Source organism: Vibrio sp. zbq_1 (assembly GCF_043102935.1).
In the GTDB taxonomy this organism is placed as follows: Bacteria; Pseudomonadota; Gammaproteobacteria; order Enterobacterales; family Vibrionaceae; genus Vibrio; species Vibrio parahaemolyticus.
Map to the genome: position 1 here is coordinate 173,015 of NZ_JBICJH010000004.1, position 56,393 is coordinate 229,407.

Sequence of the window (56,393 nt, forward strand, 5' to 3'; positions counted from 1 at the left end):
GTACTCTTTGATCCATGCTACGCCTTGGCTTGTTGCGGCGCGCGCGTCTGTGATCATCGCTTCAACTAAACGTTCTTTAACGTCTTTGCGCTCTGCTTCTGTAAAGCCAAGATCGATCATGCGTTTTTCTAGTGAGCCTTTCGACAACACATCATGAATCACAGGCGTTGAGTGCATGCCCATCATCATTCCTGTTTCGTTGCCTTTGAATGTCCACTCAGGCAGGCGACCTTTGCGCACGTTGCCATTGTCATCCACCCATTCTTCTTCTGCGTAAGACAACATAGACAGCACCACGTCTGCTAAGCGGTCTGGCTCAAGAATCGAAGACAGCGGTTGAACTGCGCGGTAGGTATCCCATAACGAGAAAGTGTCGTAGCGCGTGAAGTCTGCTTTGCCATCTTTGTTAGCATCGGCAGTGCGGATTGACTCTTTCAGCGTATCAATCTTATCGCCCCAAGGTGTGTTGCCATCTGGGTAAGCGTTGCGACCTTGGTGAACTTGGCGGTAGCGACCATCTAAGTCAGAGTGAATGGTTTGACCTAGGTACGAGTGGTACATCGCGGTGTAGAACGTCTGTTTGTAATCTTCGTCGCCAGAGACTTGGATCTTGCCGAGTTCGTCTTCCCATTTCTTCGTTGCCGCTTCGCGTACTTGGTCGAAGTTCATGCCAGCAACTTCTGTCATGTTAAGAGAAGCACCTGATTTGCCATTCTCGCCAATCTCAACGTTTGATAGCGCCAATTTCGCTTCAACCGTTAAGCCGTCTTTGGATGTGTCGAACTCAACGTAAGCGCGTGCGTATTGATACTTGCCACGTGTTTCGTTACCGATTTCCGTAATGCCTTCTGGCACGTCCATGTAACGACCTTGCTCTTTATCGTAGTAAGCAAAGCGAACGTTTTTGATTGGTTGGTCGAATTCCATCACGAAGAATTCTTTTTGGCTTGGTGCCCAACCATCAGAGAAACGGTGACCTTCAAGGCGGTTATTGTCTTTGTCCCATTTCAAGTAAGAATCTGAGGTGTAGTCCCAGTTAATTTTGAAGCCAGTGTTCACGATGATTTCTGACTTCTCATCACGAGGGAAGGTGTAGCGGTGCACACCAACGCGATCCGACGCCGTCAACTCGGCTTTGATGTCGTAATCCAATAGATCGACTTTGTAGTAACCTGCTGTCGCTTGCTCGTCACGATGTTGGAAGCGAGACGCTTCTAGGTTTAGCGTTGCTGAACCTTCGTCAATCATGTAATCCGAACGTGAGTTGATTGGCATGACGAGAATGTCGTTCAAGTCGCCTGCACCTGCTCCGGAAAGGTGGGTATGAGAGAAACCGGAAGTACGTGCGTCGTGGTAGTAGTAGCCTGAAATGTATTCCCAGCCGTTAGAACCGTTGTTTGGAGAAAGCTGCACCATGCCGTGTGGTGTGGTTGCACCAGGGTAGGTGTTGCCTAGGTTACCTGTACCGATAAATGGGTTGACGTAGCGTGTTACGTCCATATCGGCGAAATCTACCGGAATGTGAACGCCCATGTCGATTTCAGGTGTTTCTGGGTTTGGCTTGTCATCACAGTCGCCATCGCCAACTGGAGGACATACTGGCTTGCCGCCGTCAGGAATATCCGGCAGTGCAGGGTTGGTATCACCGCCTTCATAAATGTTGGTTGTGTCGTCGTTACAGCCAGTCAGACCGACTAGACCGCTGAGAACTGCGCAAGCGAGTAGGGAAGGTTTGAATTTCATTTTTAAAGCCTTGTAAGTTGTAGGTTTATGTAGTTGTTGAAAGCAGAGGTATTACTAAAACTTAAAAACTTGAAATAGAGCCCTTTGGGGGAAAGGGCTCTTAGGGGGAGGAGCTTAAGGTTTAAGCTTTCACAAGAGTCGCTGCGTTACGCATCGCTTCTTTCGTTGAACACTCAACAACGTTTGCTTTTGCAAAGCGGTGAGCGTCTTTTACTTGGATATCGTGAGCTAGAATAACCAGCTTCGCGTTTGCTACATCTAGGTCAGTGATGCGGTTCTGGATACCGTTTTGACCTTGAGTTTCTACTTTGATTTTTAGACCCGCTGCTGCACCTGCTTTCTCTAGTGCTTTCGCTGCCATGAATGTGTGTGCTACGCCAGATGGGCAACATGTTACTGCTACGATGTCGTACTCGCCTTCGCCTGCTGCTGGAGCCGCTTGAGCTTGCGTCGGTGCTGCTTCTACGATTTCGTCTTCTGCTTCTTCTTCAGCAACTGGTTTCCAGAAGCCAACGATAACTGCTGTTGTTAGTGAGCCTAGTGCGATACCTACAACGTACATTGGGATGTTGCTTGATACAGGTGCTGTGATTAGACCGCCCCATGGTGCGTGTAGTAGTACGTCTGTTAGGAAGCCGAACACACAACCAACGATACCACCAGCAACGATTGAAGGAAGAACGCGTACAGGGTCGTTTGCTGCGAATGGGATAGCACCTTCAGAGATACCGATAGAGCCCATGATTGCTGCTGCTTTACCTGCTTCTTGCTCTTGCTTAGTGAACTTCTTCTTGAATAGGAATGTTGCTAGTGCCATACCTAGAGGAGGCGTACAGATTGCGATACCAACACCACCCATTAGCCATGGTTGAGTATCAACTTGAGTTTGAGCGAATAGCGTTGCTACTTTGTTGATTGGACCGCCCATATCGAATGCAGTCATACCACCAAGAATCGTACCTAGAACCACTTTAGAAGCGCCAGCCATAGAAGCTAGGAATTCGTTCATCGAAGCCATGAAGATCTTGATTGGCTCACCGATACCCCATAGAACGATACCTGCAGAGATAAGCGTACCAACAAGTGGGTAGATGAAGTAAGCGCCCAACGCAGTCATGTTAGCAGAAAGAGGGATCTTCTTAAGTTGGAATACCACACCACCAGCGATGAAGCCCGCTACGATACAACCAAGGAAGCCGCCGCCCATGTCAGCCATGATGCCAGAAGAGATCATCGCTGGTGCTAGTGCTGGTTTGTCTGCAATTGAGTAACCGATGAAGCCACCAAGAATAATTGGGAACAGCACCAGACCTTTAATACCGATATTAGAAATATCAGCCAATAAACCGTCTGCTGGAACCGCACCTTTACCTGATGCCATTACCGCCAGCGCCAGTAGTACACCACCCGCAACGATAAATGGAAGCATGTGAGAAGTACCGAATAAAAGGTGACCTTTCATGGTACTTAGGATTTTTTTGAAATCGTTATTATTACTAGCTTGAGCTGTGATTGTACTCATAATTTCACGCCTTATGAATTAATTAAAATATTTAGTATTTGGTTTTCGTCTTTTGCGTTATGAATATCTTCAATAAACTCTTCGCTAAATTTACCGAATAATTCTTGAAGAACATAAATATGGTGGTCGGCACCGTTATCTGGTGAGGCAATCATGAAGAATACGGTCGGTTTGACTCCCTCTTCGTCGCCATACTCGATGCCTTCGCGCTTTACGCCAACAGCGATTGCAGGCTCTGTAACCGCTTTGCTTTTTGCGTGTGGGTAAGCGATACCGTCCATTGAAGTTACGCTTAATGCTTCACGCGCTTCGATGTCGGTTAAAAAAGCCTCTTTGCTGCTGATTCGATTATTTTCGAATAGCATTTGCGCTAGCTCTTCAAAGACTTCTTTTTTATTATTTGCTTGAAGATTGCCTTTAATTAAATTGACGTTTGTTAGTTCTGTAATCATTTTTTGACTCATTGGTACTGAAGTAATGAGGCAAATTTAATTAATGTTACGGTTTTCTGAAATAGTAAAAAAAATACAATAACTATACTTTTGTATCACCCAAGCTTAAGTGTGATAGCCGTCATTAATAACGCGGAATATTATAAAATTTATTATGTGATTTATATTCCATTTATTTTGAAATTAATAATGAAGCTTGAAAATAAACGAGAAGGGAATCAAATATGGTTCAATTTTGCTATAAAAAAGAGGCACTGTGCTAAATCTCCTCCAATAACCTTTTTAATCGCTCTATTTTCTATCTCTTTGAGAAAAGACATAAAGCGAGCAGCACTCTTGTTTTGAGCGCTTGTTGGGGTCAATGGTACAGGTTGCTCGTTGGCAATAGATTTATCACCACGCTCCTTCGTCCGCGGAGCGGAGTGATGGCTTAGGAGAACTGATAGTGAACTCAGCTAGTTCCTCCCCTGAGACACATTGGCGAATGTAAGCTCCGAATCTGAAGCCATGGGGAGGTTAGGGAGGGTTGTTACGCTGAATTTGACTAATCCATTAAGACGGATTTTTGTACTTATGCAGCAAATCTAACGGGATGTGGCAGTAATCGTTTGGGAAACGAGTGAGCCTATCTTGATGCTCTTCGTCGCTTGGAACGTAGTTTTTTAGTGGTAATACTTCAACCGCAATCTTATCGGCATCGTCTCTTGTTGCTATAAACGATTTGGCGATTTCCAGGTGCTTGGTATCATGGCTGTATACGCCGGTACGGTATTTTTCACCAACATCGTCCCCTTGCTTGTTGATGCTATATGGGTCGATGATTTCAAAGAAATAGCCCATTAAGGTTTCAACCGACACTTGGCTTGGATCAAACTCGGTGCGAACGCATTCTGCGTAGCCATCGTATTCAGATTGAGTGTTATCCGTCTTGCCATTTGCTCGTCCAGCTTCGGTGCTGATTACGCCCGGAAGGTGGCGCATAAATTCTTGTACGCCCCAAAGGCAGCCGCCTGCGAAGTAAATCTCTTCCATCATTTTATCCTGTAAAACTTTGCGCCATTATGGGCAACACCGTCATGCAAACACAACTCCTACCATAAAACAGGAACAAGGTTGCAGTGATTTGCTCTCTTTTTCATTCAAGTCGTCCTCGTTAGATTTGATGCCAATGCCAGCAATTATTGAATCAAAAATACTTACGAAGAGAGCCAATATGAAAATAGAACATGTCGCGATTTGGACAGAGCGTTTGGAAGAGCTGAAAGGCTTTTATGAGAAATATTTTAACGCCGTATCCAACGATAAATACCACAATCCGAAGAAGCACTTTTCGTCTTATTTTCTTTCGTTTGAAAGTGGTGCTCGATTGGAGTTGATGTCGATGGAAGGAGTGAGCGCCTGTGAAAACTCTCACGCGATGCAAGTAACAGGGTTGGCACACTTTGCCTTCGCATTAGGATCAGAGCAGGCCGTTGACCAAATAACCAAAACCTTGGTGGAAGATGGTTATCAAAGGATTGACGGGCCGAGATACACTGGCGATGGTTATTACGATAGCTGCGTATTAGATCCAGATGGCAACCGTATTGAGCTTACCGTTTAACGCGACTTAGCTTATTGACCCTGTTCACAGGCTGCTTTCATATGAAAGTGTTCGGGCGTATACTGCAAGCTCATCAATAAGGAGTGAGCCTGTGAACCCAAGACAAAATGAAATCCTGCAATTAGTGAATGACCGTAAACGCGTTCAAGTCACGGAGCTTTCTGACATCATCGGCGTGTCGGGCGTGACCATCAGGCAGGATTTGAATTTTCTTGAGCAACAGGGCTACTTAAAGCGTGTTCACGGCGCTGCTACCGCACTGCAAAGTGATGATATAGATACCCGCTTAGAAGTGCGTTTTGATATTAAACAAACACTTGCTAACAAAGCCGCGGATTTGGTCGCACCGAATGAGACGGTGCTGATTGAAGGGGGCAGTGCAAATGCGCTATTGGCTCGTACGTTAGCCGAGCGTGGCGACGTGACTATCATTACGCCATCGGCCTACATTGCGCATCTTATCCGCAATACATCGGCCAACATTATCTTGTTGGGTGGCGTGTATCAGCACCAAGGCGAAAGCCTCGTTGGCCCGCTCACCAAACTCTGTATTGAAAACATTCATTTCAGCACGGCTTTCTTAGGCATTGACGGATTTCACCAAGACACAGGTTTTACTAGCCGTGACATGATGCGTGCCGACATTGCAGAGGCCATTCTGGCAAAGAAAAGACGCAATATCGTACTGACGGATTCCAGCAAGTTTGGTCAGATTTATCCTTCGTCGATTGGCAAGACAAACGAAATCTCAGTGTTGTTAACTGACAAAGCCGCTCCGAAAAGCGACCTCGAACAGTTGAAAAAACTCGGCGTTGAAGTGGTGTTGGGTTAACAACACAATACCGCTGAATCAGTGACTCTCCGACCACACTGCAAACTCGTTTCCGCTTGGCTCAGTGAAGTGGAAACGACATCCGCCCGGAAACTCGAAAATAGGGCGGATGATTTGTCCGCCAAACTTCGCTACTTTTTCTAACGTGGCATGAATATCAGAGCTATAGAACACCAATAGTGCTGCGCCGTTTGAGGTTTGACTGACTTGTTCTGCCGAATAAAATCCGCCATCCAAACCTTGGCCAGAAAAGGCCGCGTAGTCAGGGCCGTAGTCGACAAATTGCCAACCAAAAACGTGCTCAAAAAACGCCTTAGTGGCACCGATATTGGGCGTACCAAATTCAACGTAGTTCAATTTTTCATGTTGATGCATGCAATATCCTTTCTGCTTGGTGATGTTTATTCAGTGTAATCACTCTTGCCACGAGATTCTCATGCTTTTGGTTTGTTTTTTAATCTAAATAGATGAAAAACGAAAACTTTCATCGTTTATCCCTATCAAATCTATCGCCAATTCCCATTAAACAAATGGAATCTTTGAAGATATATTCTTCGTGGGCAGAAAAGAGCTTTTGAATATCCATTTACCACTCGTGGATTAAATGGTTAGCACGCATTGGAGAGCAACCATGCAGATGTCAAAAAGCTTTTTATTAATTACAGTTGGCTTAGCCAGCACATCTCTACAGGCGCAAACCCTGACAAGAGATAACGGCGCACCAGTCGGTGACAACCAAAATTCAATCACAGCAGGTGAAAACGGCAGCGTATTGCTGCAAGACGTTCACCTGATCCAAAAATTGCAACGTTTTGCCAGAGAACGTATTCCTGAGCGAGTTGTACACGCTCGTGGCACGGGGGCGCACGGTGAATTTGTTGCGTCTGGCGATTTTAGTGATTTAACGGTATCCGCTCCTTTCACTGAAAAGGGAAAGGTGACTCCTGTTTTCGTTCGTTTTTCGACCGTTATTCACTCAAAAGGATCGCCAGAGACGCTGCGTGATCCACGAGGTTTTGCCACTAAATTTTATACTGAACAGGGTAACTGGGATCTGGTAGGGAACAACCTGCCTGTGTTCTTCATCCGCGATTCAATTAAGTTTCCGGATATGGTGCACTCTCTGAAACCGTCACCAGTGAACAACGTTCAGGATCCAAACCGATTCTTTGACTTTTTTAGCCATGAACCAAGTGCGACTCACATGCTGACTTGGGTGTACAGCAATCTTGGTGCGCCAGCGAGCTATCGCACAATGGATGGCTTTGGCGTTCACGCTTACAAGTGGATCAACCAACAAGGTGATGTGAACTATGTGAAGTTCCAATGGAAGAGCCAACAAGGCATTAAGAGTCTTCGTCCTAATGAAATGACGGAAATGCAGGGTAAAGACTTCAATCACCTTACGAATGATTTGTATGCCGAAATTGGTCGCGGAAACTACCCTAAGTGGGATCTGTACGTGAAGGTGTTATCGCCAGAAGCGTTAAGCAAGTTGGATTACAACGGCCTTGATGCAACCAAAGTGTGGTTGAATGTACCGGATCGCAAAGTGGGCACCATGACGCTTAATCGTCTGCCGGAAAACTTCTTTTTAGACACCGAACAGTCGGCATTCGCACCTTCAAACCTGATCCCAGGTATTGAGCCATCGGAAGACCGTTTGTTGCAAGGCCGTTTGTTTGCGTACGCTGACACTCAGCTTTACCGCTTAGGCGCGAACTTGTTCCAGCTGCCAGTGAACCGTCCGTTAACGTCTGTTCGTAATCATAATCAAAATGGTTTGAGCAATAACGCGCAGCTGAGCAATGGGGACGTAAATTATGAACCAAGCCGCAAGCTTAACTTGGCTGAAGACAATCAGTTTAAAGCGGTAGAAACCAAGCTCGTCGGTACGGTTCAGCAAAAAGCGATCAGTAAACCACGAGATTTCTATCAAGCTGGCGTGTTGTACCGCAGCATGAATGAACAAGACAGAAGCGATCTGATTGCTAACCTAGCGGGCGACCTGAATAAGGTAATGGATAAAGACATCAAAGCGACGATGGTGAGCTATTTCTATCGTGCAGACAAAGAATACGGTTCGCGTCTTGCTGAAGCGACCGATACCAATCTCTCGCAAGTGAAAAACAAAGCGATGATGTAAGGCGTAAAGTTTTGGCCTGCGGGAGAAGTATCTGCTCTTTTCTGCCCGAAAATCAGGGCTCCCGTAGGCCATTTTCTGTCATTTTTAATGAGGATGGGTGAATGAAAAACGTATTCTTGCTCAGCTCTGTACTATTTTCTTTGGGTTTATCTTTTAGCTTGTTTGCCTCTCAAGACAAACTCGAAACTCAATATCAATCCTTAGTAGAGCTCTTTTTTGATGCTGCGCGCATTGGTAACAATGAAGTGGTTGAAACCTTTGTATCGCAAGGTTTCCCGATTGATCAGCGCAACAATGAAAGTTACACCGCGCTAATGGTGGCGGCATATCAGGGTAATAAAGACACGGTACGGTTACTGCTCGACTCTGGAGCGAATGCCTGTTTACAAGACAAGCGTGGTAACACGGCCCTGATGGGGGCGCTGATTAAGCGCGAAATTAGTATAGCGAAAGACTTGTATCAAGCGGAATGTTCGCCCGATTTGCGCAACAAAGCCGGACTCGACTTGAAGACGTTTGCAGAGATTTATGGCCAGTCGGAAGTGTTGAAATCTCTTCAGAATAAATAGAGCAAAAACAGGTCAAGAAAAACCAAGCAAATGATTAGTAAGACGCGATCCCAAAATAAGCAAATAAAAACGGCCCAGAAATCTGGGCCGTTTTTACACAAGGAAACCGGTTAATTACGCGAAGCGCTCAACAATAATGTCATCGGCATTTTTGACAAACAGTGCGCCTTTTTCTTTCATCTCTGCGATCACGCTGTCGACCGTATCTGGCAGAACGGCGCGAGTTGCAGCTAGATTCACAATCACCTTAAAGCCGAGATCTAACGCTTGCATAACGGATTTCTTGACGCAGAAATCGAGCGCTAATCCACCAACTACGACGGTATCTATTTTATTGCATTTCAGAAACTCATTTGCGCCCGTAGTTTTGGTGTCAGCCACGTCATGGAAGAAGATGCCGTAAGGATGCGCGTCCGGATCCATCCCTTTATTGACTTGGAAATCGTAGTCAAGCACTGGAGGTAACCCATCCAGAAGCTCTACGCCTGTTGTGCCAAGCACACAGTGGCGATTCCATTTTACGTCGACATTTGGCAAGCCAACGGGCTCTAGCATGTTCGCGGGCGTTTCTGCATCCCAAGCGGCTTTGGGTGGGTGCAAGTCACGGCTTACTAGCTTCAAGCGACCTTTCGCATGGTTTTTTAGTAGCTCCGGCACGATGTCCAATGCGCCTGCTACAGGTAATTCATCTGGACAAAGCTCACTAAAGCCTTTCTCTGGATCAACGTCGATCACGGCTGTAGTTTGATAGTTAACTCGAACAGTCATGGCAGACTCCTTGTCTGTCTGATTGCTTGCGTTTAGCCACGCAAACAGTTTTGAAAAAAGGTCACTTCATCGCTTGTCAGCGTGTACACCATGGCTGGCTTACCGCCTTTGCCTTTGTTGGTGGACGCGACTTTGTTGGTCGGCTTCAACACACCTGAGTCGATCAAACGGCGCTTTATGGTCATGCGGCTGATGTCGATGCCAAATTCTTGATATGCAGAAATGATGTCAGCGACCAAAAATTCTTTATCGAGTGCGAACAACAGCACTGATGTGTACTCAATCGAAGCACGCAGTTTCTGCCATGCTTTTTCGATGGTTTTCTGGTGATCAAACGCTAGGGTTTCTTCCCCATTGAGGATCGCCTGCAATGGGAACCATTTGAGCTGACACTCGGGCACGCCAGCATTGTTGATTTGCTCGACGTTATTGCGGTCAACCAATGCGTAGTGGGTGATGTTTAAGCTCCAATCTTCCGGATCGCGCTTAGGATCACCGTCGATAAACGCTTCGCTGAAGTGACGAGGATAGGTATGAATCTTCTCGCGGCAAATGCGTCGGCGCGCCGCTTCAAAGTTTTCATCTGCCGGACGTCCGCCTTCGCTGGTCAAGTCTTTATCAAAGACAAACCCGCCCGGTAATGCCCAGACACCATGGTAAGGCCGATTCGGATTTGAACGTTTAATCAGCAACACTTCCAATCCTTTATCGGCACAGCCAGATAGCCTGAATGGAATAATGTCGACAGTTACGATCATGGTTGGGTCCTAATATTGATTTGTAAGTAATCTAGCGCATAACAAGTGGTCAATCAATGGGTAAGTAACGAGTTGTTAGAAACATTGTCGACGCTGTTAACGAAATCGATTGAGCATAACAATGCCTATAAATCTGACTTATTCACAATCAGTGCTGAATTTTTAAACGGAAAAACCATATAAAAAAGAGTGGTTAGTAACAAAAGTTGACAAACTAAAGATGGGTGTTTATTGTTTACGCAAATTAGTTAGTAACAAAAAGTTATATACCCACGGAAGGGCATGTAGAAGGGCTCCGAATGACGACCACACTATTTTCTTCTCGCATCATTCAAAGTGCATTGGACTTTGATGTGTACAAAGTAAACATGATGAGTGCTGTTGCCGCGCTTTATCCTGATGCGATGGTGTCGTACAAATTCATCGTGCGTAGCGAAGAAGATCTGTCGGAATTGCTGCCAGAGGTAAAGGCAGAAGTTCTTAAACTTCAAGATGTTCGCTTTACTGAAGATGAAATTGCGTACATGAAGCGCGTTGCGCCGTACCTAAAGCCCGAGTTTGTCGAAGCGTTACGTCACTTCCGTTTTAACCCGCAAAGCGATGTCTCTTTCCATAACAAAACCATGTCGGATGGCTCAAGCCAGTTACGCATTACAATCAATGGTTTGTGGAAGGAAACCATTTTGTACGAAACCATCATCATGAGCATTGTGTCGGAAGTTCGCAGCCGTCAACGTTGGTCAGATATCCCGTTCGAGCAGTTCCAAACCGTATTGGAAGACAAAGTTCGCTATTTGAAAGCCGAACTAGAACGTCGCAACATTACTAACTTCAAATTCGCAGATATGTCGACGCGTCGCCGTTTCTCTTTTCAAGCGCAGCGCACCATGCTGGAGTACTTAAGCAAGGAATTGCCACAATGCTTGACGGGAACCAGTAACTACCATTTGGCGAGAGAGTTAGATCTTACCCCAATTGGCACGGTTGCTCACGAGTGGTTTATGGGCCATCAAGCGTTAGTAAACGTACGTGATTCGCAGAAAATTGCCCTGCAACGTTGGCAAAAAATGTTTAATGGCGCACTGGGTATCGCACTGACGGATACCATCGGAATCGATGCATTTCTCAAAGACTTCGATGAAGAGTTGAGTCATGCGTACGTTGGCGTTCGTCACGACAGCGGTTGCCCATTCACTTGGGGCGAAAAGATGATTGCGCACTATGAGTCGCTTGGCATCGACCCGATGACGAAGACGCTAGTCTTTACGGATGGTTTGAACTTCGAGCAAGCGCTAGACATTTGTGAGCATTTCCAAGGCCGTGTGCAAGTGAGCTTCGGTATCGGTACGTCGCTGGCAAATGACATGGGCAATTACGTTAACGATAAAGGCGAGGCGTATCAGCCGCTTTCCATCGTGATTAAAATGGTGACCTGTAATGGCTCTCCAGTCGCTAAAATCAGTGACGAGCCAGAAAAGGCAATGTGTGAAGACATTTTCTTTTTGATGAATCTTAAACGTCGTTTTGAACAACCGCTTGATTTAAATGAATGTCGTAAGCTTATTGATCGCCTCGAAAGCGAAGGGCAGAACTACCTTATTGATGCGTAAACACCACGCTTTTTAGCTCCTTTCTTGATAATCACCCTCTATCGTTTCGATAAATTTATATCGGTAAACGAAGAGGGTGATTTCGTTATAGTAAGTCTTATATCAATCTTTGCTCCCTTGCGTTTTTTGCGTCGCTAGAGACTATGATTGATAGATACTCCCAACGTTGCGGCATTGTGGAAAGTGTTCTTTCGCAGAGCACTCACTTAGCCTGATCACATAGTTTATCTATGCGTTTATCTGCTTTTTCATGACTTTGGGCTTCACGTAATAGCTTGAATCAGGAGTCAAAAATGAATTTAGTTGTACATTTGCAAAAGAAAGCGATAAGAAAACACGGCTATGAGATGGCAACACGCCAAGCCTGGAAATGCGGTATTAAAGCGAACCTCGTGCGACGTGTCATTGGCTTGTTTAAAGGCCAAATCGTCTGTGTGGTAGAAGGGTGCCGCGCTGAGTTATCTTCAGTTGTTAACAATCAACTGCATGATGAAGAGAAGCAAGGCCGCTACGTATTTGTCGGCGGTGTGTGCTGGGAACCAAACAACATCATCGCCCCTGGTTTTCCGGATTTTATGTTCATGCATGTTCGCAATTTGAGCCATCGTCATAAGTACCTCACAGACGACGAGCTGTTTTTGAGTTTGGCGTAACTCAAATGTCTTTAGTGATGGTTTTGCCCAAGTGCAAACCATCACCTCCCACAGTGAATAGCGCAAAACAATAAACCTCAGTGATGTGAATTGGCCTCAATTAACCTCTCGCTGAGATTGTTCTGACGCTCTCTTTATAAAACGCCGTTTTTTTACTCCGTAATGACAGAGGCTTTGTTTTCGCCTGATGTGAATTTCTCTTCGCGATTTACTATACCGTTCATCAAAGCAAACCATACTGGGATGTAAATCATGAATATGAAATCTATCGCAATTGCAACGGCAGTTGTTGCTGTACTAGCTGGCTGTAAAGACAAAACGCCACCAGCGCCAACTCAAGCAAATATTACTTTGGTGGAAGCGGTCACTGAAACTGTGAAAAATCCTCACCAAGTATGTAAAGACGTGGTAGTGACTCAGCAAGTTGAGCCAACAGATGACAACAAAATCATCGGTACGGTAGGCGGCGCGGCAGCTGGTGCAGCACTAGGCAACCAAATTGGTGGTGGCTCTGGTAAAGTCATCGCAACCGCAGCAGGCACGATCGCAGGTGCATTGACGGGTCGTAAGATTCAAGAAAATGTGCAGAAGGGCGATGTGATTACGACCACGAAGAAGCAGTGTCACACCGAATACACGACTTCTGAGAAGGTGGTAGGTTACGACGTAACGTATGAAGTGGCTGGTGCACCAACCACAGTTCGTATGGCAAGCAAACCTGCGACGAAAACTTTCCCAATTCAAGATGGCAAAGTGGTTCTGCCACAATAATCTACGCTTGAATTGAGTGATAAAGACAAGCCCTTTGGTCTGATAGATGAAAGGGCTTTTTTGCATTCATCGTATTTTCATTTTTTTGCTCGCAAGAATGTGTAGCTAGAACCCGCTTAAATTTCTCTGCTCGATACAATAGAACCTTTGAAAATACACACGGAATCAGCATGGAAGATTTTTACCTAAACAGTCGAGGTTTGGCGGGTTATTTTGAGGCACAATGGTTCGATAAATTTGTGGAAGATAAGCAGGTTGATGCGATCACCAGTGAGTCGAAACTTGTTCCACTTTCTTTTGCTAAATCATCCCATTGTTCGCAAGTGGCGGATTTTATTACTCAAGCGGTATCGAAGAATGGAAAACCGCCTCATGCTTTACTTGAGGTTGGCGCTGCGTTAGGTAGAAACTATTATGAGTTAGTTCAGCGATTAGATAGCCTAAAACAAGCAACGCTTGTTGAGCCGTCAGGTATGTTGTTGAATGGATTGAAACAGTTGTTGGTGGAAGAACAACAGGTCGAGCTGACTTATATTCATGGGCTCAACACGTTCAAAACTGTTGAGGTAGATAATCGAGAGTTAGTGCAAAATTGCGCACACGTCGATTTAGAGTTGATTAATCAACCGTTAGAGAAACACACCGTCTCTAAGTTTTATGACTTGGTGGTGTGTTTAAACGTGCTGGATCAGTGTGAATCGCCATTAAGAGTTATTAACGCGTTGAAACAAGCGACGCAAATCGGTGGCGTACTTGTTGTTTCCTGCACATATCAATGGAATGCTAAGCATATTAAGGATCGGGCAGAAGCAGTCGATGACATCAAAGCGTATTTTGGTGAAGACTGGCGTTTTGTTTCTGAAGCCGAGCACGAATATAGAATGCGATTCAATGAACGTTACGCCATGCAGTTTTTATCTCACGTGGTTGCCTACGTAAGAACAACCTAGCGGCTTATTCGATTCTCGATACCAACAAAAAAACCGAGCACAGAAAGCTCGGTTTTTGTTTTGTAGGCTTTATTAAGCAACGTGTGCTTGTTGCTGCTCGTGCTCCTTTTGAGCCTGAAGCTGAGCATGTTCTTTCTGCTTGCGACGCTCGCGTTTCGATAGCCAGATCAGTGGCACCACGATCATCACTGTACCGATGGCCATGAAAATATCTGGTATTTCACCAAACCAGATAAAGCCAACGACAACCGCACCAATCAAACCGCTGTATTCTGCACTCGCGATTTTGTTGCTATCGATAGAACGGTACGCCAGCACACAAGTTGCCGCATAGATCATAATGAACAAACTTGACCCTGCCGCGACAGGGAACGCGTCCCATTGCCAAGGTTGGTCCTCAATAAGCACCAACAGCAACGCAACCGGAATACCGGCCAAGTTGGTCATCAGCAAGGTTTGCATCACTGATTGGTTTTTTGGCAGCTTACGAATCAACAGATTGTTAATGGCTAACGTTAACGCGACCACAAACGCTGAGATTGCTGCCCAATCAATTTGATCTGGGCGAATAATCACCAAGACCCCTGCAAATCCCATTACCGCCGCAGCGACCGATTGTTTAGATAGTTGTTCACCGAAAAAAATCGCAGCGAGAGGGAGCATGATCAATGGCGCGGCATAAAAGATAGCGTTCGCAGTTGCGAGCGGCAAAGATGAGATCGCCATGACCATAAATACCGCGCCCAACAGCCACACGTGAGCACGAACCGCATGCCATTTAAATCCTTCCATAAAGTTGGTTTGTTTTGCTAACAAACAGACAGGAAGGAGGAACATAACCGCTGATATTTGTCGAAAAAAGACAAACTGAAACATCGGCACTTCATTCGCGACACTTTTGATCAAAGAGTCCGAAAGCACCGCAATAAGATTCCCGACAATTAATAGCAGCATTGCTGCCCCGACAGATGTGACTTTCACATTTTTCTCCTCATTCTTTGCCAAAGATTAGGTGATGTCATAGGATGAAGTGAAGTGATATTTATTAGTTTAAGTATGAGATTTTTAGATAATGAAATTGCCACCATTGCGAGCGGTTCACTGTTTTGAAGTTGTTGCGAGAAATCTGAGTTTCTCCCTTGCTGCTGAGGAGCTTAACGTGACGCAAAGTGCGGTGAGCCATCAGATTCGTTTACTTGAAGATTATTTGGGCGAATCGCTTTTTATTCGCCAAGGTCGCAAGCTTTCACTATCGGATACGGGCGCGCGGTATTTAGAAGACATCAGCCCGGCTATTAGCTCAATTGCGATGGCGAGTCAAAAGGTGCGAGAAGGGGATAAAGGCAGTATTCGGTTAGCGATTTACAGCTCGTTGGCAGTGAAGTGGTTGATCCCACGTTTGGCAGACTTTAAGCGCTTGTATCCTGAAATCGACCTCACACTCAATATGGTCGCGGGCGATCCAGAGCAAACGGACAGCGTGGGCGACTGCTTTATTACTGTGCAAAAACCGAAACGAAACTATATGGCGGTTAAGCTTTATGCTGAAACGCTGTACCCAGTTTGTAGCCATAAAATTTGGAAAGAAATCCAAGACCAATCTATCCCCGACGCACTGTGGCAATATCCCATTCTCTCGACAGATTCTATTTATCGTGAACGAGGGAAAGATTGGGCCGAATGGTGCAAAGCGGGTGGTTACACGTTACCAAATGATGTCGATGTTCAGCATTTTAGCCACATGCTCTTGGCGATTGAGGCTGCAAGGTACGATCAAGGCATCGCGTTTGCCAATGACTTCATGTTGAACGAGCGAGATAAAGCACAAGACTTGGTTTACATCCCATCTCATGGTTTAGAAACCGGCGACAGTTTTTATTTTGTGCACAAGAAGAACCGAGCAAAGAAGGCCGAGATCGTCAAACTGACCAACTGGTTAAAGCAGCAGTGTCTGTAATTAAGACTAAATATTCTTAATTAAGAAGGAAAATAGAAAAGTTGCGTCTAATTATTACGTGTTTTATTGAGTTTTTATTCACTAACATCTCGCTCGGTTTAACGCCAAGCGAGATGGATAACGCGACATGCTTAAGGAAGGGCGATACACAAACTCAATAATAAAACAGGCAGTGAAATACAATGTTAAAGAAAACATGGCTAACAGCAGCCCTTCTAGCAACTTGTTCTATGGCAAACGCCGCTCCTTACATTGGTGCATCGATCGGTAAAGCAACGTTTGATGATATCAGTGGTTCAATCAAATCAAATACCTACAACGCAAGCGAGAAACTTGAAGTTAAAGACAACGAAAGTCTGTCTGGCAAAGTTTTTGGTGGTTACACATTCAACGAGTATATCTCTCTTGAAGGTGCGATCGGTGGTTACGACGCTCTAGACGGCTCTGTCGTTACCGTTGGTGACATGAAGTTTTTGGCTATCCAACCTAAATTAACGCTGCCAATCGGTGACCGTTTCAATCTTTTCGCGAAAGCGGGTCTTTCTTACTTCAACGCGGAATTTAAAGTAAGCAATTCTGTGCTAACTGGTGACGAAGGCCACACGACGTTTTCTGAAACGACAGTAACCGGACTTTACGGCTTAGGTGCTGAGTTCGCGATCACAAAAAATCTAGCACTACAGGTTGAATGGGAATACATGAAACCTGAGTTAGACGTAGCGAAACTCGGCAGTGAAAAAGTCACCGTTGAAGCAGAAATCAGCGCGTTCTCTGTTGGTATGAGCTACCGTTTCTAAGCATTTTTATTCAAGTTCTTTGGGCTTAACCCAAGCGGTGTGCTGTTGTTTGTTCAGTTAAGCCCTCAGTTTGAATTCATATAGATATGACACAGGAAGTTTGGTCACTAAGCTTCCTGTGTTATTTTTGGTTTTTAGAAAAACGCTCAGGAAGCACTGTGAACGATGTAAATCTTAGATATTTAGATTTTCTGCTCAAACATTTTGAACCGCATAAGCATCATTTAGTGACGCTTAGCGAACTCGAATCTGTGATTTGCACGTCCAGACGTAACGTTTCCATTGTGATGAAAAAGCTGGCGGCTTACGGTTGGGTGGATTGGCAACCGGCGATTGGGCGAAGCAACCCAAGCCGTTTGAGTATCACCATTACTTTGCAACAAGCGATGACCGAGTTTTTGGTGGAAGAGCTTGCTAGGGGCAGAATGAATTCGATAACAAAGCTTATCGATTGGTTCGGCCAAACGGCGGTTCGTTCGCTTACGATTGCATCGGAAAAAGTGAACGAGCTGAATGAGTCTAAAAACGCCATTCTTATTTCTTCTTATCCGTGGGTTTCAAATATCGATCCCGCAGAGACTTTCCGTCATACCGAATTACACGTAGTCAAAAGTGTTTATGATGGGCTGCTAACACAAAACTCCAATGGTGGCATTGAGCCCGCTTTAGCGCATGAATGGAAAATGGAAGAAAACGTCATGACGTTATGGTTAAGGCCAGGCATTTTTCGTCATGATGGTGAGCTTCTGAGCATAGACGATGTGGTTTGGAGTTTAGAAAGACTCAAGCAAATTAAAGGACCGGTTTATGAGCTCTGGCAATGCATTGAAACCGTTACAGCCGAAACACCGAACTGCTTGAAGATAGTGCTCAAACGCGCAAACCAATTCTTTCCATACATGTTAGCCACGCCACATGCCTCAATATTGTGTCGAGACACGGCCTCTTTTGGCTCGGGTTATTCATATCATATCGGCACTGGGCCATTTCGAATCAGCAGTTGGAACAAAGAGAGCATCACGCTGCAAGCACACAAAGAGTATTTTTCTGCACGCGCGCTTTTGGATCAAATTACGCTTTCTCACGGCGATGTTCAAAACTTGAATATGCTGAGTTTCAATCAAGTCTCAGACCATGTTGAGATTGAAAAAATCAGCGCACTTTCCTATCTCACCTATCGTGAGAGGCAAGATTCGCAACTGACGAAACAAGAGTGGCGCCAGCTTGCCAACTATATTAATCAGCAAAAGCGGCACCATGAGCCACAAAGTGCCGTCGACAGTATTCAGTTATCACCTCTTGAGCCTAGTTGTAGCGCTGAGACAGCACCAACGCTACAAGGCAAAGTCGTGCTTGCTGAACCGATATGGACTATCCCGAACCTGATGCGCCATTCTGAATGGTTGCATGAGGTGATTCGTAGCACGGGGCTAGAGTTAGAGGTCATCAAAGTGGAAGACATTAGTTTTCCCGAGTCAGTTTCACACTTGGCGGATTTATTGTTCATTGAAGAGGTCATGGAAGCGCCATTTGAATATGGGGTCTTCGAATGGCTATCGGTGGCGACTGGTTTACGTTTTAGTTTCGAACAAAACCAGATGGAGCGTCACTGCGAGCAGCTTCAAGAAGCCATTGCCTATGAACAACCGATTTCTCATTTGCTGGGTATTGAAGAAGCGCTGCGCGCGCAATATGTCTATTTGCCTTTGTTCATTGGCTACGAAGAAGTGACAAAAACTCAACAAGTTCGGGGCGTGCAAGTTAAGAATACGGGCTACAGCGACTTACACCGACTTTGGATTGCTCACAGTAGTTAGCCCGTTTGATGCCAATCGCATCATCATATTCTAGAAAGCAAAAAAGCCATCAGTACGATGGCTTTTTTAGATTTCAAATTAAAATTTGAGTTAGAAGTTGTAAGACACGCTTGCGCCAACAACCCATTGGTTTGCGCTGTCTACAACAGATGAATCACTGATACCACTGCCTAGGCGAGTGTATTGAGTTGTTTGGTTGATTTGCCAGTTGTCATTAATTGGCATAACCAGCTTGTAGCCCAGACCGTAGCTTACAGTTGCATCACCTTTGTATGCTTTGCGGTTTGCCGTCGCTTCACGATCTTTGATGCCAAAGTAGTAATCTACGTAGTCTTCACTTTGATAAGTTAGGTTAGCAAAAGGAACAAAATCAACACTACCGAAGTTCATGATGTGGAAGTACGTCGCGCCTGCTAAGTAACCTTTGTATGCGCCGCTGATGTCGTGTTGTAGGTATGTCGAGATGACGTTGTGCTCATCTAGAGTGAAATCGGTATTTAGACCTAAATCAACCGCTAAACGACGTTTTTGTGTGCCTTTCAAGCTCTTTGCTACATCGCCATCACGAATAATGCCGCTGCCTACCACGTATGCGCTCATGTTGATCAGATCGTTGGTTTCACCCAAGAAGCGGTAGTTGATGCCGCCCAAATCTGCGTTGAAGTCTTCACCGTGGTAACCACCGTTTAGGATTGGTGCAGTATTGTGTTTTTGATCTTTAAATAGATCACTACCTTGAGCTACGCCCACTTCCGCAATCCAACCACCTTGGTTGTTGTAGATGTTGCCGTTACGGATGTATGTGTCACCTGCCGTTGCGGTGCCAGCTGCTGCCAAAGTTAGTAGTGTGATAAGTGTCTTGTTCATTTGTATTTCCTGTACCGTTTATTTTATTTTGAACAGTGTACAAAATGGTGTTGTAAGCCTCTATCAGCAAAGCGTATGGAAATGTATGGCTTTCGGTGATTTTGCTTTTTGCGTAATGACAAAACAGTGTGGTTGGGGGAAGGGAAGGTTGGGGAGGACAAAAAAACCGAGCTTGGGGAGGCTCGGTTTTCAACATCTATCAGGTCAGAGTGACGATTATTGCTGCTTTGTTAGGTTGTAAAACGAAGCTAATTCGCCAGTTGCTTTCTCACCGTTCATGTCTAGCATCATAAGCATGTTCTCGCCTACGAAGTATTGGTTTGGTGCGTCTTCGTCGGTCAGCGTTACGATGCTGCCGTTTTCATCCCAAGTGAAGTGGCCTTCTGATTTGAACTTGCCATCTTCTTTGTCTTGGTAGTTTTGCTCAAGCACGTAGCTGCCATCTTGATTTAGCGTCAGAGTCACGTCGATGCCCGCGCAATCAGCACATGGTAGTGTGCCTTTGTAAACGCCATTCCAATCTAGCGCGTTTTTCGCGTTGTGTTCTGAGTCTACAAACGTTTCTGTAGTGATCACTTGTTCTTCTTCCACTGGTACTGCATCGACAGGCAGTTCAGTGTCAGTGACTTCCATTTCTACTGCTTGAGGAGCTTCAACTGCACTTGTTTCTACTGGTTTCTCGTCTTGACAGCCTGCAAGAATAATTACCGCACCAGTTAACGCCAACATTGTCTTTTTCATTTTATCCCTCTTTAAATCAAGATTTTGTATGCCATTAATATTAGCCCTGTTTCCGACGTTTACGTCATAACAAAGCAATAGAATGATCTATCTGTGTCAATAAAACCGGTGTTTTTGGCGCTATCCAAGCGTCGCGCCATGACTTGGAGACAAAGTAGTCAGAATCATCAAACGCATGTAAATGCTTGAATTGTAGGACTGAGTATTGAGCTGGCTTTAAGCAAGTGGCAATTGAAGATGCGTTGTGGTGTGAAAACAGCCAGCATCTTATTAAATACGATTTTTGCAAACTTAGATTATTAGCATATGCCAAAAATGTTATTGGCATATGCCATAATTTGGGCGTAACGTAGCACAGTGTTTGAGAGGGACGATAATGGCAAGACCAAAAATAGAAAGAAGAATATGCGGTCGTGCAGCGCACCATTGTTTCAAGCCCAATGGCGTGCCATTCCATCAGTTGGAGCAAGTCGCAATATTGCCAGAAGAACTTGAAGCACTGCGCTTGGCTGATTTAGAGGGACTCAGCCAACAACAAGCCGCAGATCAAATGGGCATATCTAGACAAACTTTTGGCAACACAGTAAAAAGTGCGCGGTTCAAGGTCGCAAAAAGTTTAGTTGAAGGTCATGCATTAGTTTTTCCGAATGAGGAGTCAAACTTATGATTTATGCTATTCCTAATGATGGTGAGCGGGTGGCAAACCATTTTGTCAAAGCGCCTTACATCGCTATTTATTCTGATACTGACGGAATGCTTAAAAACCTAGCAAACATCGCTGCAATGCCCCAAGCTGGCTGCAAAGCGAAGTCCCAGCTTATCCAATCTTTACAAGACTACAATGTAGAAGCTGTGCTGGTGCGCAACATCGGCGAGCGCGCATTAGAAAAGCTTTTGCACAGTGGCAAACAAGTGTTCAGACTTTCAACGCGCAGCTCATTGGAAGATGTACTTGCCGTTCCGAGAGAGCCACTGACAGACGTATCGCAAGGTCGTCCATCAACCAATCATCAGAAAAAAGGTGGGTGCGGATCATGTGGTTGCGGCGGTAAAAAAGCCAAACCTTCGTTGCTAGCACGTCCTAAACAGGCTGCTGCATTATTCGCCGCAAAATCGAGCCCAGCTATACTTAGCGTAAAGGCGTCGATTAAAAAGGCAGGTTAGTATGGTTTGGTTGTTTACCTTTCTTGGTTTTCTCGCGATTATTTTGTTGATGTCGCTTGGGGTTATCTTTCATAACAAGCGTATTCAAGGAAGTTGCGGCGGTTTAAACAACGTCGGTGTCGACAAAGTATGCAACTGCGAAACCACATGTGCAGAGCCTGAGCGTCACTTGTATCAAATCTCAGAGCCTAACTCATCACCTGAGCGCTAAGGCTTTTGGCCCATTGCGGCAAGGTTTGTCGAAACCAGTCCAAATATTTGCTGGTCTGCGGATTTTTTCTGGAGACCAGTATGTTGACTACCTCGACGACGATCCACGCTTTTGCTAATCCGATATCGCGCGCCAATTCTGTTGTTTCACCTTTCTCGGCGCACTTTACATACTTGCCTGCCACCTTCAAGTAATCATCAAATGTGCCCATGCCTTCGATGAGCGGCGCTAAATCTATCGCGACATGCCCTGTAGAAAAGCGTTCCCAGTCGAACAGCACTAGCTCGCCATTTTCGCGCTGTCCCCAGTTTCCAGCATTCGAGTCTCCGGAGATCAAGTTCTGTCCATCGAAAAGATGCGCCGATCGTTGTTGGAGGTTGTGGAAGAACTGTTCTGTCTCTGAGCCCAGTTCAAGTGTAGTGAGTGCTTGTTGGGTCGCTTGTGGTGTCCACTGATGGCGGTGATAAACACCATCTGATGTTGGTGGAAGTTGGTGCAGTTTGACGAGTTGTTCAATGACTCGAGCATCTTCAAGCAAGAATGCTTGATCGACTGCGTGGGGAACGTATTCAATGTGCAGAACGTTTTTCTGGTCGTCGAATTGAATCAAGCGCGGTACGTGTATTCCAAGCGCGTTAAACTGTTCGGCATAGCGTTGATAAAACGCCACTTCTATTTGAGTAGGGTTACGTTTTTCTATTACTTGGACGCCATCTTTTTCGATGAGAAAAACTTTGGCACTGCCCATTTGGTTGAGTTCTTGTTGCGACACCGGACTTCCTGTCTTCATGTAGAGAGAGCTCACCTTAATCGCTGCACTCACGTTTGCCAATAGCCACGACAAAGTGCCTCAAAAATATTAAATGCAACTGTTTAAATATGATTTTGCTGTGAGTGTCTAAATTTTACACAGCCTCGCCTGTACTCCGTTAAATTCGTTCTACGCTTACTATTCGTCTTAATAAAGGAGAACCCAAATGGCTGTAATGAAGCAGGATATTCCAAATCGTGTAACGGTTTACCATGACAATATCGATCAAGAACAAGAGCTGAAAAATGCGATGCTGCCAGAGAAACCGCGCTACTTTAACGGTGCTCCGACTTACAAAGCGAACAGCATCGAAGAGTTTGAAAGCAAAATCAGTCAGATAGGTTTGTCTCTCGATAAATAATTTTTCTTTTACCTAAAAGCGCCCTCAACAAAATGAGGGCGCTTTTTTATTTGTATGATTGATTTGAATCGTAGGGAATTAACCTTGTTGTGCACTGCCTTGGCAGACCTGTTTTTGCACTGCTGGTGGTGCGGGCTCGTAATGGCTTAAGGTCATACTAAAGCTGCCTTCGCCACCGGTGATGGAGCGTAATCGACGAGCGTAATCTTGCAGCTCGTTTACTGGTGACTTGGCTCTGAGTAAGGTGAAGCTGCTGTCGATTGGCTCGGTGCCTTCGATCAAGCCTCGGTTTCCAGATAAATCTCCAGAAACATCGCCAACGTTCGCGGTTGGGATGTGCAGTTCCATCTGGACAATGGGTTCTAACACAATAGGATCGGCGTTGTTAATCGCATCTAAAAAAGCTTTCTTACCTGCGATGACAAACGCAATTTCTTTCGAATCGACGGAGTGATATTTACCGTCATAAACGGTGACTTCCACATCCTTAATTGGGTTGCCAGAAATCGCGCCTTCCTCTAACGCTTGCAAAATACCTTTTTCAACAGCAGGAATGAGCGCGGTTGGGATGGCACCCCCCACCACTTTGTTGATGAACTTAAATCCAGCGCCACGTTCGAGTGGACGAACCTTCAATTGCACTTCACCAAACTGGCCTGCACCGCCACTTTGTTTTTTGTGTCGATAATGCCCTTCGGCAGGTTTGGTGATGGTTTCAAAGTACTCGACGCTTGGTTGGCAGGTTTCGACGTCCAGTTTGTACACGTTCGCCATCTTTTCTAATGCAACTTTGAGGTGAAACTCCCCTTGGCCGCTTATGATGGTTTCGTTGGTGCGAGCGCGATGTTCGATGCGCAGCGAAGGATCTTCACTGGCAATTTTATTCAGCACATCTCCTAATTTTTGCTCATCTCCACGCTTAAGAGGCTTCAAGCACAAAGAATACATGGAGTCAGGAAGGTCCAACGTTTTGAGTTGAACACCATCTTCTTCGTGAGAGTCATGAACGATTGAATCGAATTCGAGATCATCCACTTTGGCTAAAACGCAGAAGTCGCCTGCAAGCGCTCGAGGGATCTCGGTTCTATCTTTGCCCTGCAGTTGATATAAGTGCCCAACTTTAAATGCCTTGTTGCTTTCGCCAATATAAAGCTGGCTGCCCGCATTGATTTCACCCTGATACACACGTAAGTAGGCAAGTTTACCCATGTATGGGTCGACGCTGACTTTGTACACGTGTGCGACGGTGTGTTCTAAGGTTTCGCAATTTACTTTGATTTTTTTGCCGTTCTTTTCCAGTAGAGGAGGGTTACCCTCGTTTGGCATGGGCATGATCTCCGCCAAGGTACGTAGCAGCAGCTCGACGCCCGCCCCGGTTTGTGCTGAGACAAAACAGACCGGAATCACATGTCCAGTTCTCAGTGCTTCTTCAAACGGATCATGCAGTTGCTCTGCGGTGAGTTCGGAGCCTTGTTCCAGATACAGTTCCATCAGTTCTTCATCGACTTCGATAACTTGGTCAATTAAGGTCTCATGAGCTTCATCTACCGTTGCAAGTAAGGTTTCTCGTCCCAATTCTGGTTCGAAATAACAGTCAACTACAGATTCCCCGTCAGCCGAAGGTAAGTTGATCGGCAAGCAGTGGTCCCCAAAATGCTCAACGATGTTCTCCAACAATCTTTCTAACTGATTACCGTGGTTATCGAGCTTATTGATGATGATCATCTGACATTTTTGCTGCTCTTTAGCAAAGGTGAATAAGCGATCGGAAGTTTGGTTTAGTGGCGTTTGAGGGTCGATGACAAGGGCGGATGTTTCAACGGCGGGAAAAACGCTGATCGTACGGCCAAGTAACTCGTTTTGTCCCGGAGTGTCGATGATATTGAGCCGGTGTTTATTCCAGCGCAGTGCGACTGGCGTTGCTTCAATACTGTGTTGATATTGGATGGATTGAGGGTCGAAGTCGGTAACGGTATCGCCTTTTTCTACGCTGCCTAAATGGTGCGTGGCATCGCAGGTGAAGAGCAGTTTTTCTATCAGCGTGGTTTTACCGGTCCCGGTTTGGCCGACAAAAGCGATATTGCGTATTTTGTTGATAGGCATAGAGCCTCCTTGCAAGATGGCGTGAAAAACCTACGAATTGCTAGGAAGTGGGTCGCTATAGAAACCCACGCACTGCATTGGAGTAGGGCGGGATTACCGCCTATTCGTCTTCCATGTCATTTTCCGGATGACTCGATGCATAAGACCACCTTCTTGGACTACTGTAATCTTAGCATGCCGTAATAACCGTATAATTTATGTGACTTATTTCATGATGGGGCTGATTGTTTTTTAATCGAGATCATAAACTCAGAGGTTCTGACTTTTCGATAAAAACCTCGGGATTGTTTAGGCTACTTGGAAAGAACGATTTCGCCGTCGCTATAAACTAAGCTAGGCGTTACATCTTGTCCGAGCAACACCGGGCCATCAAGATCGACAACGCTTGCCTGAGCAGCAATGGGTAACGCAGCACGCATCGCCAGCGACGTCCCCAACATACAACCGGACATGAGGCTAAAACCGAGTTCTTTTGCATCGTCGGCCAGCAATAATGCTTCACTGAGCCCACCTGTTTTATCTAGCTTAATATTCACCATCTCGTATTTTCCAAGCAGTTGATGCAATTGCTCTCTGGTGTGACAACTTTCATCGGCGCAAAGTGGAATGGGGTGCGGAATGCTGGCGAGTACGTCGTCGCAGTCTTGTGGCAACGGTTGCTCGATCATGGTGATATTAAACGGTTCGAGTTGAGCAAATACCGTCGCGAGGTCGAGGCTTTGCCATGCTTCATTCGCATCTAAAACAATTTGCGCGTGCGGCGCGGCATCGCGTACTGCTGCAACGCGCTCAATCACGTTTTCACCATCCAGTTTTACCTTAAGCAGTTTTGCGCCTTGGCTAAGGTAAGCTTGCGCCTGTTTTGCCATCGCTTGCGGCGTGTCGATAGAAACCGTCATCGCCGTCACAATCGCTTCAGGTAACGTAAAGAGGTCGTGAACCTGCTGCTTTTGGCTCAAAAGCGCGTGAAGATGCCAAAGCGCGCAATCCAATGCATTTCTTGCCGCCCCTGCGGGCAATAACGATTGAAGCTGGCTTTTGAGAGCCATCACATCAGCATCACCTTTGGCGTACAAACTTTGCAGTTCTTGCGCGGCGTGAGAAATCGCCTTAATCACCAATTCAACCGATTCACCATAACGTGGGTATGGTGTGCATTCTCCTTGGGCGATCATGCCTAGATGTTCAATTGTCACGCGGACTACGTGGCACTCTGTCCGACTGCCGCGAGATATGCGAAATGGTGTCGCCATAGCAATCGTGACGGGTTCTATATGAATTTTCATCTCACTAGTTTTCCCTAAACCGCAGTTATTTTCTAAACCGTAAATGTTTCCTAAATAGTAAGGATCTTATCTGAAATCGCATCAACGCCAAAACGCACAGGGTCGGTGACGGGCACCTGATATTTGTCGCTCCAATCCTGGCATAACTGGACAGCATCTTCTTCGCTGATCGCCGAAGTGTTTAAGCAAATACCCACTAATTGAGCTTTAGAATTTGTTAGGCGAGCAGCGGCCAGATTCGCTTCTATCGTTTGTTCAATGGTTGGCAAGCTCGCATGTGGTAAGTTGCGGATGTGCGGGCGACCAATCTCATGGCACAGTACCAGAGCGTCCGCTTGTGCGCCGTGAAGTAAGCCCAAACTTACGCCAGCAAACGAAGGGTTAAATAACGAACCTTGCCCTTCGATGATGTCCCAATCGTGGTCAGTGAAGTCAGGGCTGATCGCTTCTACTGCGCCGGAGATAAAATCGGCAACTACAGCATCAATCGAAATGCCACTGCCTGCGATGAGAATTCCAGTTTGACCCGTTGCTTTGAACTCTGCGCGACAGTTTTTACGCTTTAATGTGTGTTCAATGGCGAGGGCAGAGTACATTTTGCCAACGGAGCAATCTGTTCCTACAGTAAGTACTCGCTTGCCTGCGCGTACTTTGCCATTGCCGACCTTGAGCGGGGCATCATAATGGCGAACATCATACAGTTTGGTTAATCCACGTTGTTCTAGATCGGCAAGAGGAGCAAATTCCGCCAAACGTTGGTGCATGCCCGATGCAATTTCAAATCCCATCTCTGCCGCTTCAAGTAAGGTTGTTTGCCAAGCTTCGGGAATGACGCCTCCTGGGTTTGCTGTGCCAAGCACCAGCGTTTTTGCTCCTTGCTGCTGCGCTTGTTGTAGTGTCATGTTGGTTAAACCAAGCGATACGGTTTCTGGCGTCAGGCGGATTTGGCCAAGACAAATCTCAGGTCGCCATTGGTAAATGCCACGCGCGGTTTTTGCTGCGAGTGGATCGGTTACATCGCCAAGAAAGAGTAGGTAAGGTTGAGCAATTTGCATGATGGTTCCCTTCGTCATCGTTATTGCCCATTAATGTAGCCAGACTGATTTAGGAAACCGAATGCTTATTTGTTAGGCAGGTATAACTTCAAGTTATACCTTTAAACCATCTGTTGTTTTAGGGCGGTGATAAATTGCTTTGTCGCAATGGATTGAGGTGTGTGCTCTGCGAATAAAATAGAGACAGAGAAGGACATGTTTGGCTCCAAAGCATGCACGGAGACGGCGTCATCTTGGCGATATAGTTTTGCTGTCCATGGGTCTACAATGGCGAACCCTGCTTGGTGTTTCACCAGTTCAGCCGCCGCAGAGTAGCTGCGTACAGTGATGGCATGTTGATAATGCTCGTCACGCGCTGACAAGGTTTGATGCAACAGCAAGCCCAGAGGGTCTCGGCTATCTAAACCGATAATGGGTAAATCGTGACTGATGAGTTCTTCTAAAATGACGGTTTTTTCTGCGGGTATCGCTGCGCTTTTAGGAGCGATCAGTGCTAAGTTTTCTTTCAATAACACGTGCCCCATGATCGCTGGTGGCGTTTCTTCACCGAACGCGATGGCGACATCCAATTCATGTTTCAGTAATCCTGAGCACAGCTCATCGCGATTGGCCGTTAAGAGCTCAAAGGAGATGCCGTGCTCTTTCGACAACAACGCGACAGTCGGTGCTAACAAGTGCGCGGCCAAAACAGGCGGGGCACCGACTCGTAAATGTTGAGTTCCCTGTTTGACTTTGTTGGTCAGGGAACGAAATTGTCCGAGTTGTTGATAGACTTTTTCTGCCTCTGGCAATAAGGCTTTGGCTTCTTGAGTGGGAACGAGGCGACCTTTTACGCGTTCAAATAAAGCGAAGCCCAGTTGTTGCTCTGTATGGGCGAGAACTCGAGTGACATTGGGCTGGGAAACGTGCAGTAAGCGAGCAGCACCAGACACCGTTCCTGCTTGCATAATGGCGTAAAAGACTTCCAATTGTCTTAAGTTCACTGCGATTTCCCTCTGCTCATGTTGGTCACCTCAGAATACCCAACCTTGTTGATGAGCGATAGAGGCAAAAGTGCTGGCGTAAAAAATAGGAAGACGATGTTGGTTGCCTTCCTATCTCGCTTTTTCAATTTCTCAACTTCTCAATTTCTATGCTTCACTTTGCTGCTGCATGAAGGGGCAGGTCGTTAAACGGCTCGACGTCTCGGCTGAGTAATCCCATCAAAACCACTGCTAACACTATGACAACAGCTGCTATTGCAAAACCGTATTGTGTTAGCTCGTAATGACTCAACATCGCGATTAACACGTAACTGAGAGATTGAATGGTGGTGGCAAACATGCTGATACCGCCATCGACGCGACCTCGTTGATGAACCGCTACGGTGTGATGCATCCAGTTGACTCTCGCAATGCGATTTAGCGCGTTAAACACACCAAACAGCGCCGTAAACAATAAGATGGTCAGCGGGCTTATCGCAAAACTCATTCCGATAAACGCTAGAGATACCATAACCATCGAAGCAAACATAATGTGGCTATGGCAGGCGCGACTCAGCACTTTGGTGACAATGAAACCTGTTAGTAACGAGCCGAGACCAAAACTGATGTTGAACCCTGCAAACCAATCGCCAGAGATGCCTTGTTCAGAAAACCAAATCGGCACCAGTTTGCTCAAATACGTCAATGCAGGATAAGAGAGGCAAGAGAGCAGAATAAAGCCATAAAAGCGGGGCTCGAGACGGAATATTTGTTTGCTCTCTTTGAGTTGTGCGATGAAAGCTACGGATTTTGATGCCCTTAATTGTTGGGTATAAGGCGTCAGAATATAGAACATCGCCGCTAAAGCGGAAGCGCTGGCCGCAAACAAAGCAAACTCTTTCATGCCCCACATTTCAAGCAAAACAATACCCAACGCGCCAGCTCCGAGGGTTGTGGATTGCATTACAATTTCTTGCTGCCCCGAAATTTTTGCGTATTCGTGATGCTGATAATTTTCTTGAGTGAAGGCGTTGTTGGTCGTCCATGCAAAGTTACTCGAAACCCAATACACCAATTGCGCAAAAGCCAACAGCCAGTGGGACTCAAACCCTAACCAATAAGCAATGAACACCACCAAAGCCATGCCCGATTGAATCCATTGATTGAGCACGAGGAGTGCTTTTCGTGAGTGTCGGTCCACTAAAGTGGAAAAGAAAGGCGTTGTCAGAAAAGAAATCGCGGTGCAGCTCAGAGAAACTAAAGCGACGAATGTGCCCATTTTGGGCTCGGAAAGCATGACCCATGGCAGTGCCATCATGAACAAGCCAGAGGATATACTGTCGAAGAAGCGGCCTGCTAAGTACGGCTGAGTTTTATTTTTCATTATGTTTGCCTCAAATTCCCAATGGATTTCAAAACGTTGGCTTCTAGCGGTGCTGTGTTTGTCAACCAAGTTATGCGTCCTGAACGCAATATTTCGAGACCGTCTGGGTTTAGCGTTATTTAAGATGGTGTAACTTTAGAACCTCAAGTAAACTTGAGGTAAAGCTTTTTTTAACAAAATAGAAACACGGGAAGTCAAGGATGGAAATCAGCGTAGGAGAAGTGGCAAAACGTTCTGGAGTGAAAGTCTCTGCCCTGCATTTTTATGAACAAAAAGGACTGATTTCGAGTTGGAGAAATCAAGGCAATCAGCGCCGCTACCACCGCAGCGTTTTGCGCCGTGTCGCGGTGATTAAAGCGGCTCAGCAAGTTGGGTTATCGTTAGAAGAAATCAAACATGCGCTAGATGAGCTGCCGAAACATCAAGCTCCGAACAAAGAGCAATGGGAAGTCATGGCGAGCCATTGGCATGAACAGTTAGAACAAAAGATTCAAAAACTCAAAGCCTTGCAAAACGATTTGGGTGGATGCATTGGCTGCGGATGTTTGTCGTTAGAAACCTGCGCACTGCGAAACCCAGAAGATGTGTTAGGCAAAGATCACTCAGGTTCGAATTTGACCTTAGAAGAAGGGGCGTAAGCGTTATTCTTTGTCGAAACTGTCCACCACAATCGCGCCCATCGACGCTGGCATTGTGATGACGATAACGCGTTTTATCGCAACGATCGGGTCAGTAAAGAGCGGCAACTTGTCGAGACAAAATAGCACCAAAGCCACCACGATAGCGGCGATGGAATAGGCGATCACAACGCGAAACACAAAGATGGGAATGCGCTTTCTAATGTGGCTTTGAAATACGCTTTGATAAGCGAAAAAGCTGAGAAAAATCACAGAAAGGCTTAACAACATGAGCAGGTTTATCATGGGTAAGCTTTCACCCAATCGCCATGCTTCTTCCGAAAAAGAGATAGGCACAGCAAGGGCAAAAGCGCCCACTAATACTTGGCTGGCATCTTCAAGATTAAAGTGGCTGCTCATGTTGTAAGTTCCGTTATTCGTTGTTATTGCTCAGCTGCAATAGCTTCTCGAATCGCTCGTTACCGTGCAGCAATTCAAGATCGCGTTCTTCTGCCAACAAATCGCGAATTGAAGGGCTGTAGTCAATGGCGCGTTCCAGATCTTCAATCGCTTGTTCCTCAATCCCTAATCGAGAGTACGCACAAGCGCGTTGGTAAAGCGCAGGGCCATTGGTGTAATCTACCTCAAGCACTCGGTTACATATGCTTAGCGCCCAATGGTATTCGTTTATTTCCATAGCCGCATCGGCTTTGTAAGTCAATGCTTCAAGGTCACCAGGTCGAATTACCAAGATTTCGTCATAAATCTCAATACGTTGTTCCGGCGTTTGCGAACTTTGAGCACGTAACCACAAGTTGTGGATTTCGTTGATCTTTTCAATCTCTTTGTTGTTTTCACTGATGATGCGAGTTTTGCGTTTTAAATCTCGCTCCAGCGCAACAAATTTCTTTTCATATTCTTGAGCGATTTTTTCCAATCGCTTGTCCGCCATTTCTTTTGTGTTGTGCTTAAACTCGCGCAGCGACTGCCAACCTACAAAGGCGATCAATGATGCCACGCCCGCGATGATGTAGAAGAAGTACGTTACCGTCACATTTGCGTAGTTCAGCGATTTATCCGCCACCGTTAATTCACGATCGGTGATCTCGGTGATCATTCGCTTTTCAAGGCTTTGGTAATCCTGACGCAAGGATTTAAGTTCATCTAAAATATAGCGTTCCATTAACGGTCTATCTAATAGATCTGATTCAGAATATTTTTCTTCGGATGCCAGAGTCGGGAGAGAGAGAATCAGGGAGAAGAAGAGGGCAATAAATAAGCGCATAAAACGTCCTTTTGCGTGAAGAGTACAGATAGACCCTGCAACCATAGCAAATCGAACAAACGTTTAGCAAAGTTATTACAAAAGAAATGCTTGTCACGCTTTTGCGCAACTTTTATGGCTCAGGACAAAAGTTTAAGCAGAAAGACGGGTTTGTGAACGGTAAACTCTTTGGTCAGTTGTTCTTTGTTTTACAACTGGTTATGCTCGTCATTAATTCTTTCTCAAGTGTGATAAGTGCATGGACGCAAAAGCAAAAAACTACTTAAATCGGTATCTTGATTCGCTCTCCCCAGAGCAGAAAAGTGCTATTCCATCAGTCAGTGCTGACTACTATTGTGCCGATGAATACAACGCGAATGTGTGCGCCGAACTCGTTCGTATTGGGCAGAAAACGGCATCGTGCAGTATGGAGTTGTGGTACAGCGAGCACGGGGAGCCGATGCCAGAGGTCGGGCATTTGCAAGTTGTCACCAATTGGGACGGTGAGCCTGTTTGTGTAATTCAAATGACGGACGTGAGCACCTGTCGATATGATGAAGTCACCGCAGAGTTCGCCTATGCAGAAGGCGAAGGTGATAGAACGTTGAACTGGTGGCGTGACGCGCATGCTGCATTTTTTAAAGCCGAGTGCGATGAGTTGAACATCGATTGGCATGAGCAACGTTTGCTGGTTCTAGAACGCTTTAAAGTGGTGTATCCACCTGAATAATCAGCGTTGAGTGACTAAAAAACAGCACCGAGTTTGGTGCTGTTTTTGTTTTTATTCCTGCGTTCAGATTAACGTTTCACTGCCGTGACGCTGAATACATGCCAATGTTTAGGCGTCCCGACTATGGTGGTGCCATCTTCATCTCTTTCATGCATGGAGACGATGTCATAGCCCTCAAAACATTGCTCGACTTGCTGGCGAGTGAGTGAGGTTAGATGAGCATGCGAGTTTGAATCAACCCAAGAATCGTTCACGCCTAAAAAGTCTCCGCAGAAAACACCACCTGATGGCAAAGAAGAATCGATTTGACTCCACACGTTTTCAAAGTGCGCTTTTGGGCAAAAGAACAGGCTGGCGCTAGCAATAAATAGGGTGCACTTAGGGTAATCAAAATCGCTGAAACACGCTTGCGAGATGGAGAAGTTCGACTGTTCAGAAAAACGCGTCTCACAGGTTTTTATTGCATCTGAGTTGTTGTCGAATGCGTGAACACGAAAGCCTTGTGCGAGAAGAAAATTGGAGTCTCTCCCTGTACCGCAGCCAGCGTCAACGGCAATTTTCTTTGCTAATGTGTGAAATTGTAGGGCTTTCTCTACATTGACCCTGTGTGGTTGTTGAGCGACTTTTTGATAGTACGGATCCCATGAAACTGACATTGAATTTCCTTTTCGTTATAAAAAACGCCATTCAAATTTGAATAGCGTTTTTGCTGTCTTTGAAGCTAGCCTACACAACTCTATTTTTTGCGGCGCTAACGAAATGCAGAGAATGTGACCAAGTTAAAGTTGATCTTCTATTGGTAAAATGCCGGAGAACCAAGCGCCTAATCGGCGAAAAACGCCTGCTTCGGGTTCTGAATCATATTCCTCACCAGTTTTGGTGTTTGTCCAAACAATGTCTCCGTCACGTAGAGTGAGTCGATAAGCGTTGTCTTTCAGTTGGCTGGGTAATTTTGCCAAGAACGCTTGCACGTATTCCGGTTGTTCAATCACAACGGCCATTTCGGTATTCAAAGCCGCAGATCGAGGATCCCAGTTCATAGAGCCGACGAACAGTGTTTTGTCATCAATCGTCATTGCCTTTGCGTGTAAGCTCGCGCGGCTACTACCTGTTAAGCTCCATTTACTCTTGAGCTTCGCGCTGGATTTCACTTCCCAAAGTTTGATGCCGGATTCGAGCAAATCTTCACGATATTTGGCGTACCAGCCATGAACGGCAAAGACGTCATTCGACGCAAGGCTGTTGGTTACGATGGTGATGTCGACACCTCGCTTAGCTGCATTCGTCAGAGCTTTTGTGCCAGCTTCTGTTGGGATGAAATAAGGCGAGATGAGCACGAAAGAGTGCTCAACACTTTTTAATAGCTCGGTTAAGTTTCCGACTAACTGACTATCGTGTGTCGTAACTTTATCTGGCAAATCGAACCAAACTTGTCCATCACCCCAGTACAAGTTCAGTTTGCCTTGTTTGAGATCTTGATACATATCCAAGGCGGTAAAATCGTATCGGCCAGAAGAGAATTTTTCTTGCAAGTTCAGTTTGGTGACTTGTTTTTGAATCGCGGCATCGGAGACGCTTTGAGATTCTGGCGATATCCACTCCATCGGCACGGCGTGTACGCTGTTCCAATAAAGATCAAACTGATCCGCCGTTTGCTGCACGGCTTCCCCGTAGAGCAGTAAATCGAAGTCGCCGAACTCTACTTCTGATTCAAAAGAGAAATACTCGTTACCAATATTTCGTCCACCGACAATCGCAGAGACACTGTCAGCAATCAGCGATTTATTGTGCATTCGGCGGTTCAGACGTTCGAAGTCACTGGTTAACGCAAAGATTCGTGCAGAGCGGTATTGATGAGGATTGAACAGGCGTATCTCAATATTGGGGTGCGCATTTAGAGCCGCCATGACGTTGTCGTTGCGTTTTTGCATGTCATCAAGCAGCAGTCGGATTCTGACGCCTCGTTTGGCTGCTTCGTACAAACGCCAAGTGATCAGCTGGCTGGTTTCGTCACCGCGATAAATATAATACTGAAGATCCAAGCTTTTTTGTGCGGACTCGATGAGAGAAGTACGAGCAAGAAGGGCATCGTGTCCTTGGTTGAGCGGGTAAAAGCCAGTGATGGTTTTAGGATCTTCGCCATAAGCTTCAAAGTAATGAGCCAGAACCGAATCTTGTTGATAGCCGAAATGAAAAGTTGTGGATTTCTCACTTGGCTGATTTGATTCGATTGATGAGCATGCTGAAAGCACTGAGAACATGGATGCGAAAATGAATTTGGAGAGCGTATGTAACAATGGCACATTTCCTTGTCTTACAAAACCTTACTGTATTGAAGTATAGACATAAGTGCTTTCAACGTGCAGTTATCGCGGCTAAAGAACGAGTGTTTAGTCAAGTAAATCCATGAAGTGAGATCATACTGCGGGAAGAAAGCGGTATTGGGCGCGTTTTTCTCCTAATTTCAGTTTATTTTTATGGCGCACAAAATCATTTATTTTACTTATGTTTCTTGTTGTATTGGTCATTATCACTAATATCTGGCGATAATAACCAATAGCGCTCTGTAATAAATCAATTGAAATATATAACCATATGAATTTATTGAGGTAAATGTTTGGCACAGCGTTTGCCTAGAGACAAAAGAAGTAAGTCAGCATAACTTGCGGATCTGGTTAATTTTTTGTTAATTTTATTAACTTTGAATAGATGGTTATTTGTGGCTAGTCACCACAGAAAAACGCAGCTCTCTTACTTTACTTGAAATTGGCCTCAGCAAGCAGGCAACGAACACGGGTTCCTTGCCTTGAACTGCATGATTTCGTTTCAAGTTAGTTGAATGATGTAACGGCCACACACCATGTTGTTAGTCGCTACAGAAGTACAAATATCTTCGTCTATTTCAGATGCAATGAACTCACCGATTGCTCATAGGGAGTACTTGCTAACTCATTGAGCATTATGCTTTTTGATGTCGCATTTAGGTTGAAAAACCAACACGAGCATTCGGCTGAATACAACAATAAAAAAGGATTTTTGATGTTAGCAAAACCCATAGTACGTTGGCTTTTACCCTTCGTTGTCGTCGGCGGATCTTACGCTGGATATGCCGCGATTGCAGCGACAGCTCCAGAGAAAGAGTCAACAAAAGAAACCATAACCGAACCCACAGTTCGAGCCTCTTCTCTTTTTCCTACTGACCATAAAGTCGTGATTACCAGCCATGGCGAATTGGTTCCATTCGAAAAAACACACCTTTCTGCTCAAGTCAGCGGTGAAGTGATCAGTTGGCACCCTAATTTTGTAACCGGTGGCATCGTGAAGCGTGGGGAAGTGTTATTCACGATAGAAAGCGATAATTATGAAGCGGCCGTACTTCAAGCTGAAGCGGGTCTGGCTAGTGCTCGAGCATCGTTAATTGAAGAACAAGCAAAAGCGGAAGTGGCGAAACGCCAAGCGAAAAAACTTAGCGACAAGCAAGTCACCGATCTGTACTTGCGTAAACCTCAGGTGCTTAGCGCGCAAGCGCAAGTGAAGTCTGCTCAAGCCGCTCTCAAACGTGCAAATCGCGACTTGGAAAACTGCCGAGTGGTTGCGCCATACGATGCTTTAGTGGTCGAGCGTGATGTCGGTGTGGGTCAGTTTGTGACGTCGGGATCTCGTGTCGCCACTTTGAATAACATCGAAGTGGCGGAAGTGCATGTTCCAATTGCTGGTTTTGATAGTGCGTTTTTGCCGGAGTCAATCAAAGAGCTGACAGCAACCGTAACTCAGCAAGGCATTCTCTCGACCACCCGTGAAGGTAAAGTCGTTCGTGATTTGGGAATGATTGATAGCGCCACACGCATGATCAATATGGTGATTCAGGTTGAAGACCCGTATGGCATCGATAACCAGCAACCGCCAATCAAATTTGGTTCTTACGTAGAAGTCAGCTTTACGGGCAAAGAGCTCAAGCACATCTATCGTCTTCCACAAGAATTAGTGAAAAACCGCACGGTTTGGGTCGTCAACGATGAAAATCAACTTCAGCCTCGCACTGTCACAGTGTTAAGAGCGGAGGGAGAATTCATGTTGGTAGGTGAAGGTTTGGAACAAAGTGACCAATTGGTTCTGACTCTTCCTGAATACCCGCAAAAAGGCATGGCGGTTCAAATTGCAAAAAAGAATGACGACTCCGAAACCGTCGTACAGTAAGTAGGAGTTTGTCATGGAAGATACGAATCAAAAGGGCATCATTGCCTATTTTGCCAATAACCCTGTGGCTGCCAACCTGTTGATGGTGTTTATCATCATCATGGGTATCGTGAGTTACATGTTTATCCAGCGTCAGATGTTCCCGAATATCGAAGTGAACTACATCGACGTTCGCGCGACTTATCCAGGTGCGTCTCCTCAAGAAATTGAAGAGAGTATTTTGGTCAAAGTGGAAGAGTCGATCAAAGACGTTACTGGCATTAAAAAAGTGGTGTCGCGAGCTTCTCGTGGCAGTGCTTATATTTCTATCGAAGTTGATGTCAACGCGGATATCAAGCGAGTGCTTGATGATGTGAATCAGCGCATCGATACTATTTCTAACCTGCCTCTTGGCATGGAGCCCATCAATGTCTATCAGGTTGAATGGCGACAAGACGTGATAGAAATGGGGCTGGTGGGGGACAGGCCTCTTGAAGAGCTTAAGCCGATTGCGAAGCAGATTGAAGATGAGCTTCTGCAGCTTAATAACGTCATGTTGGTGTATTTAAGTGCGCCAGAGGAAGAGATTGCGATTGAAGTCGAGCCCCTCGTGCTGCGTAAGTATGACCTAACGTTGAATGACGTAAGCAATGCCATTCGTCGTTACTCGGCAAACTTCTCGGCGGGCGAAGTCAAAACAAACTCTGGAATGATTGCGGTTCGAATCGAGAACCAATATTACCGTGGAGATGAGTTTAGAAATATTCCCGTTAAGCTAGGTGCCAATGGTGCCAAGGTATTGTTGCAAGACATTGCTACCATCAAAGATGGCTTTACCGAAGAAGAGCGCTACTTCGAGTATTCAGGTCAAAATGCTATCTACATGTCAGTCGAAGCGACGCGCGATCAAAACATCATTCCGGTTGCTCAGTCAGTTCGTGACTACATCGAAGCCAAAAACAAAACCTTGCCGAGTGATGTTCAGCTAAAAATTCTGGTCGACATGACGTACTACCTAAATGGTCGTCTCGACATGATGCTGAAAAACTTGCTGCAAGGCGCGGTACTTGTCGCGATCATGTTGACGATTTTCCTACGTTTCCGTTTGGCGATGTGGGTAATGATCGGCTTACCAGTGTGTTTCCTTGGTGCGGTAATGATGATGCCAGCTTTGGGTATTACAGTGAACATCGTCTCGCTGTTCGCTTTCATCATGGTGCTCGGAATTGTGGTGGATGACGCCATCGTCATGGGAGAAAGTGCGTACAGTGAAATCGAAGAAAAGGGCGGCGGTGTCGAGAACGTGGTACGCGGTGTCAAACGTGTTGCTACGCCGGCGACATTTGGTGTTCTGACAACGATTGCTGTATTCGCACCATTCTTGCTTTCGAGTGGTATTGATAGCGCTTTTTTTTACGGCATTGCTGGTGTCGTGATTCTGTGTTTGATCTTCAGTTTGATTGAATCAAAGTTGATCCTACCAGCGCACTTGGCGCATACCCATTTTAAACCCGTCAAACCTGGTGGATGGCGAGATCGTTTCAACCAACGTTTCTTCGGCTTTGTAAACGGCACTTATCGTAACTTCGTGAAAGCCTGTACGCATTGGCGTTGGACGGTATTTGCTGTGTTCTGTGGTTTATTGCTGATCAGTGCTGCATTGGTTAAATCCAACTATGTGCGTGTTATCCCTAACCCGAAAGTACCGACGGATTACCCTGCGATTACTATCGAGATGAATGACACGGTTTCCAGTGAGCAAACCATTGAAGCGTTGAAAACCATCGAGCGTGTCATGCAAGAGGTCGAGTCTCAAACTATTGCTGATCATGGGCAAGGTATGATTCGCGATGTGCTTTCTTACAATCGAAGCCGCACCGAAGGACGAGTGTTAGTACCGCTTGTCGATGAGGAAATTCGTCCGTTCAATACCTTTGAACTTGCTCGACGCTGGCGTGAGGCGATGCCTGTTATTCCGGGGATGAAGAGTATCAAGATCCGCGAACAAAGTGCAGGTGGTGGCGATCGTGATGAGTTTGGCTACTTACTGTTTGGCTCCAACATCAATGAACTTAATCAAGCAGGACGTTACTTGATTGAACGTTTGCAGCAAGAAGAAGGGTTGTTCGATATCTCGTCATCCATTGATTCAGGCAGCAAAGAAGTACTTCTTTCTCTTGCACCTGTTGCGTACGATCTCGGTCTTGACTTGACCATGATTGCGCAACAAGTCGGCGGCAGTTTTTACGGCGGAGAAGCACAGCGTTTGATTCGCGACGGTGAAGAGATCAAAGTCATGGTTCGCTATCCTCAACTGACTCGTGAAGCGTTTTCTTCATTACGTTACGCTGTCATTACTACGCCAGCAGGCAAGAAAGTGATGCTGGGCGATGTAGTGAATATCAGTGAGCAGCCTGGGGTTAGCACAATTCGTCGTGAAGGTGGCTATCAAACCGTTTATGTGTACGGCTCTATTGATGAAGAACTCGTTGAGCCACAAGAAATTGTGAAAATCATCGACGATAGTATTTTGCCTGATATGAAGAAGCTGCACCCAAGTGTCAAAACAGAGCTGGGTGGTGACATCGAAGAGCAAGCCGCGCAACGCAACGAACAAATCATGTTCTTTGTGGCAGGGATGATCATTGTTTATATCTTGCTTGCCGTACCATTGAAGAGCTATACCCAGCCTCTTATCGTGATGTCTGTTATCCCGTTTAGTTTAACAGGGGCGATTTGGGGACATTTCTGGTTGGGGTTAGACATTAGCATGATGTCGACATTCGGTTTGATCGCAGCCGCAGGTGTGGTGATCAACGACTCGTTGGTGATGACAGATTATGTGAACCAAGTCCGAGAGAAAGGAATGAGCATCAAGCAGGCGGTGGTTGAGGCTGGTTGTGCACGTTTCCGAGCGATTACGCTGACATCCATCACGACCTTTGCGGGTGTATTGCCTATTATGTTCGAAACCAGTCTACAAGCACGTTTCGTAATACCAATGGCCGTCGCTTTGGGCTTTGCTGTGCTGTATGCCACAGTCCTGACGTTGGTGTTAGTGCCTTGTCTGTATCTAATGCTTGAAGATATTAAAAACATCTTTCGAGCGATTAAGCGCTTCTTCCAGCGTGTCATTGGTCGTTTTAGAAAAGCGTCAGTATCTTCAGATATTTCTGCGAATACATCGAACTAGCATCTCTTTTCTTAATAATAAATAGCAGCCTTCGGGCTGCTTTTTTTATGCCGAAGATTTAGGCCTGAATGACATTAGATGAATGTTTGAGCCACACGTTTTGAGCCGATAACTGTAAGGAGAAATGGCGCTCTATACTATAGATTAACTGAATAAAATTGGTCTTTGGATTTGCTTGGTTAATTTTACACTTGGGGTGCGAAATTTACCATGCTGATATAAATGTAAAAACGAACATTTCATTAAGTTGTTGAATTTAAAGGATTAAAAAGTTGGCATCGTATGTGCAATATATAAATTGTAACCAAAATGAACTGCTAATCCTCAAGGAGCTTATTATGAAAAGCGTAATTCTATCTACTCTAGGTCTTATTGTTGTAACTTCATCGCCAATCGCTGCTGCTAACACTTTAGACAGAGAAGAGTGGAGCTCAGATTTACGTCAGGACTTTTCTGAAATGAAGCATGAAGCTGTAGCAGATATTCAGCAAATGAACATAGACGCAATTGATGCGCGTGATGCTCGAATCGTGAAAAACATCAAAGATGAGCAGGCACAGCTGGTAAAGGTGAAGTGCCGCAAAGACGAAGCGAGCAAGTCATAACCTCCGATTGTGAACAATCAATAAAATTAAAATGATGTATCCAATACGAGTTCGACGCTAGTTAGCAGTAGGCGTTGACCTTGTTGCTCTACTTGCCAGCCTTTCAGGCTGGCCTTTTTGTTACAGGTGTACTGTATAATTAGTATCTATGGATAAGTATCTCAATAATTTCTAGTTCAATGGTTAAGTGTCTCTTGTTTCAAACGAGATTTAAGGCACTTAACCTTTGTATCAATAGATGTATATATCTAGTGAATTATCATCAAGTATAGGGATGAGTGTAATTTTTAAAATTATTGTTTTCATTAAATTGGAGGCGATGCTATATATTTGAAATTTCGAAAAGATCTAGTCTCCTTTTTATCCTTCATCATACCTTAGTATATGTCCCACTTTTATTTGAATAGGGATTCGTAATGACTTGGGAGTTTATTGAAAGGAAAGAGGCTTTTGATTACATTGAGCTAAATAATAAATCGGTTAATGAAATCGAACAATTCTTACATGGGCGAGTGAGAATTTCGGCTGCACTCTTTAGCAATAAAAAGCTGTATCTATCAAGACAATCTCTCATCATGCTTGCGTCTCTAAATGAGTATGATCAGAAACAAGTTATCAAAGAAATGTATTTTCTTTCATCGAATCCAAGCGCACCGTCGGTAGTTAGACATAAACGTAATCCATTGCTTCGAATATTTCGCACCAGATATCCCTTCAAAAATTATCATTATTTATTAACTTGTATCCTTAAAGATGGGAAAGTGGTAATCCATGATATAGCTTTTGACCGACAATTACATGGTAAGTCTGTTTTTAAGCATTCACATCAAAGAACCCAAATGTATCATGTGAAAAAAGAAACAGGTAAAAATGGTGAATACAATGGGGTGCAAAACAATGAAGAAGCAAAGTTATTGTTGGCTGAGTGGGATCACACTAAAGCTCAAGTAACTCATCAAGTCAATACACTTCATGCTACGGTAAATGGAATGCTGAATGATTATGAGAAAGCAGCGACACTGATGGGAGTGCATACGCAGGTGGCATATTCAGAAGATAAGCCAACAGAGTATACGTTGTTTCACAACCCTTCTGATAATGCGAAGCTAGATCTAATTGAATGTGTTTATGACAAAACTCGATTTACTTCGCACAATGCTCAACACCTAGCGGCGGTAATGAAACAATGTGCGGAGCAGGGTAAAAAAGTTAAATGGACAGTACATAGTCAAGGTGCCATTATTTTTAACTCTGCACTTGAATATGTGAGAAAAAAGAATCCGAGCTTAAAATTATTGAATCAACAAGTCGTGGTGCACGCAGGAGGAGAAAACACAACGAAGATAGGAAAAAACGCACAGCATGTTGGTTTGAAGATAAACTACAATAAAACCCGGACTAATCCTTTTGATATTGTCCCCAACATTGCTGCGAGGCAAGCCCCATTATCGACAAGTAGTCTCGTCCGTTGCTGTAAGTTTTTGGGATTGGTGATGAATGGAGAGGTCACAGAGAGCCCACATACATTACCCTATTTTGGCGTTGAATCCTATCGACGACAACTGATGATGTCTGGTACTAATATGGCTAGTAAACGTTTAAAAGATATTGATGCATATTTAAAGAACAAGAGTTAGAAATATGGGCCTTATTAAAATTTGTAAAGATGGCTTTCGAGGAAAACCAGATTTTTCAAACTTGCTACATAATGTATTCCAGATAGATGACTTAGTATTGTCATTTGAGTGTCCGAATAATATATATGAAGGGCATGTATACCAAGATCTTGTGGAGTTAAAAAAATTCGATATTGACTCAAAAGTAGAACGGCATGAAAAGTTAATAAAATTGGCTTCTATTTATTTCTCATTTCAAAAAAAAATATTAAACCCTCTATTACCTATAAATAAACAAGGTGGTTTATATATTAGGCTAAGGATCAAGTCTGCCAATGAGAGCATTCACTCTGTCAATCAGTTATCTTCATTAATAGAAAAAGAGTATGTGGAGTTTTATCATGCTCTAGAGTCTCCTGAAGGATCTAAGAAAGGAGATCATACAGAGATGATGAATGATGCTATCGATTACGCAAATCATCGCTGGGGATTAGAGCCGATAAACGAAGAAAAAAAGAGAGCGAAAGAAGAGTTTCTCGTAGGGGAGTTTCTTCGCGGCTACCCCCCAATTAAATGCCAAGCTATTGATGTTGGAGAGAAAACGTACTCAAAATACGTAGAAGGTAACTTGGAGTATAAGAAGGACTATCGAAGAGTTTACAATTTGCATATCAAAAACGAGTTTTACTTTAGTATCGAGTTTTTATACGAAATCGAGCCTATGTTTGCTCAAAAGAAGTTTTTAGATTGGGTGAGAAGTGCTGATGAAACCTTTGAGAAAAAGGTGTTAGAGTTACTAGAATTGTCTCCGCTTGTTGATTCGTATACTACCTCCAAGGTAGAGAGATTGACGAAACAAAACTGATCCTGTGCGCTCTGACTTTAACTTAAAGAAAAAAGCCCGCAAAGAATTTCCTCTGCGGGCGTAAAAAGGGCACCAAATTGGGTGTCTATTCATTTTGGAGGTGGTCGAACGTCCATATAAAACTGACAATAGGCTTGGTGAAAGGCTTACCACCAGCGCGACCAACGGGGCTAAAGTTAACATTGTTGTAATCATTGTTAAAATGTTAATTCTTCAATCAATGATTTCATTATCGTTAGTCTGGATTGTGAATATGTTGTTCGACTGTACGCGCAGTGTGCATAAACTCAGTTTTTGATAACCAATTGACTCATAAATTGAGTTTTGCTTATTTGTTTTTGTTATATAAATTCGCTCTCAGTATGTTCTCAATCTTTCATATCTCAGATTAAGGTGACATAAAGTCCTTGCGTTTGTTAATGATGTGTTTTGTTTTTGCGCGAGAGCAGCAGTGTGTTTGAGTGGTAGGTTATGCTCTTAGGTGCGATGGAAATTAAAGCCAAGAAAGTAAAAGAGCAGCCTATTTCGCTCTTTTACTTTGTAAAGGTTAGCTTAAGATGTTGGTGACTAACCCCAAGACAAAACTGTCCAATTGGCTTTATCTGCGCGTGCTTTTAATTGAGGGCAAGGATTCACCAAATATGCGTAATCTGCGTATTCGCACAAAGGTAAATCATTGATGGAGTCGGTGTAAAAATGGACTTCAGAATAAGATTCTGGCTGAGCATCTAACCATGCTTTCAAGCGTATAACTTTGCCTTCTCGATAACTCGGAACGCCTGCAATTTCAGCGCTGTAGCTGCCGTGCTTCTCAACCAAATCAATTCCTAATGCGACGGGAATTCCTAATCGACGGGCGACCGCTTCGACTAAGAATGTCACGCTCGCAGAGATGATAACCATATCGATGTCATCGCGATCCAACTGTGCTATCAACGTTTTGGATTGCTCAAACTGCTTAGGCAGGATGTGGTGCTCTACACACTCTTCTACCAACATAAGGACGTGTGCAATGGGCATGTCAGCCAGTGGTGCCATACAGAATTCTAAGTAGTCCTCCATGTCCATTTTGCCTTCTGCGTACAAGGCCATTAAACGCTGATCTTCCTCGATGAAGTTTGGTTGCGTTGCTATGCCTTTTTCAACCAAAAATGCGTTCCAAATCATCGCACAGTCGGCGTTGATTAGAGTTTCATCCATATCAAAGACGTACAAAGGTTTGGACATGTTAGGCTCTCACTGGTTGAATTTCGTTAAGGTTAAACAATAGCTCTAGTTGACTGCCGTTAGCTAGCAATCGTTCGGATGAACGGTTGAGCAAATCGACCGTAAGATCGCACTCTTCGACGCATACTTGGTAGCGAATTACATTGCCAAGCAGTTGGTGGTTTTTGATGGTTCCCATCTGCGGTGCAGAAATATGGCTTCCGTATTGGCGACCATGCTCTTTCACGTAGATGGACTCTGGACGAATTGCCACCTTCCATTCGGTATCGATATTAAAGAGTTGTTTGGCTTTGTTAGCATCGACCAAGTTGTAATGCCCCATAAACCCAGCCACAAATTCATTGGCAGGGTGAGTGTAGATCGCTTCTGGTGTGCCGGCTTGAACAATCTCCCCTTTGTTCATCAAAAAGATTCGATCAGACATGATCATCGCTTCTTCTTGGTCATGAGTCACAAAGATGGTAGTTAGGTTCATCTCTTTTTGTATATCGCGGATCTGTTGGCGAAGATGCTTACGGATCTTTGCATCCAGTGCCGAAAGCGGCTCATCAAGTAAAAGAATACGAGGTTTAACCACGAGCGCTCGGGCTAATGCCACACGCTGACGTTGGCCTCCAGAAAGTTGGTGTGGGTAGTGTTTTTCTTTGCCTTTTAAGTCAACTAACGCTATGACTTTTGTCACTTCGCGTTGAATTTCATCAGAGGCGAGTTTCTTCATTTTCAAGCCAAAAGCGATGTTGCCCTCAACCGTCATGTTTGGAAACAGCGCGTAAGACTGAAAAACCATACCGATGCCTCTTTCTTGTGGCACTTGGTGGGTGATCTCTTCGCCATTTACCCAGATTTCACCACCATCAACCGGATTTAAACCCGCAAGACTGCGAAGTAGTGTGGATTTACCACAGCCACTTGGTCCTAAAAGCGTGATGAACTCGCCTTGTTCGATAGCGAATTGAATGTCTTCAAATACCGTATTGGCACCAAAACGTTTGGTAAGGTTTTTTGCGGTTACGTAACTCATTATTTGACTCCTCGGCTGAAACGACTTGCCAACCAAGTCAGTAAGAAAATAAACAGGAAATAGGTCATCACGAGCGCAGATGTGAAGTGGCCGCTGGTTTGACGCATGTTGTACAAGTAGATTTGTAGGGTTTCGTAGCGAGTGCCAACCAAAATATTGGCGAACACGAACTCTCCTAGTAAGAATGAGAAGGAGAGGAACAACGATGCCATTAAACCTTTCTTTAAATTGGGTAAAATGATCAACAAAAAAGCTTTGGTCGTACTTGAGCCAAGCAAGTGCGCTGCGTCCATCAAATCATGTAAATTGATGGCTTCAAAGCTGTTGGAAATGGCGCGATACATAAATGGCAATGCGATGGTGAAGTAAGTGCCCACTAAAATCCAAGGTGTGCCTATAAGGGAAATTTCACTGTCGGCATAGAGTTGAAGAAGGCCCACAGACGAAACCACGGGTGGTACTGCAAATGGCAGCAAAATCAGGATATTCATCAGCTTGTCGAGTTTCGGAAAGTAGTAAAACACCACGAAAATCGCAGGCAGTACGAGAACAACACTCAGTGCTAGTGCTGAAAGGCCAATAAAGAGCGAGCGACCAAACGCCTGTAAGAAGCGAGGATCCGTTAGCAGTTTAATGTACCAGTCAAAAGTGAAACCATCAGGTAGAATCGTTGCGCCCCAGCGAGAAGAGAGCGAGTAAATGAACGTCGCTAGAATCGGGATCAGCATGATTCCGACGATGGTGTAAACGACGCTTTTATGGAATCGAGAATTTACGTCTTGCATGGTTTACTTCCTGCTTTTCTTAGCTGCGTAACTTTTGGCAATCAGCCACTGGTTAATCATCGTAATAAACGCCAACAGCGCCATTAAGATGACCGAGATGGCGGCCGCTAAATTTGGCTCTAGGAACAAATCACCAGACACCAAACTGGCAATACGAATGGTAATGACGTTGTAGTTACCAGAAGTGAGCGCATAGACGCTGGCATACGCGCCGATCGCATTGGCGATCAAAATAATGAAAGTGCCAAACAGGGCAGGAGAAAGCACAGGCAAAGCCACTTTCGCCCAATATTGCGCAGTTCTTGCCCCCAACAGTGCAGCCGCCGCTTGCCAATCATCGCTCAGCGCATCAAAAGCGGGATAAAGCAGTAAAACCGCCAGTGGGATTTGGAAGTAGATGTAAATCGCCAGCAAGCCCCATTTGCCGTACAAGTCAAAATCACCGAGCAAGCCATATTGCTTGAGCAACAACGTAATCGCGCCGTTTGTGCCTAAGATGATGATGAAGGCAAACGACAGAGGTACGCCTGCAAAGTTGCTGCTCATGTTGGTGAAGGCAATCACGGCGTCTCTTAGCTTACTGTCTACTCGGCGTAAGGAAGAAACCAACAGCGTCGCGATGGCGAGTCCGAAAATACTCGACCAAACGGACAACCATAAACTGTTTCCGAATGCTTGCAGCATGAACGCAGAATCGAGTACTTCGATGTAGTTATCGAAAGCGAACTCTCCATCGTAGATAAAGCTGTTAAACAGCACCCAAATCATGGGCGCGAGTTGAAATAGGTAGAAAAAAAGTGCAAAGGGAACCAGCCAGAATGCGGGTTTGATGCGCTTAAGCCAAACACTTGTCGTTGGTTTCGCCGCGCGGCTCGCGCTTGGTGATAAAACAGAACTGCTCATAGTGCTAACAACGCTTGCGTGTAAGGTTTATTGTGGTCAAGGTTTAACAACTGACAAACCGTGCCACAAATCTCGGTTTGTTTAACGTGACACTCTTGATGTGTGAACTTGTCGCCAATCACAAACATCGGAACTTCACGCTCTTCAGGGAGAATACCGCCGTGAGAAAGATCGTTGTTCATGCCATGGTCACTGGTGACGATGATCTGATAGCCATCGGCCAACCATTGCACGATGTAATTGGAGAGAATGATGTCTGCACCACGTGCTGAGTTGCGGTATTGGCGAGAATCCAATCCGTGCTTGTGACCCATGTCATCAATGTTCATTGGGTGGATTAGCAAAAAATCAGGCTGGTGAGTGCGACGCAAATGTTCAGCGTCTATGAAAAGCGCTTCATCAGGATAATGATCCCAATGATAGAAACAGCCGTGCTGAATATTCATTGTTTCATCGTTCGTAAAACGATCGCGAATCGGCTCAAATGGGGCGCGGTTATAGAGCTCGCTCACCCAGTGGTAAGCCGCCGCCGCCGTCACTTTGCCTTGCGATTTTGCCAAACTAAAGATGGAATCATGATTCGACAGACGAACGATATTGTTGTTCACAATGCCGCTTTCTACGGGGCGAACCCCAGTTAAAATGCACTCATACAGTGGACGCGACATTGAAGGGAGTTCGCATTGCACGGGGTAAAGCGTGGCGCGCATTTCTGGTCGTGAATGACCATGTTCTAGTAGACCGTTTAGGTAGCCCATACAATTGCGGGCTACCTGATAGTTCAGTCCATCTAGAACAACAAGGATAACCTTATTGCTCATGATAAATTCTCAATACTTCTTGGAGGGAGGTTACTGCTGGTGAATCAATACACTTTCTTGCCATTGACGTGGCAGCTTACGTGCTGATTTTTCCCATGCAGAGAAGTCGGTCACTGGGTGAACGGTGCTGTACTGGTCATTTGCAATCAGCTTGTCTTGCACAGATTTTGGCAGAGTAATACTGGTGCGAATTGGACGTGCGTAACCTTCTGCTAGGTTGATTTGGCCTTGGTCACTAAAGATGTACTCACGAGCCAATTTGGCTGCGTTTGGATTTTTCGCGTATTTGTTGATGATGGTTGTGTAACCAGAAATCACGGAACCATCTTGTGGAATCGTGACAGTAAAGCGCTCGCGGTCAATCTTGTCGCGGTAGTTCAGCGCGTTGAAGTCCCACATGATCGCCACTTCAACTTCGCCTTTTTCTAGGTTGGCGATGTTCGGATCGGTAAATGACAAGCGACCTTGTTTCGCCAGTTCAGCAAAGAACTTGATTGCTGGTTTAAGGTTCGATTCGTCACCACCGTTGGCAAAAGCGGCTGCCAAAACCGCGTTGTTCGCTTGCGCCGCAACGCCTACGTCTCCAACCGTCACTTTGTAGTCACCTTTGAGTAAGTCACCCCAAGTTTTTGGTGCGTCTTTGACTAGGTTGTTGTTTGAGATAAAAGAGATAGTGCCAGTGTATGCCAGCGCCCAATGGCCATCTTTATCTTTCGCCCAATCGGGAATGTCATTCCAAGTGGTCGGTTTATACGGTTGAGTTACGCCTTTTTTCACGGCAACTCGCGCAAATGCAAAACCGACGTCACCGATATCTGCGGTCGCATTTTTCTTCTCTGCTTCGAATTTCGCGATTTCTTGTGCAGAGCTCATGTCAGTGTCTTGATGTTTCAAACCGTAGTTTGATTGCAAATCAGCCCACGTGTCTTTCCAGTTTGCCCAACTGTCTGGCATGCCCACACTGTAAACCGAGCCTTCTTTTTGAGCGGCTTTTACTAGGGATTCTACATTGGCATCCGCTGAAAAAGCAGGCGCCGATAATGTTGCTGTAATTGCGGTGGCTGCAAGCAGTTTGGCAGGCACGGCAGTGGAACGGCTAAGCAAAGTTTTCATTGTCTCTATCCTTCTGGACTAGGTCAGTAAGTTCGCTTTTTATCCTATGGGGGGAATGTGACGGTTTGGTGCAGATAATTTGACAGTTATGATTCACTTCTGTGGCGTTTGTATTTCATTTGATGAAGAAGTGAGCAGTTTGACTTGTCATATTTCTGTTACTTAAGCCGCTTATGTTGTTGAGAAAATATCTATTGGACTAGGTCAGAATGAAAACAACAGGTGCGAGCCAGTTAGGGACGCAGTTAGGAAAAATTAAAGCCAGTTTGAGACAGCAAATTCACTCTGGCGTGGTTTCTCAAGGGCAAAAACTGCCTTCAGAAAGAGAGTTAAGTGAGCTGTTTTCTACCACCCGAATCACGATTAAAGATGCGTTAGTCTCGTTGGAAACTGAAGGGCTGATTTATCGAGAAGAGCGCCGTGGTTGGTACGTGTCTCCTGAGCGAATCTGCTACAACCCGTTGTCGCGTTCTCACTTTCATCAAATGATTCGTGAGCAGCATCGGATTGCAGCCACCCAACTGATCAGCGTGCGCAGTGAAATGGCGGCAGGGGATTATGCAAAAGCGCTTGATATCGAGCAGATGACGCCAATCCACATCATTGAGCGTTTGCGTTGTATTGATGGACGAGCCGTGCTGTTTGTTGAAAACGTGCTAAAAGCGAGTTTGTTCGATGGTATTTTGGCAGAGAATCTAACTATGTCGCTGACGGGCATTTACCGTGAGAAATATGGCTACGAGACAATGCGCTCTCGATTCGATGTCATTCCAACGTCAGCGCCAGCACATGTGGCGAAAGCATTGAACCTGACTGAAGGACAACCTGTACTGAAAATTTGTCGCGTGAACTACAAGCAAGATGGCGAGCTAATGGATTGCGAGTTGGAATACTGGCGACCTGACGCGGTGATGATTCGCATAGACAGCGTGGGATAAACAGCAGAATCAAAAAGAGCCCAATTAAGGGCTCTTTGCATTTTATGGAGTTGGATATCTAAAACAGACTTAAACCAAACCTTGCTCCTTCGCCATTTGATTGGCAATGCCCGGCGCTTTCAAAATACTAGGTAGCAAAATGAAAGATACAGGAACTGCGGTAATCACAATGAAGGATTGCAGCGCTGTGATGCCACCAGAACCCATAGAAATCAGCGCGATAGCCACAACGCCCATCATCAATCCCCAAAACGAGCGAATCACTGCGTTTGGCTCGGCAGAACCTGTCATTACCACACTGATGGTGTAGGTCATCGAGTCACCAGTCGTAACGATGAAGGTGGTGGTCAAAATCAAGAACAGCACCGAAATGATCATTGGAAATGGCAGTTCACCAGTGATTGCGAGCAATACGGCTGGAAGGTTGAAGCCTTCAAAAGCCGAAGAGATCAATCCCGGATTCGCGAGCTCGAATGCTAAACCGCTACCGCCCACGATGCTGAACCAAAAACAGGTGATCAGCGGTGCAGCAATACTGATGGACAAAATCAATTGGCGAATGGTACGGCCACGCGAAATACGCGCGATGAAGATTGCCATCATTGGCCCGTAACCAATAAACCAACCCCAGAAGAACACCGTCCACCAGCTTAACCAGCCAGTGTCACCGCGATAAAGCGCCATCGGGAAAAAGTTATCCACCATGCGGCCTACGCCTTGCACATAGCCATCAATAATAAAGCTCGTTGGGCCAAAGAACAGGATGTAACCGATCAGCAGTACCGACAGGATGATGTTGTAACGGCTCACAAGTTGGATGCCTTTGCTTACGCCACTTAGCGCCGAAAGCGTGTACATCACGATGGCAGCGACAATCACCATGCTTTGGGTGATGAAGTTATCTGGGAAACCAAATAATGAGTTCAGCGCGTAGCTGATTTGCAAACCAAGAAAGCCAATAGGGCCGATAGTACCAGCGGCAACGGCGATGATGCTGCACGCATCCGCCAGGTTACCAATCCAGCCATGAATCGCTTTGTCGCCAAAGATTGGGTAAAGCAATGTGCGTGGTTTAAGTGGCAAGCCTTTGTCGTAGTGCAGGTGCATCAATACGATGGAAGAAAGGCAACCGAGAATCGCCCAAGCCAAAAATCCCCAGTGCATAAACGACTGAGATAATGCATTGATTGCAGAAGTTTTTGGTGAAGCTTCACCATACAAAGGTGGCGCTGTAACAAAGTGAGCAATTGGCTCGGCAGCAGCCCAAAAAACACCACCACCAGCGAGTAGGGTGCACAGTACAATCGACAGCCATTTAAATGTGTCGATGTCTGGTTTCGCTAAGCCGCCCAAACGTACATACCCTGTACGACCAAACGCGAGAGCCAAACCGATAAGGAAATTGAGAAGAAGCAATACTTGCCAGTAAGCTCCGAAATATTTTGTCGCAAACCCAAAGCCTGCGTTAACCATTGCGGTTAGAGATTCGGTGTTCGTCAATGCAAGCAGAACGAACAAACTGAGGAAGCTACCACTCAACCAGAATACTGGATTGGTGAGTTCGAGGCGTTTCAGTAGGGAAGGGGGATGAATGGCAGAATAGTCTGCTTCCTGAATAGGAGTATGGGGGGCGGCATTCGTCATATTTGACATAATTACTTCGCTTTTTAGGGCTCGGAAGCCGTGCATTTCCCCTCACATCAAGTCGATGAAAAGTGTGAGGATGTTCAAAAAGCCGCTGATGGTAACATGTCGAGATAGCGAATATAACCGTAGATTTAGATTAATTTTTAACACTTTAGCCAAGCCTCTGATTTTTTTGCAGAGATTTTGACTGAAATTTTGGCGTGAAGTGCGCCGCATTTCGTTTGTAAATGACATTCCCCTTATTCTTGTAGGGACTCATCAGAATTACATTGAGCCAACCTGTTCTAATAAAAATTAAAGGTTTTACCCTATGGCTCAAATTGAACTCAACGGGACGTGGCAACTTACCTCACCACAGCGTCTAGATATCGATATTCCTATGAATTTGCCCGGCGATAATGTCTCGGCATTATTGCAAGCAGAGCTCATCCCCAATCCTTATTTTGCTGATAACGAAGCCAAAGTCCGCTGGATCGAAGAATGTGATTGGCATATTGAACGACAGTTTGAAGTGGGCGACTCCACACTGTGCGCTTCTCATATTTGGATGACGCTGACTCGCGTTGACACTTTGGCTCAGTTCTTTATCAATGGTGAGCGAGTACTAACTAGCAGCAATATGTTTGCCCAGCAACGTGTGGATATTAAACCGTATTTAAAACAAGGTACTAACACAATTCGGGTTGAGTTTGCTCGGGTGGATTTAGAAGGTATCGCAAGAGCAAAAAAACTGCCATTTCCTATTCCATCGGCAATGGGCAACAACCAAATTCCACACATGAATTTGATCCGCAAAACACAATGCCATTCCGGATGGGATTGGGGCATTTGTTTGATGGTATCGGGAATTTACGACCCAATCCAAATCGATGTAGTGACCGACATTTGGTTAAAAAATGTCTCAACCGAGCAACAATGGCAAGCCGATGGCAGTGTGATTTTAGACGCGCTGGTGGAAGTGCAAACCGACAACCAAAGCCATCATGTTACCGTGGAATTTGATGGCGAAGTTCAATTCATTCAAATCGAAGGAAGTGGTCACTATCACTGTCAGTTCCATGTTCAAAAGCCGCAACTTTGGTGGCCAGCAGGTTACGGCGACGCGCATCTGTACACCATTTCTGTTGGTTGTGGTGAGCAAACGCTGTCGCGCAAGATTGGACTGCGTCAGTTGAGCTTAAATAGTCAGGCAGATGAACATGGCTCTGCGATGGAATTTATCGTCAATGGCACGCCTATTAATGCCAAAGGTGCGAACTGGATTCCTGTCGATGCGATGCCGGGGCGAGAATGTGAACACCGTTATCGAGACCTATTGCAAAGTGCGGTTGATGCCAACATGAACATGATTCGCGTGTGGGGCGGCGGTCAGTACGAGAGTGAAACCTTTTATAACCTTTGCGATGAACTCGGTTTGCTGGTGTGGCAAGACATGATGTTCGCCTGCTCGTTGTACCCATCAAACGACGAGTTTTTAAAAGACGTAGAAGAAGAACTTCGATTCCAAATTCCTCGTCTTAAAGCGCATCCTTCCATTGCGCTTTGGTGTGGCGACAACGAAGTGATTGGTGCCATTGGTTGGTATGAAGAATCCAAGCACAACAAAGTAAAATACACCGTCAATTATGACCGCCTCAATCGCATGATTGAACAAGTGATTACTCAGCAAGATGATTCGCGCCGCTTTTGGCCGAGCTCTCCCTGCAATGGCGAGTTGGATTTTGGTGACGCATGGCACGATGATAGCAAAGGCGACATGCACTTTTGGGATGTATGGCATTCGGGTAAATCATTTAGCGCGTATCTAAACATTAACCCGCGTTTTTGCTCTGAATTTGGCTTCCAATCTTGGCCGTCTTTTGCAGAGGTGAAGCAGTTTGTACCCGAGCGAGACTGGAACATCACTTCACCAACGTTCGAGCAACACCAAAAGAATCCACGTGGTAACAGCATCATCACTGAGATGTTTACTCGTTACTTCCGTTTTCCATCGGGCTTTGAGCAGATGTTGTATTTGAGCCAGGTGCAACAAGCGATCGCCATCAAAACCGCGTGTGATCACTGGCGCGCGATTTCTCCAATTTGTCGAGGCATGCTGTATTGGCAGCTCAATGACAACTGGCCCGTCAGTTCTTGGTCAAGCTTGGAGTACAGTGGCCGTTGGAAGCAGTTGCACTACCATGCGAAGCGATTTTTTGCGCCGCAGTATTTGGCATTTTCCGAGCATACAGGCAAGTTGAGCCTGCATTTGCTCAATGATGCCAAAGAGCCAGCAAGCGTCAATGCTCAGCTCAAGTGGGTAGATTGGCAAGGGGAAGAAAAGCAATGTTGGAGCTTAGAACAGACGGTCATAGCAGACAGTAATACGATTTTGTGGCAATTGGATGAATCGTTTGAGAAGGATGAACTTACGTCAGGCTTCTTCTACGTTGAAGCGCAAATCGGTGAAGACAGAATAAGCAACACATGGTTTTGCACTCATGAGCTGAAAACGTTGCCGATGGCGAAAGCCAATATTGATGTCTCGATTGAGGGCAGCCAAATTACTTTGGTTGCGGATAAGCCTGCTTTCTTTGTGCATGTGGAGTGTGATACCCAAGGTCGTTTTAGTGATTCCAGCCTCACTCTTCTGGCGAACCAGCCTGTAACGATTGAGTTTTTGGGAGACGATCTGGACGCGATGTCGACATCATTACGGGTTTACCATTTGATGCAGTAAACACAAACTCAACGTTGAAAGGGGGCTTCCATGCTCCCTTTGTTGTTTCACACTAGAGTAAATTACGTTTTGCCCACGTAATGGCCTGCATGCGGTTTTTGACTTCGAGCTTACGGAAAATACTATAGAGGTGCGATTTCACCGTGTGCTCACTGACAAAGAGCGAGTCGGCAATATCAAGGTTTGAGCCACCCTGACACAGTGCGGTGAGCACTTGCATCTCACGACGGGTCAGTTCCATTTCGAGTTTCGTTTCTAGCTCACCGACGGTATTGTTTAGGCTCAATAGGTGGCCAATCAGTTGATTGAGAATATCGCGAGAGAGCCAATTCTCTCCGTTCAAAATGCCTTTTAGCCCCATCATTACCTTGTCGAAATCATCCTCAAAATAGAACAAACCTTTCAAGTTTGACCAAGTGAGTAAGCTCTCGATCCGCAGATTCGGTTCTGCGTTGACCAATACGGTCGCATCTACGTGCTCTAACTCACTGAGTGTTTGTTTGACCTCTGGCAATTCAGGGAGAGAGCTATCGACTATCGCTATATAGTGTTCATCGCGGGTGCTAGGGAAATTGACGTTAGCGCCTTGGGTTAAAAGTACGGGTTTTTCTAGGTTCTGTTCAATAGCGGTTTGCAAGCCGCGACCTTGAATGTTGTTGAAGGTGAACAATAAGACGGTATTGTAGGTTGTGTTGGTATTCATCATCAATGAACCTCCTGTCGAGACTGCATAAACTCATTTCCTACTTGATGAAAGCGATAGAGCACCAGGTCTAACAGCCCATCAAAGCAATATTTCACCATGGGGTTTCCGAAGATTTGTGTGGCGGGGGCTCTAAAGAACGTAACTCGCCGATGTTGATAGAAGTCCCGAATAAAAATGTCGAAGAGAAGTTGTTTAATCACGGGCTCATGAACCGGGAAATGGATGATCGTATTTCCCATGACTTGGAGAATGTCGGTGACTAAGTACTTCAGTATCGAGCGCCCTAAATGCCAAAAGCTGAGAATCCTAAATTCAGACCTCAGCTCTTGATAAATCAAATGGCCAACCAACATGCCTTCACAGTAGTAGAGGCGGGCCTTGCTGGGGGATTCATTGAATTGATTGAGCGTGTCTTCTATTCCGCCGGGCGTGATCAGTTGTTTGTGTACGGCGTTAATTTGCTCATATTCCGTCAAACTGATTTGGCTAAGGGCGCAATTTTTCACATCGGTTACACGGTATTCGTAAACAATGTCTTTAAAGCTCAAATAGATGCTTTTGCTTTGTGAAGCTTTGACCCGTTTGTATTCGCTGGAGGTGTATTGATACTGCTTGCCGATGTAGTGAGCGAAAGCAAGCCGCTTGAGCAAACTGGGCGTTACTTTACCGCTTTCCCACTGGCTTAGTGTGGGTTGATTTAAGCTTTCAAAAGCGCTGTAACTTCGGGCTAGCTCATCCGCTAATTGGCCTTGAGTTAACCCCCTTTCCTTTCGAATAGCAGCCACTGCATGCGAAAATTCTAACTTACTAACCATATATCTACGTCCTGAAATTATTATATTTTTGAGTGCTTCTCAGCGGCTCGGACCGAGCCAAAACTTTATGTTCTTGATCTTTTAGTGAGGTACATCATTTGGTCAGCATGTTGAATTAAGGAATCGCTACAGCTTCCTTCATGAGGAAAGCGAGCCATACCAACACTTAAACCGATGTGAACGTTTTGAAAATGGATAAAAATGGGTGCACTGCATGCGTGATGCAGCAAAGACTGAAATTGTTCTAACTCCTTGGTGTCTTCGATGTTTGGCAGGCACAGAATAAACTCATCGCCTCCGATGCGTGTCGCGAACTGGCCGTCGTCTAACAGATGCAAAATACGTTGGGCAGTGATCTGCAACACCTTATCTCCGGCGTCGTGACCAAATTCATCATTCACGGCTTTAAAGCCATCAAGATCGATGTACAACAGAGTAAACGGTTGGGCACGTTGAATCTGTTGTTCGATCAGTTGATTGCCTTTAAAGCGGGAATAGCACCCAGTGAGCTCGTCGATTTCGAGCAATCGTTCAAGCTTTTCCACCTGTTCATATTGTGTTTGCCAAATGCCATGCCAATAACACTCGATAGAGCGTAGCCCTTTGTAAATAAACAGGTTGAACAAAAATAAAAACGTACTTTGAATGAAAAATTCTTTTAAAGCGTGGAGTTTAAAAGGGTCATTCCCTGCCGTTATCAAATCAATGTAAAAGCAAAAAGTCATTGATAAGGCGTAGG

The 56,393-nt window shown here is 45.3% G+C and carries 54 protein-coding genes (2 of these 54 running past the window's edge); 24 read left to right on the forward strand and 30 right to left on the reverse strand.

Going from position 1 to position 56,393, the window contains the following annotated elements:
- The 4 genes from ACF8CV_RS01180 to ACF8CV_RS01195 all read right to left on the reverse strand — a co-directional run.
- On the reverse strand, window positions 1–1,743 hold the 5' portion of the coding sequence (locus ACF8CV_RS01180; protein ID WP_138937195.1) for a GH92 family glycosyl hydrolase. The gene continues 1,089 nt to the left of window position 1, outside the view; the window shows 1,743 of its 2,832 coding nt (coding positions 1–1,743); its start codon is at window positions 1,741–1,743; the stop codon falls past the left edge of the window.
- Window positions 1,744–1,864: 121 nt separating this feature from the next.
- Window positions 1,865–3,265, reverse strand: a complete 1,401-nt coding sequence (locus ACF8CV_RS01185) for a fructose-specific PTS transporter subunit EIIC (RefSeq protein WP_392415857.1) — start codon at window positions 3,263–3,265, stop codon at window positions 1,865–1,867.
- An 11-nt stretch (window positions 3,266–3,276) separates the two neighbouring features.
- Window positions 3,277–3,717, reverse strand: a complete 441-nt coding sequence (locus ACF8CV_RS01190; protein ID WP_005436338.1) for a PTS sugar transporter subunit IIA — start codon at window positions 3,715–3,717, stop codon at window positions 3,277–3,279.
- Window positions 3,718–4,269: 552 nt separating this feature from the next.
- Complete coding sequence (locus ACF8CV_RS01195; protein ID WP_171055848.1) at window positions 4,270–4,749, reverse strand: peptide-methionine (S)-S-oxide reductase; 480 nt, start codon at window positions 4,747–4,749, stop codon at window positions 4,270–4,272.
- A gap of 181 nt (window positions 4,750–4,930) precedes the next feature.
- Between ACF8CV_RS01195 and ACF8CV_RS01200 the strand changes: the two genes are divergently transcribed.
- Both ACF8CV_RS01200 and ACF8CV_RS01205 read left to right on the forward strand, forming a co-directional pair.
- Complete coding sequence (locus ACF8CV_RS01200; protein WP_138937192.1) at window positions 4,931–5,320, forward strand: VOC family protein; 390 nt, start codon at window positions 4,931–4,933, stop codon at window positions 5,318–5,320.
- 91 nt (window positions 5,321–5,411) lie between these two features.
- Window positions 5,412–6,152 (forward strand): DNA-binding transcriptional regulator YciT, encoded by a 741-nt coding sequence (locus ACF8CV_RS01205; RefSeq protein ID WP_005463954.1) that lies wholly within the window; start codon window positions 5,412–5,414, stop codon window positions 6,150–6,152.
- A gap of 18 nt (window positions 6,153–6,170) precedes the next feature.
- Here the strand turns inward: ACF8CV_RS01205 and ACF8CV_RS01210 are convergent, their stop codons facing one another.
- A complete protein-coding gene (locus tag ACF8CV_RS01210) occupies window positions 6,171–6,527 on the reverse strand; it encodes a VOC family protein (RefSeq protein ID WP_005463914.1) in 357 nt (118 codons plus the stop codon).
- 256 nt (window positions 6,528–6,783) lie between these two features.
- Here ACF8CV_RS01210 and ACF8CV_RS01215 point away from each other — a divergent pair, with 256 nt between their 5' ends.
- The gene (locus ACF8CV_RS01215; protein ID WP_169601144.1) at window positions 6,784–8,298 is read left to right on the forward strand and encodes a catalase; all 1,515 of its coding nucleotides are present in this window, start codon (window positions 6,784–6,786) and stop codon (window positions 8,296–8,298) included.
- A 101-nt stretch (window positions 8,299–8,399) separates the two neighbouring features.
- Entirely contained in the window at window positions 8,400–8,867 is a 468-nt protein-coding gene (locus tag ACF8CV_RS01220; RefSeq protein WP_005490844.1) for an ankyrin repeat domain-containing protein, read from the forward strand.
- 114 nt (window positions 8,868–8,981) lie between these two features.
- Here ACF8CV_RS01220 and ACF8CV_RS01225 read toward each other — a convergent pair whose 3' ends face one another.
- A complete protein-coding gene (locus ACF8CV_RS01225; protein WP_005479858.1) occupies window positions 8,982–9,635 on the reverse strand; it encodes a nicotinamidase in 654 nt (217 codons plus the stop codon).
- A 32-nt stretch (window positions 9,636–9,667) separates the two neighbouring features.
- Entirely contained in the window at window positions 9,668–10,393 is a 726-nt protein-coding gene (locus tag ACF8CV_RS01230; protein WP_005463941.1) for an NUDIX domain-containing protein, read from the reverse strand.
- A gap of 299 nt (window positions 10,394–10,692) precedes the next feature.
- On the opposite strand from ACF8CV_RS01230, the gene pncB reads away from it, so the two are divergent.
- The 4 genes from pncB to ACF8CV_RS01250 all read left to right on the forward strand — a co-directional run bounded on the left by pncB (window position 10,693) and on the right by ACF8CV_RS01250 (window position 14,377).
- On the forward strand, window positions 10,693–12,003 hold the full coding sequence (gene pncB, locus ACF8CV_RS01235) for a nicotinate phosphoribosyltransferase (protein ID WP_138937190.1): 1,311 nt from the start codon (window positions 10,693–10,695) through the stop codon (window positions 12,001–12,003).
- A 293-nt stretch (window positions 12,004–12,296) separates the two neighbouring features.
- Window positions 12,297–12,656: a hypothetical protein gene (locus ACF8CV_RS01240; protein WP_005479882.1), complete on the forward strand. Its 360-nt coding sequence runs from the start codon at window positions 12,297–12,299 to the stop codon at window positions 12,654–12,656.
- A gap of 252 nt (window positions 12,657–12,908) precedes the next feature.
- On the forward strand, window positions 12,909–13,427 hold the full coding sequence (locus tag ACF8CV_RS01245; RefSeq protein ID WP_005479777.1) for a glycine zipper 2TM domain-containing protein: 519 nt from the start codon (window positions 12,909–12,911) through the stop codon (window positions 13,425–13,427).
- A gap of 170 nt (window positions 13,428–13,597) precedes the next feature.
- A complete protein-coding gene (locus ACF8CV_RS01250; RefSeq protein WP_021821358.1) occupies window positions 13,598–14,377 on the forward strand; it encodes a methyltransferase domain-containing protein in 780 nt (259 codons plus the stop codon).
- A gap of 72 nt (window positions 14,378–14,449) precedes the next feature.
- Here ACF8CV_RS01250 and ACF8CV_RS01255 read toward each other — a convergent pair whose 3' ends face one another.
- On the reverse strand, window positions 14,450–15,358 hold the full coding sequence (locus ACF8CV_RS01255; protein ID WP_017447972.1) for a DMT family transporter: 909 nt from the start codon (window positions 15,356–15,358) through the stop codon (window positions 14,450–14,452).
- Window positions 15,359–15,449: 91 nt separating this feature from the next.
- On the opposite strand from ACF8CV_RS01255, the gene ACF8CV_RS01260 reads away from it, so the two are divergent.
- The 3 genes from ACF8CV_RS01260 (at window position 15,450) to ACF8CV_RS01270 (ending at window position 18,948) form a co-directional block, all read left to right on the forward strand.
- On the forward strand, window positions 15,450–16,334 hold the full coding sequence (locus ACF8CV_RS01260) for a LysR family transcriptional regulator (protein WP_138937189.1): 885 nt from the start codon (window positions 15,450–15,452) through the stop codon (window positions 16,332–16,334).
- A 182-nt stretch (window positions 16,335–16,516) separates the two neighbouring features.
- Window positions 16,517–17,131, forward strand: a complete 615-nt coding sequence (locus ACF8CV_RS01265) for an outer membrane beta-barrel protein (RefSeq protein WP_005464189.1) — start codon at window positions 16,517–16,519, stop codon at window positions 17,129–17,131.
- 158 nt (window positions 17,132–17,289) lie between these two features.
- Window positions 17,290–18,948 (forward strand): ABC transporter substrate-binding protein, encoded by a 1,659-nt coding sequence (locus ACF8CV_RS01270; RefSeq protein ID WP_029850679.1) that lies wholly within the window; start codon window positions 17,290–17,292, stop codon window positions 18,946–18,948.
- Between the two features lie 90 nt (window positions 18,949–19,038).
- Here ACF8CV_RS01270 and ompV read toward each other — a convergent pair whose 3' ends face one another.
- Entirely contained in the window at window positions 19,039–19,815 is a 777-nt protein-coding gene (gene ompV, locus ACF8CV_RS01275) for an outer membrane protein OmpV (RefSeq protein WP_138937188.1), read from the reverse strand.
- Window positions 19,816–20,031: 216 nt separating this feature from the next.
- A complete protein-coding gene (locus ACF8CV_RS01280; RefSeq protein ID WP_020834930.1) occupies window positions 20,032–20,556 on the reverse strand; it encodes a copper resistance protein NlpE in 525 nt (174 codons plus the stop codon).
- Window positions 20,557–20,932: 376 nt separating this feature from the next.
- On the opposite strand from ACF8CV_RS01280, the gene ACF8CV_RS01285 reads away from it, so the two are divergent.
- Genes ACF8CV_RS01285 through nqrM form a run of 3 tightly spaced genes read left to right on the forward strand, consistent with a single transcriptional unit; the run spans window position 20,933 to window position 21,931 of the window.
- Entirely contained in the window at window positions 20,933–21,223 is a 291-nt protein-coding gene (locus ACF8CV_RS01285) for a DUF134 domain-containing protein (protein WP_005464150.1), read from the forward strand.
- On the forward strand, window positions 21,220–21,720 hold the full coding sequence (locus tag ACF8CV_RS01290; RefSeq protein WP_005464203.1) for a NifB/NifX family molybdenum-iron cluster-binding protein: 501 nt from the start codon (window positions 21,220–21,222) through the stop codon (window positions 21,718–21,720). Before ACF8CV_RS01285 ends, ACF8CV_RS01290 begins: the two co-directional genes overlap by 4 nt.
- 1 nt (window position 21,721) lies before the next feature.
- The gene (nqrM, locus tag ACF8CV_RS01295) at window positions 21,722–21,931 is read left to right on the forward strand and encodes a (Na+)-NQR maturation NqrM (RefSeq protein WP_005464141.1); all 210 of its coding nucleotides are present in this window, start codon (window positions 21,722–21,724) and stop codon (window positions 21,929–21,931) included.
- Here nqrM and ACF8CV_RS01300 read toward each other — a convergent pair.
- The gene (locus ACF8CV_RS01300; protein ID WP_171055845.1) at window positions 21,909–22,721 is read right to left on the reverse strand and encodes an aminoglycoside phosphotransferase family protein; all 813 of its coding nucleotides are present in this window, start codon (window positions 22,719–22,721) and stop codon (window positions 21,909–21,911) included. The genes nqrM and ACF8CV_RS01300 overlap by 23 nt on opposite strands.
- A gap of 187 nt (window positions 22,722–22,908) precedes the next feature.
- On the opposite strand from ACF8CV_RS01300, the gene ACF8CV_RS01305 reads away from it, so the two are divergent.
- Entirely contained in the window at window positions 22,909–23,103 is a 195-nt protein-coding gene (locus ACF8CV_RS01305) for a hypothetical protein (protein WP_005373920.1), read from the forward strand.
- 78 nt (window positions 23,104–23,181) lie between these two features.
- On the opposite strand, the gene fusA is transcribed toward ACF8CV_RS01305, so the two are convergent.
- From fusA to ACF8CV_RS01330, 5 genes are all read right to left on the reverse strand, one after another.
- A complete protein-coding gene (fusA, locus tag ACF8CV_RS01310; protein ID WP_069545518.1) occupies window positions 23,182–25,206 on the reverse strand; it encodes an elongation factor G in 2,025 nt (674 codons plus the stop codon).
- A gap of 293 nt (window positions 25,207–25,499) precedes the next feature.
- A complete protein-coding gene (gene dgcA, locus ACF8CV_RS01315; RefSeq protein ID WP_138937186.1) occupies window positions 25,500–26,492 on the reverse strand; it encodes an N-acetyl-D-Glu racemase DgcA in 993 nt (330 codons plus the stop codon).
- 50 nt (window positions 26,493–26,542) lie between these two features.
- Window positions 26,543–27,547: an N-acetyltransferase DgcN gene (dgcN, locus tag ACF8CV_RS01320; protein ID WP_138937205.1), complete on the reverse strand. Its 1,005-nt coding sequence runs from the start codon at window positions 27,545–27,547 to the stop codon at window positions 26,543–26,545.
- A 101-nt stretch (window positions 27,548–27,648) separates the two neighbouring features.
- The gene (locus ACF8CV_RS01325) at window positions 27,649–28,530 is read right to left on the reverse strand and encodes a LysR family transcriptional regulator (protein ID WP_025632872.1); all 882 of its coding nucleotides are present in this window, start codon (window positions 28,528–28,530) and stop codon (window positions 27,649–27,651) included.
- Window positions 28,531–28,684: 154 nt separating this feature from the next.
- Complete coding sequence (locus ACF8CV_RS01330; RefSeq protein ID WP_138937185.1) at window positions 28,685–29,893, reverse strand: MFS transporter; 1,209 nt, start codon at window positions 29,891–29,893, stop codon at window positions 28,685–28,687.
- A 200-nt stretch (window positions 29,894–30,093) separates the two neighbouring features.
- On the opposite strand from ACF8CV_RS01330, the gene soxR reads away from it, so the two are divergent.
- Window positions 30,094–30,531, forward strand: coding sequence for a redox-sensitive transcriptional activator SoxR (soxR, locus tag ACF8CV_RS01335; protein ID WP_005464169.1), 438 nt, complete (start codon window positions 30,094–30,096; stop codon window positions 30,529–30,531).
- 3 nt (window positions 30,532–30,534) lie between these two features.
- Here soxR and ACF8CV_RS01340 read toward each other — a convergent pair whose 3' ends face one another.
- Together ACF8CV_RS01340 and ACF8CV_RS01345 are read right to left on the reverse strand one after the other, a co-directional pair.
- Complete coding sequence (locus ACF8CV_RS01340; RefSeq protein WP_005464146.1) at window positions 30,535–30,930, reverse strand: DUF2391 family protein; 396 nt, start codon at window positions 30,928–30,930, stop codon at window positions 30,535–30,537.
- A 13-nt stretch (window positions 30,931–30,943) separates the two neighbouring features.
- Complete coding sequence (locus tag ACF8CV_RS01345; protein ID WP_005464201.1) at window positions 30,944–31,795, reverse strand: tetratricopeptide repeat protein; 852 nt, start codon at window positions 31,793–31,795, stop codon at window positions 30,944–30,946.
- Between the two features lie 238 nt (window positions 31,796–32,033).
- On the opposite strand from ACF8CV_RS01345, the gene ACF8CV_RS01350 reads away from it, so the two are divergent.
- On the forward strand, window positions 32,034–32,504 hold the full coding sequence (locus ACF8CV_RS01350; RefSeq protein ID WP_138937183.1) for an ASCH domain-containing protein: 471 nt from the start codon (window positions 32,034–32,036) through the stop codon (window positions 32,502–32,504).
- A 68-nt stretch (window positions 32,505–32,572) separates the two neighbouring features.
- Here ACF8CV_RS01350 and ACF8CV_RS01355 read toward each other — a convergent pair whose 3' ends face one another.
- Both ACF8CV_RS01355 and ACF8CV_RS01360 read right to left on the reverse strand, forming a co-directional pair.
- Window positions 32,573–33,160, reverse strand: coding sequence for a trans-aconitate 2-methyltransferase (locus tag ACF8CV_RS01355; RefSeq protein WP_138937182.1), 588 nt, complete (start codon window positions 33,158–33,160; stop codon window positions 32,573–32,575).
- A gap of 123 nt (window positions 33,161–33,283) precedes the next feature.
- On the reverse strand, window positions 33,284–34,801 hold the full coding sequence (locus ACF8CV_RS01360; protein WP_005483921.1) for a phospholipase D family protein: 1,518 nt from the start codon (window positions 34,799–34,801) through the stop codon (window positions 33,284–33,286).
- Window positions 34,802–35,543: 742 nt separating this feature from the next.
- Here ACF8CV_RS01360 and ACF8CV_RS01365 point away from each other — a divergent pair.
- The 5 genes from ACF8CV_RS01365 (at window position 35,544) to ACF8CV_RS01385 (ending at window position 42,959) form a co-directional block, all read left to right on the forward strand.
- Window positions 35,544–36,701 carry an efflux RND transporter periplasmic adaptor subunit gene (locus tag ACF8CV_RS01365; RefSeq protein ID WP_011106254.1) on the forward strand — a complete coding sequence of 386 codons (1,158 nt, stop codon included), beginning with the start codon at window positions 35,544–35,546 and terminating at the stop codon, window positions 36,699–36,701.
- 13 nt (window positions 36,702–36,714) lie between these two features.
- Complete coding sequence (locus ACF8CV_RS01370; RefSeq protein ID WP_138937181.1) at window positions 36,715–39,873, forward strand: efflux RND transporter permease subunit; 3,159 nt, start codon at window positions 36,715–36,717, stop codon at window positions 39,871–39,873.
- Between the two features lie 338 nt (window positions 39,874–40,211).
- Entirely contained in the window at window positions 40,212–40,478 is a 267-nt protein-coding gene (locus ACF8CV_RS01375; protein WP_005464185.1) for a hypothetical protein, read from the forward strand.
- Between the two features lie 416 nt (window positions 40,479–40,894).
- Complete coding sequence (locus tag ACF8CV_RS01380) at window positions 40,895–42,115, forward strand: alpha/beta hydrolase (protein ID WP_138937180.1); 1,221 nt, start codon at window positions 40,895–40,897, stop codon at window positions 42,113–42,115.
- A gap of 4 nt (window positions 42,116–42,119) precedes the next feature.
- Entirely contained in the window at window positions 42,120–42,959 is an 840-nt protein-coding gene (locus ACF8CV_RS01385) for a hypothetical protein (protein ID WP_029816689.1), read from the forward strand.
- Window positions 42,960–43,526: 567 nt separating this feature from the next.
- Here ACF8CV_RS01385 and ACF8CV_RS01390 read toward each other — a convergent pair.
- The 6 genes from ACF8CV_RS01390 to ACF8CV_RS01415 are packed head-to-tail and all read right to left on the reverse strand — an operon-like array spanning window position 43,527 to window position 48,829.
- Window positions 43,527–44,186, reverse strand: a complete 660-nt coding sequence (locus ACF8CV_RS01390) for an HAD family phosphatase (RefSeq protein ID WP_069505934.1) — start codon at window positions 44,184–44,186, stop codon at window positions 43,527–43,529.
- 1 nt (window position 44,187) lies between these two features.
- Entirely contained in the window at window positions 44,188–45,207 is a 1,020-nt protein-coding gene (locus ACF8CV_RS01395) for an ABC transporter ATP-binding protein (RefSeq protein ID WP_069505933.1), read from the reverse strand.
- Window positions 45,207–45,992 (reverse strand): ABC transporter permease, encoded by a 786-nt coding sequence (locus ACF8CV_RS01400; RefSeq protein ID WP_025540805.1) that lies wholly within the window; start codon window positions 45,990–45,992, stop codon window positions 45,207–45,209. Before ACF8CV_RS01400 ends, ACF8CV_RS01395 begins: the two co-directional genes overlap by 1 nt.
- A 3-nt stretch (window positions 45,993–45,995) precedes the next feature.
- Window positions 45,996–46,895 (reverse strand): ABC transporter permease subunit, encoded by a 900-nt coding sequence (locus ACF8CV_RS01405; protein ID WP_138937179.1) that lies wholly within the window; start codon window positions 46,893–46,895, stop codon window positions 45,996–45,998.
- Window positions 46,892–47,716, reverse strand: a complete 825-nt coding sequence (locus tag ACF8CV_RS01410) for an alkaline phosphatase family protein (RefSeq protein ID WP_024701495.1) — start codon at window positions 47,714–47,716, stop codon at window positions 46,892–46,894. Before ACF8CV_RS01410 ends, ACF8CV_RS01405 begins: the two co-directional genes overlap by 4 nt.
- Before the next feature lie 30 nt (window positions 47,717–47,746).
- The gene (locus ACF8CV_RS01415) at window positions 47,747–48,829 is read right to left on the reverse strand and encodes an ABC transporter substrate-binding protein (protein ID WP_138937178.1); all 1,083 of its coding nucleotides are present in this window, start codon (window positions 48,827–48,829) and stop codon (window positions 47,747–47,749) included.
- Between the two features lie 209 nt (window positions 48,830–49,038).
- Here ACF8CV_RS01415 and ACF8CV_RS01420 point away from each other — a divergent pair, with 209 nt between their 5' ends.
- A complete protein-coding gene (locus ACF8CV_RS01420) occupies window positions 49,039–49,767 on the forward strand; it encodes a UTRA domain-containing protein (protein ID WP_025787978.1) in 729 nt (242 codons plus the stop codon).
- A 69-nt stretch (window positions 49,768–49,836) separates the two neighbouring features.
- On the opposite strand, the gene ACF8CV_RS01425 is transcribed toward ACF8CV_RS01420, so the two are convergent.
- Window positions 49,837–51,420, reverse strand: coding sequence for a BCCT family transporter (locus ACF8CV_RS01425; RefSeq protein WP_015312921.1), 1,584 nt, complete (start codon window positions 51,418–51,420; stop codon window positions 49,837–49,839).
- Window positions 51,421–51,724: 304 nt separating this feature from the next.
- On the opposite strand from ACF8CV_RS01425, the gene ACF8CV_RS01430 reads away from it, so the two are divergent.
- Window positions 51,725–54,133, forward strand: coding sequence for a glycoside hydrolase family 2 protein (locus ACF8CV_RS01430; protein WP_138937177.1), 2,409 nt, complete (start codon window positions 51,725–51,727; stop codon window positions 54,131–54,133).
- A 52-nt stretch (window positions 54,134–54,185) separates the two neighbouring features.
- On the opposite strand, the gene ACF8CV_RS01435 is transcribed toward ACF8CV_RS01430, so the two are convergent.
- The 3 genes from ACF8CV_RS01435 to ACF8CV_RS01445 form a co-directional block, all read right to left on the reverse strand.
- Window positions 54,186–54,839, reverse strand: coding sequence for a LuxR C-terminal-related transcriptional regulator (locus ACF8CV_RS01435; RefSeq protein WP_031820990.1), 654 nt, complete (start codon window positions 54,837–54,839; stop codon window positions 54,186–54,188).
- The gene (locus ACF8CV_RS01440) at window positions 54,839–55,654 is read right to left on the reverse strand and encodes a helix-turn-helix domain-containing protein (RefSeq protein ID WP_005479824.1); all 816 of its coding nucleotides are present in this window, start codon (window positions 55,652–55,654) and stop codon (window positions 54,839–54,841) included. The genes ACF8CV_RS01435 and ACF8CV_RS01440 overlap by 1 nt, the downstream gene beginning before the upstream one ends.
- 65 nt (window positions 55,655–55,719) lie before the next feature.
- Window positions 55,720–56,393, reverse strand: the 3' portion of a protein-coding gene (locus ACF8CV_RS01445) for a GGDEF domain-containing protein (RefSeq protein ID WP_017447948.1). It continues 343 nt past the right edge of the window; 674 of the gene's 1,017 nt are visible here — the last part of the coding sequence; its start codon lies off the right edge, out of view; its stop codon occupies window positions 55,720–55,722.

What these genes read in the sequence shown, in the direction of transcription:
- ACF8CV_RS01185 (WP_392415857.1), bottom strand. Translation starts at nt 3,265, where the DNA reads ATGAGTACAATCACAGCTCAAGCTAGTAATAATAACGATTTCAAAAAA.
- ACF8CV_RS01190 (WP_005436338.1), bottom strand. Translation starts at nt 3,717, where the DNA reads ATGATTACAGAACTAACAAACGTCAATTTAATTAAAGGCAATCTTCAA.
- ACF8CV_RS01195 (WP_171055848.1), bottom strand. Translation starts at nt 4,749, where the DNA reads ATGGAAGAGATTTACTTCGCAGGCGGCTGCCTTTGGGGCGTACAAGAA.
- ACF8CV_RS01200 (WP_138937192.1), top strand. Translation starts at nt 4,931, where the DNA reads ATGAAAATAGAACATGTCGCGATTTGGACAGAGCGTTTGGAAGAGCTG.
- ACF8CV_RS01210 (WP_005463914.1), bottom strand. Translation starts at nt 6,527, where the DNA reads ATGCATCAACATGAAAAATTGAACTACGTTGAATTTGGTACGCCCAAT.
- ACF8CV_RS01215 (WP_169601144.1), top strand. Translation starts at nt 6,784, where the DNA reads ATGCAGATGTCAAAAAGCTTTTTATTAATTACAGTTGGCTTAGCCAGC.
- ACF8CV_RS01220 (WP_005490844.1), top strand. Translation starts at nt 8,400, where the DNA reads ATGAAAAACGTATTCTTGCTCAGCTCTGTACTATTTTCTTTGGGTTTA.
- ACF8CV_RS01225 (WP_005479858.1), bottom strand. Translation starts at nt 9,635, where the DNA reads ATGACTGTTCGAGTTAACTATCAAACTACAGCCGTGATCGACGTTGAT.
- ACF8CV_RS01230 (WP_005463941.1), bottom strand. Translation starts at nt 10,393, where the DNA reads ATGATCGTAACTGTCGACATTATTCCATTCAGGCTATCTGGCTGTGCC.
- pncB (WP_138937190.1), top strand. Translation starts at nt 10,693, where the DNA reads ATGACGACCACACTATTTTCTTCTCGCATCATTCAAAGTGCATTGGAC.
- ACF8CV_RS01240 (WP_005479882.1), top strand. Translation starts at nt 12,297, where the DNA reads ATGAATTTAGTTGTACATTTGCAAAAGAAAGCGATAAGAAAACACGGC.
- ACF8CV_RS01245 (WP_005479777.1), top strand. Translation starts at nt 12,909, where the DNA reads ATGAATATGAAATCTATCGCAATTGCAACGGCAGTTGTTGCTGTACTA.
- ACF8CV_RS01250 (WP_021821358.1), top strand. Translation starts at nt 13,598, where the DNA reads ATGGAAGATTTTTACCTAAACAGTCGAGGTTTGGCGGGTTATTTTGAG.
- ACF8CV_RS01260 (WP_138937189.1), top strand. Translation starts at nt 15,450, where the DNA reads ATGAAATTGCCACCATTGCGAGCGGTTCACTGTTTTGAAGTTGTTGCG.
- ACF8CV_RS01265 (WP_005464189.1), top strand. Translation starts at nt 16,517, where the DNA reads ATGTTAAAGAAAACATGGCTAACAGCAGCCCTTCTAGCAACTTGTTCT.
- ompV (WP_138937188.1), bottom strand. Translation starts at nt 19,815, where the DNA reads ATGAACAAGACACTTATCACACTACTAACTTTGGCAGCAGCTGGCACC.
- ACF8CV_RS01280 (WP_020834930.1), bottom strand. Translation starts at nt 20,556, where the DNA reads ATGAAAAAGACAATGTTGGCGTTAACTGGTGCGGTAATTATTCTTGCA.
- ACF8CV_RS01285 (WP_005464150.1), top strand. Translation starts at nt 20,933, where the DNA reads ATGGCAAGACCAAAAATAGAAAGAAGAATATGCGGTCGTGCAGCGCAC.
- ACF8CV_RS01290 (WP_005464203.1), top strand. Translation starts at nt 21,220, where the DNA reads ATGATTTATGCTATTCCTAATGATGGTGAGCGGGTGGCAAACCATTTT.
- nqrM (WP_005464141.1), top strand. Translation starts at nt 21,722, where the DNA reads ATGGTTTGGTTGTTTACCTTTCTTGGTTTTCTCGCGATTATTTTGTTG.
- ACF8CV_RS01300 (WP_171055845.1), bottom strand. Translation starts at nt 22,721, where the DNA reads ATGAAGACAGGAAGTCCGGTGTCGCAACAAGAACTCAACCAAATGGGC.
- ACF8CV_RS01305 (WP_005373920.1), top strand. Translation starts at nt 22,909, where the DNA reads ATGGCTGTAATGAAGCAGGATATTCCAAATCGTGTAACGGTTTACCAT.
- fusA (WP_069545518.1), bottom strand. Translation starts at nt 25,206, where the DNA reads ATGCCTATCAACAAAATACGCAATATCGCTTTTGTCGGCCAAACCGGG.
- dgcA (WP_138937186.1), bottom strand. Translation starts at nt 26,492, where the DNA reads ATGAAAATTCATATAGAACCCGTCACGATTGCTATGGCGACACCATTT.
- dgcN (WP_138937205.1), bottom strand. Translation starts at nt 27,547, where the DNA reads ATGCAAATTGCTCAACCTTACCTACTCTTTCTTGGCGATGTAACCGAT.
- ACF8CV_RS01330 (WP_138937185.1), bottom strand. Translation starts at nt 29,893, where the DNA reads ATGAAAAATAAAACTCAGCCGTACTTAGCAGGCCGCTTCTTCGACAGT.
- soxR (WP_005464169.1), top strand. Translation starts at nt 30,094, where the DNA reads ATGGAAATCAGCGTAGGAGAAGTGGCAAAACGTTCTGGAGTGAAAGTC.
- ACF8CV_RS01340 (WP_005464146.1), bottom strand. Translation starts at nt 30,930, where the DNA reads ATGAGCAGCCACTTTAATCTTGAAGATGCCAGCCAAGTATTAGTGGGC.
- ACF8CV_RS01345 (WP_005464201.1), bottom strand. Translation starts at nt 31,795, where the DNA reads ATGCGCTTATTTATTGCCCTCTTCTTCTCCCTGATTCTCTCTCTCCCG.
- ACF8CV_RS01350 (WP_138937183.1), top strand. Translation starts at nt 32,034, where the DNA reads ATGGACGCAAAAGCAAAAAACTACTTAAATCGGTATCTTGATTCGCTC.
- ACF8CV_RS01355 (WP_138937182.1), bottom strand. Translation starts at nt 33,160, where the DNA reads ATGTCAGTTTCATGGGATCCGTACTATCAAAAAGTCGCTCAACAACCA.
- ACF8CV_RS01365 (WP_011106254.1), top strand. Translation starts at nt 35,544, where the DNA reads ATGTTAGCAAAACCCATAGTACGTTGGCTTTTACCCTTCGTTGTCGTC.
- ACF8CV_RS01370 (WP_138937181.1), top strand. Translation starts at nt 36,715, where the DNA reads ATGGAAGATACGAATCAAAAGGGCATCATTGCCTATTTTGCCAATAAC.
- ACF8CV_RS01375 (WP_005464185.1), top strand. Translation starts at nt 40,212, where the DNA reads ATGAAAAGCGTAATTCTATCTACTCTAGGTCTTATTGTTGTAACTTCA.
- ACF8CV_RS01380 (WP_138937180.1), top strand. Translation starts at nt 40,895, where the DNA reads ATGACTTGGGAGTTTATTGAAAGGAAAGAGGCTTTTGATTACATTGAG.
- ACF8CV_RS01385 (WP_029816689.1), top strand. Translation starts at nt 42,120, where the DNA reads ATGGGCCTTATTAAAATTTGTAAAGATGGCTTTCGAGGAAAACCAGAT.
- ACF8CV_RS01390 (WP_069505934.1), bottom strand. Translation starts at nt 44,186, where the DNA reads ATGTCCAAACCTTTGTACGTCTTTGATATGGATGAAACTCTAATCAAC.
- ACF8CV_RS01395 (WP_069505933.1), bottom strand. Translation starts at nt 45,207, where the DNA reads ATGAGTTACGTAACCGCAAAAAACCTTACCAAACGTTTTGGTGCCAAT.
- ACF8CV_RS01400 (WP_025540805.1), bottom strand. Translation starts at nt 45,992, where the DNA reads ATGCAAGACGTAAATTCTCGATTCCATAAAAGCGTCGTTTACACCATC.
- ACF8CV_RS01405 (WP_138937179.1), bottom strand. Translation starts at nt 46,895, where the DNA reads ATGAGCAGTTCTGTTTTATCACCAAGCGCGAGCCGCGCGGCGAAACCA.
- ACF8CV_RS01410 (WP_024701495.1), bottom strand. Translation starts at nt 47,716, where the DNA reads ATGAGCAATAAGGTTATCCTTGTTGTTCTAGATGGACTGAACTATCAG.
- ACF8CV_RS01415 (WP_138937178.1), bottom strand. Translation starts at nt 48,829, where the DNA reads ATGAAAACTTTGCTTAGCCGTTCCACTGCCGTGCCTGCCAAACTGCTT.
- ACF8CV_RS01420 (WP_025787978.1), top strand. Translation starts at nt 49,039, where the DNA reads ATGAAAACAACAGGTGCGAGCCAGTTAGGGACGCAGTTAGGAAAAATT.
- ACF8CV_RS01425 (WP_015312921.1), bottom strand. Translation starts at nt 51,420, where the DNA reads ATGTCAAATATGACGAATGCCGCCCCCCATACTCCTATTCAGGAAGCA.
- ACF8CV_RS01430 (WP_138937177.1), top strand. Translation starts at nt 51,725, where the DNA reads ATGGCTCAAATTGAACTCAACGGGACGTGGCAACTTACCTCACCACAG.
- ACF8CV_RS01435 (WP_031820990.1), bottom strand. Translation starts at nt 54,839, where the DNA reads ATGATGAATACCAACACAACCTACAATACCGTCTTATTGTTCACCTTC.
- ACF8CV_RS01440 (WP_005479824.1), bottom strand. Translation starts at nt 55,654, where the DNA reads ATGGTTAGTAAGTTAGAATTTTCGCATGCAGTGGCTGCTATTCGAAAG.